Here is a 57,152-nt window from a genome sequence, read left to right on the forward strand (position 1 = left end):
GTGGGCCGTACGCATCGCGGTGGCTGGCTTCGTCGTGCCCTTCATGGCGGTCTACTCGCCGGCGTTGATGCTGCAGGGCGATAGCCTGCTGGCGACCGCCTACGTCGGCCTCAAGGCGATGCTGGCCATCGGTATCTGGGGTGCAGTGTTCACCGGCTACCTGCAGGCCAAGTTGACCTGGTGGGAGCGCATTCTGGGTCTGGCCGCTGGCGCCAGCCTGATTCTCGCCACCCCGGTCAGTGACGAAATCGGCTTCGTACTCAGCGCCATTTTCATCGCTCAGCACGTCTGGCGCGCCCGCCGTGCCGAGGCAGCGACAGCGTGATCGGTCTGTGCCTGGGGTTGGCTGGCGCGGTATGGGCAGAGTTGCCCACACCGGCCTTCACCCTGGCCTGGACCCACACCATCGAGAAGATTCGCTGGGAAGAGGATTACCGCGTCACCGCCGAGGGTCTGGTTCTCGGTGAGGCGCGAGTCAAGGGTTCCGGCGCCGGAATGGAAATTCCCGACGGCGCCGAACTGCGCAATGGCAGCTGGCACTACCAGCGTCAGCTACCGCCTTTGCAACCCCTGCGAGTCGGGCGTACGCCTGAAGCCGGGGATTACCAACTGTGTTTCAACCAGCGTTGTCGCCCTATGAGCGACTGGCTCGGCCCGCCACAAGCGAGCCAGCCGGCGTTGGAACTCTGGAGCTGCGAGCTGAGCTCCCCCGCGTCTGACGCGGGTTAGGTTCGCCAGCGCGAACCCATGCTCCCGGCGCCACAAGTGCTGGTGGAAAGAAAGAAGAGAACCCCCATGCGGCGCAGGTCGGTGGGGGTTTTGTTCGTCCGGTGCGCAGCGACTAGGCTTTACGGACCACCGTCAGGAGCATCGTCATGCGCCCCATACCCCGTTTCGCCCTGCCTCTCGCCCTCTGCCTGTTGCCGACTTCGGCCAGTGCCCTGGATATGCTGCCTGGCGTCTGGGAAGTCAGCACGGACAGCATGCAGGTTGGTGGTCAGATCGTCCCCGGCACGCGGGAGATGTTGGAACAGTTGCAGAGTTTGCCACCCGATAGCCGTCAGAGGGCGGAGGCCGGGTTCGCCAAACAGGGGTTCAAGCTGGTTGCTGGCGGGATGCAGAGGTGTCTGACTGCGGAGCAGATCGAGGCCCAGGACATCCCCTTGTACGCCCCCAAGTCAGGCTGCAGTTATGAAACGCTCGAGCGCAGCGCGACACTGTGGAAATTCAGCTTCGTCTGCCACGAATCCCAGGGCGAAGGCGAGATCCTTTTCGCCAGCGATAAGGCATTCACCATCCAGACCCGCGGCACCTATAGTCGCCAGCCCTTCAGCATGGAAGGACGCGCGCGCTGGGTGAGCGCGGACTGCAGCAGCTTGGGCGGGCAATGAGCTTAAGGTTTAATGTAAATAATTCGCATTGACGAGGCGAGTGTTCTGTTGCGAGAATTCTGTAGATAAGAATTTGCATTTGCATTCACGTGAATGTACTGCCAGGGAGGCGTTCGGCTGCGAAGGGACTGCCAGCGGCTATCGACAGCGCATCAGGAGACCGTCCCTTGTTCAGCAGAAAAACCCACCTGGCCGTGGCAATCGCGGCCGCCTGCAGTTTCAATCAAACCATGGCCGCCGAGCAGGAGCAGCTCGAACTCGATGCCCAGACCGTGGTTGGCAGCAGTGCGGTGGACGAGGTCGATAGCTACAAATCCAGCCCTAGCAGCGCTGCGACCAAGCTCGACCTGACCCCACGACAGACGCCACAATCGATCTCCACCTTGAGTGGCGCTCAACTGCGCGACTTCAAGCTCACCAGCGTCAATGACGCGCTCAAAGCTGTGCCGGGCGTGCAGGTGCAGGAAGTCGAGACGGATCGCACCTACTACACCGCCCGCGGCTTCGACATCACCAACTTCCAGTACGACGGTATCTCCGTGCCGTTCGTCTACGGTAACGTCGAGGGCGATCTGGATACCGCCATGTACGAGCGTGTGGAAGTCATTCGCGGCGCCAACGGCCTGATTTCCGGCACTGGTAACCCGTCGGCGACCGTCAATTTCGTGCGCAAGCGGCCAACCGCCATGCCCCAGGCGCGCGTGGACCTGACAGCCGGTTCCTGGGACAAGCGCCGTATCGATACTGACGTATCCGGCGCGCTCAATGATGCCGGCACGGTGCGTGGACGTGTGGTGTACGCCAACGAAAACAAGAACTCCTACCTCGATCGCTATTCGCGCGAGAAGAACATGTTCCATGGCGTGGTGGAGTTCGATCTGGACGACCGCACCGTCTTCACCCTCGGCCACACCCTGCAGACCAGCGACGCCAATTCGCCGATGTGGGGAGCGTTACCGCTGGTCTATCAGGACGGCGGCAAGACCCACTATTCGCGCTCTACCAGCACCTCCACCGACTGGGCTTACTGGGACAACCAGGAAAACCGCACCTTCGCCGAGCTTGCGCATACCTTCGACAACGGCTGGCAGGCCAAGACCGTGGTCACCCATGTGGAGAAGAAAAGCGATGGCTCGATGTTCTACGTCTACGGCACACCCAATCGCACGACTGGTGCCGGTCTGTACTCCTATCCGTCCGAGTACAGCGAGAAGAACAAACAGCTGATCGTCGATGTGCAGGCTAGCGGCCCGTTCAGCTTTGCCGGGCGCCAGCACGAGGCTGCAGTGGGTGGCAGTTGGTCGCGCTCCGAGTTGGAGGACTTGTCCTGGTATGACTTGAGTACCGGCACCATGCTGCCGCCGCTGGAGCAGTGGAGTGGTGACTACCCGAAGCCGCGTAATGACAATGGCAGCGCCGGCAGTGATTTCACTGATCGTATGAAGAGCGTATACGGTGCTGCCCGTTGGAGCCTGACCGACGACTTGAGCCTGATCACCGGTGCTCGGGTGATCGATGTGAAGAGCGATGGCACCAACTACGGTCTGGCCAAGTCGTCGAAGAACAGTGGCAAGGTCGTGCCCTATGCCGGCGTGGTCTATGACCTCAACGAGCAGTACTCGGTCTACGCCAGCTACACCGAAATCTTCACTCCGCAGACCAAGACCGACTTGACGGGTTCGCGTCTGGCGCCATTGGAGGGAGTGAACTACGAAGCCGGGATCAAGGGCGAATTGTTCGACGACAAGGTCAACCTTTCCCTGGCGGTGTTTCGTACCGAGCAGGACAACTTCGCCGAGCAGGCTGGTATGCGAGGTTCGGTCGCCTACTACCGCGCCATGGAAGGCCTGACCAGTGAAGGCTACGAGCTGGAGTTCTCCGGTGAACCGCTGGACGGCCTGCAGCTCAGCGCTGGCTACACCTTCGTCGATATCACCAATGCCGACGGCGGGCATGCCGTGACCTACTCGCCCAAACACATGATCAAGGCGGCCGCTACCTACCGTATCCCGGGGATGGAGAAGCTCAAGGTCGGTGCCGCAGTGCGCTGGCAGGACGATATCAAGATCGCCGTGCCGCTGACTGCCGACGACGGTTTCACGTCTATCGGCACTGCCGATGCCAGGCAGGACGCCTACGCCGTGGTCGATCTGATGGCCAGCTACGACATCGACCCGAACTGGAGCGTGTCGGCCAACCTCAACAACCTCACCGACGAAAAGTACCTGAGCAGCCTGTACTGGACTCAGGCCTACTACGGCGCTCCGCGTAATGCCAGCATGAGCGTCAGTTGGAAGTACTGAGCCGCGGCCGCGCCACGGGCCGACTCACAGCCCGTGGCGACGGCGGATTTCTCCGACCAGTTCGGCTCGCTCTTCGAGAAAACGGTTGAACGCCTCGATCAGTTGCGGGTGGTGGATGCTCGACAGGTAGTAGTGATCTTCCACGTGCGGCAGCTCTGGGTCGAACACCAGGCTGTCGGCGGCCATGCGCATCTGCCTGAGTTGGTGAGCCACTACCCTGGGGTTGAGGTAGACCCCGTCGACGCGGTCGCTGCCTGCCATGCGCAGCAACGAGTCGATCTGATTGGCCTGGATCAGGCGGATTTTTCCGGCACGAATGTCCTGTAGATAGGGCCAGGGAGTAAAGCCGTTCTGCGTGCCGAGCAATTCGATACGCTGCTGGCCCTGGCCGAGGTGCTGCGGCTTGACCAGGATGCCGTCTATGTAGGGCGCAGCCGGGGCGCTGTAGTGGATGCGCTGGCCTGCTTTCTGGTCGGCGTTCCATTGCGGGTGGTCGGGGAACTTGAGGTCGACCCGGCCGGACAGAAAATCACCGAGCAGGCGCCTCACCGGTAGCGGCGAGTAGATGAAGCGGTAGCCGTACTCGGCGGCGAAAGCGTCCAGCAAATCGCGTGCATAGCCACGGTATTCGCCGTTCTCCACATCCGAATAAGGCTGATAGGGCTGCAGTTCGACACCGACGTGAATTTCCTCCTGCGCCGGAGCGGGCAGGATGAACAGGCAGAGCAGCAGGGCAAAGCATCTGGTCATGGCGGGCAGATTCTCGCTGACAGCTAACAGCGGCTGGCCTGGTAACCATAGCCGTGCCTCAGAGCCTGTTCAAAGTCTTGCAGGCATCAGGTCGGCGCAACTCTCAGAGAATCGGCGAGATCAGCCGTGCGACGCGCATGCCGAGTCGCTGTAGACGGTGCAGGTTGCGCCGGTCGGCGTTGACCAGTTCGCGTGAGCGGCTGAAGTCTTCTTCCAGCATGTTCGCCACCTGGGCGTTGAAGCCTTCGTCGAAGGTCAGCAGGCTGGCCTCGAAGTTCAGGCGGAACGAGCGGTTGTCCAGGTTGGCGCTGCCCAGCATGCTGACGTCTTGGTCTATCAACAGCGCCTTCTGGTGTAGGAACCCCGGTTGGTAACGGAAGATGCGCACGCCAGCGCGCAGCGCTTCGAAGGCATACAGGCTGGAGGCGGCGTAGACGATGCGGTGGTCAGGGCGCGACGGTAGCAGCAGGCGCACGTCCACGCCGCGCATCACCGCCAGGCGCAGGGCGGCGAACAGCGCCTCGTCGGGCACGAAGTAGGGGCTGCTCAGCCACACCCGTTCGCGCGCCGCGTGAATCGCTTCGACGAACAGCAGCGAGCAGGTTTCCTGCGGGTCGGCCGGACCGCTGGCGATCACCTGGCAGAGCAGGCCGGGCTCATCCTGCTTTCTCGGCATCAGCAGCGGCGGCAGCTTCTGGCAGGCCCAGTACCAGTCCTCGGCGAAGGCTTCCTGCAGGCTGGCCACCACCGGGCCGCGTACTTCGACGTGAGTGTCGCGCCAGGGTGCCAGCGGTGGCTTCTGCCCGAGGTATTCGATGCCGACGTTGAGCCCGCCGAGAAAGCCGATCTCGCCGTCGACCACGACGATCTTGCGGTGGTTACGAAAATTCAGCTGAAAGCGGTTGAACAGACCGGAGCGAGTGGGGAAGGCGTGCACCTGCACACCGCCGCGGCGCAGGCGGTCGATGAAGGCGGCGGACAGCGAATGGCTGCCGACGCCGTCGTACAGCACGTGCACCTGCACGCCGGCGGCTGCGCGCTCCAGCAGGACGTCGTGCAGGCGTCGGCCGAGGCTGTCGTCACGGATGATGAAAAATTGCAGCAGGATCACCTGCTGGGCGCTGGCCAGGGCTGCGAAGATCGCTGCGAAGGTGGCCTCGCCATCGATCAGCAGTTCGACGCGGTTGCCGGTCAGGCCGGGTAGATGCGACAGACGTGGCAACGCGCGCAGGCGGTCGTAGGCCGGCGACAGGTGCGCTGCCTTGGCTTCCTCGACCCAGGGACGCCAGTCCTGCTCGGCCATGGCGTGGTGCATTTCCTTGTCGGCCTGGCGCCGTGCCTTGACGTAGGCATCGAAGCGGCTGCGGCCGAACACCAGATACGGCAGCAGCGTCAGGTAGGGCATGAAGAATAACGATAACCCCCAGGCCAGCGCGCCCTGGGCGGTGCGCACGGTCAGCACGGCGTGGATCGCGGCCAGTACGCCAAGGGCGTGGATGGTAGCGATCAGGTACGCGAACAGATGGGGGATGCCGAAATCCGCAGGCATGCAGGGTCTTCCTTTGCACAGGCTGTGTGCAGCTGACCACGGGGGTTGCGCAGCGTTCGCAAGCATCCTGCCATGGGCATCTCGAGAATGGCAGTGTCGGGCAAATTGCCACCTTTCGAGGAATTATTCGAGACTTTCATGTGTCTGTGAGTCTGAGTGAGCGGAATTCATGTGTTACCCTTTTCGGTTCGACCCGTTTGCAGGTCGTCTTTAATTGGAGGAGGGCATCCGTCCTGTTCACGCTCGTCTAGCGAGTCAAACGCATCAAGGAGCACGCCAAGTATGGGAAACGTCCCTTCGCATGACACGACCCCGCCACCCGTAGCGGAAACCCACGAAGGCATCCCGGCACCGACCGGTGAAGCCAACCTGATCGACACCGATTACGTCATCGGTCAGGACAACATCAAAGGGCAATTCGTCTTCGCCCTCGACATTCATGGCAAGGTCTTCACCATCTCCGCGCTGGTCGCGGTGATCTTCGTGATCCTCGCCCTGGCCCTGCAGAACCAGATCGAACCACTGTTCAGCGGTGTGCGCGACTGGCTCACCCACCACATGGCCTGGTTCTTTATCGGCGCCGCCAACATCTTCGTCCTGCTGTGCCTGGGCTTGATCGTCTCGCCGTTGGGCAAGGTGCGCATCGGCGGCAAGGACGCGACCCCCGACTACACCTACATGGGCTGGTTCTCCATGCTGTTCGCCGCCGGTATGGGCATCGGCCTGATGTTCTACGGCGTATCCGAACCCATGTCGCACTACAGCTCGGCGATGGGTGGCATCACTGTTGGTGAGGACGGCGTGCGTACCGACTGGGCACCGCTTGGCGGCGCCGCCGGCAACGCCGAGGAAGCCGTGCGCCTGGGTATGGCCGCGACCATCTTCCACTGGGGCCTGCACCCCTGGGCGATCTACGCCATCGTCGCGCTGGCACTGGCGCTGTTCTCGTTCAACAAGGGCCTGCCGCTGTCGATCCGTTCGATCTTCTACCCGATCCTCGGTGAGCGCGTCTGGGGCTGGCCGGGACACATCGTCGATATCCTCGCAGTGTTCGCCACCCTGTTCGGTCTGGTCACTTCGTTGGGGTTGGGCGCGGAGCAGGCGGCGGCGGGTGTGGAGTACCTGTTCGGCATTCCGGCCACGGACACCACCAAGGTACTACTGATCGTCGCCATCACCCTGATCGCTCTGGCCTCGGTGGTCGCCGGCCTCGACAAGGGCGTCAAGCGCCTGTCGGAGATCAACATGGGCCTGGCCATGGCCCTGCTGCTGTTCATCATCATCGCCGGGCCGACCGTGGTGATCTTCACCGACTTCTTCAAGAACCTCGGCGCTTACCTGCAGTACCTGCCGGCGCTGTCCAACCCGGTCGGCCGTGAAGACGCCAACTTCAGCCAGGGCTGGACCGCCTTCTACTGGGCCTGGTGGATCAGCTGGTCGCCGTTCGTAGGCATGTTCATCGCCCGCGTCAGCCGTGGCCGCAGTGTGCGTGAATTCCTCGTTGCCGTACTGCTGGTGCCGTCGCTGGTCTCGGTGCTGTGGATGACCGCCTTTGGTGGCACTGCCATCAACCAGCTGCTGGTCGATGGTTTCACCGGTGCGCAGGACGCCGGCCTGGAGCTGAAACTGTTCAGCATGCTCGGCGAGATGCCACTGACCGGCATCACCTCGTTCATCGGCATCGTGCTGGTGGTGGTGTTCTTCATCACCTCGTCGGACTCCGGATCCTTGGTGATCGACACCATCACCGCTGGCGGCAAGGTCAATGCACCGGTACCGCAGCGTGTATTCTGGGCCAGCATCGAAGGCGTCATTGCCATCGCCCTGCTGCTCGGCGGTGGCCTGGTGGCGCTGCAGGCCATGGCCGTGTCGACGGGCCTGCCGTTCACCATCGTGCTGCTGGTGGGCTGTATTTCCATCGTCAAAGGGCTGATGAGCGAACCGCGTTAGGAATGATCTGAGAAAGCCATCTATCGTCACTCCCGCGAAGGCGGGAGCCCAGATGATTCGTAGGTTCTGGATGCCCGCCTGTGCGGGCATGACGGCTTTTTCAGTGTTTCCTTAGAAAATACGCAGATCGCTCCCCTCTCCCATTGATGGGAGAGGGGCTTATCGCCCCCGGCCACAAACGAAAACGCCGCGAACCTGTCAGGGCTCGCGGCGTTCTCGCATCTGGCGAGAGTGCATCAGCACTCGATGATGTTCACCGCCAGGCCGCCACGGGCGGTTTCCTTGTATTTGGTCAGCATGTCCGCGCCGGTCTCGCGCATGGTCTTGATCACCTTGTCCAGGCTCACGTAGTGCGAGCCGTCACCGTACAGCGCCATGCGCGCGGCATTGATGGCCTTGACCGAGGCGATGGCGTTGCGCTCGATGCAGGGGATCTGCACCAGGCCGCCGACTGGGTCGCAGGTCAGGCCCAGGTGGTGCTCCATGCCGATCTCGGCAGCGTTCTCGACTTGCTCCGGGGTGCCGCCAAGTACCGCGCACAGCGCGCCGGCCGCCATCGAACATGCCACGCCGACTTCACCCTGGCAGCCGACTTCGGCACCACTGATCGAGGCGTTTTCCTTGTAGAGGATGCCGATGGCGCCGGCGGTCAGCAGAAAGTCGATGATGCCGCGCTCGCTGGCGCCGGAAATGGCGTTGGCGTAGTAGTGCAGCACCGCCGGGATGATGCCCGCGGCGCCGTTGGTCGGTGCCGTCACCACGCGGCCACCGGCGGCGTTCTCCTCGTTCACCGCCAGGGCCCAGAGGTTGACCCAGTCGAGCATGCGCAGCGGGTCTTCCAGGTAGCTGCGCTGGAAGCCGCCCAGCTTGCGCGCCAGGATCGCGGCGCGGCGGCGCACCTTGAAGCCGCCCGGCAGGATGCCCTCGGTGCGGCAGCCACGGTCGACGCAGGCCTGCATCACCTTCCAGATTTCCAGCAGGCCGGCATCGGTCTGTTCGTCGCTGCGCCAGTGACGTTCGTTGCGACGCATCACCTCGGCAATGCCGATACCGTTCTCGCGGGACAGGCGCAACAGGTCGGCGCCACTGCTGAACGGCAGCGGCAGGCTGGTGGCGTCCGGGGCGATGACCTTGTGCTTGGAGCCGTCGGCAAGGATCGCCTCGCTGACCACGAAGCCGCCGCCCACCGAGTAATAGGTGGCCTCGTGCACCTGGATGCCGGCGGCATCGAAGGCGGCGAAGCGCAGGCCGTTGGCGTGCAGCGGCAGCGCCTTGCGGAACATCTTCAGGTCGGCCTTCTCGTCGAAGGCGACGGCGTGCTTGCCGGCCAGGACGATGCGCTTGTCGCGGCGGATGGCCTCGATGTAGCCGGGCACCTGGTCCACGTCGACGGTGTCCGGCTCGTAGCCGCTGAGGCCGAGCAACACTGCCTTGTCACTGCCGTGGCCCTTGCCGGTGGCGCCCAGCGAGCCGTACAGCTCGGCGGCGATACGGGTCACCTGCGGCATGTGGCCGTGGTTCTCCAGGGCGTGGGTGAACAGCGCGGCCGCGCGCATCGGGCCGACGGTGTGTGAGCTGGAGGGGCCGATACCGACTTTGAACAGGTCGAAAACGCTGATAGCCATGGCGAGATTCTTCTTCTGTGGGCACGGCTGAAAACCGGGTTTTCAGCGATGCCTGTATGTGGGTGAACCACGCGCCCGGTTCAGCGCGTGTGGATATCTCTATCTAAGGCCGGCCATATCATTATGTATACTGATTTATTTTTAACCTATTCGTTAGCGACCCTTAACTATTGAGATCGCGCCATGGACATCACCCGCCTGCGCACCCTGCGTGAACTGGCCCGCTGCCGCACCATGGCGGCCGCCGCCGAGTCGCTGCACCTGACGCCTTCGGCGGTTTCGCAGCAGGTTGCCCAGCTCGAACGCGAAGCGGATATGGCGCTGATCGAACGGCGTGGTCGCGGCGTGGTGCTTACCCCGGCTGGCGAGCGACTGGTGGCGCATGCCGAACGCATCCTCATGGTGCTCGACGAAGCGCGCTCGGAGCTGGCGCTGCTGCGTGGGGAAATCGCCGGTGAGCTGCGTGTGGCGGCTTTCCCCTCGATCGCCGTGGCGGTGATAGCGGAAACCGTGCGTGCGCTGCGCAGCGCCTACCCTCGGCTGAACGTGGTGGTGTTGGAGCTGGAACCACAGGAAAGCCTCAGTGCTCTCGGCGCCTGGCAGATAGACGTAGCAGTGATCGACGACCTGGCCGTGCAGCCCGACGAGAACCGCGAGAACTACGCGCTGATTCCCCTGACCCAGGATCTGCTGCACGTCCTGCTGCCCATCGACCATGCACTGGCCAGGCGCGACAGCCTGACCATCGCCGAGCTGCGCGACGAAGCCTGGGCGCTGGACTCCACTGGCAGCTCGTTCGGCGAATTCATCACCAACCTGTGCCGCCGCTCGGGCTATGCGCCGCGCATCAACGCCCACTGCGCCGGCTTCGAGATGGTCGCGGCCATGGTCGCCTCGGGCAACTCCATCTCCATCGTCTCCGGCCTGCGCCTGGTGCGTCCATTGCCTGGCGTCACCGCCGTACCTTTGCTGCCGGATATCCAGCGCGGCGTTTTCCTCGCCTACCGCAAGGGCGAGCGTGATCATCCGGCGGTCAACGTGTTTCTCGACGAGGCGGTGTACACCGCCGACAAAGTCCTCGGCTAACCCCATCCCGCTTCAGCCGCGAGACTTTGGCTCCCCAGGAGCCAGGGGAGAAGGCACTTTTCGGTTGTAGGTCTGCTAGAGGCCCGTCTGACGGTGGATAAGCTTCGCGTTATCCACCCTACGCCCGAAAGTTCGAATGCGTCTTCACGTAGGGTGGATGACGCTTTTTTCATCCACCGGTTGTGCGCTGCATATACGGTCTACTGACTCAATGGACGTGACGGGCTCTTGAGTCGCTTCAGCCTCCAACTTCGCCCTGTCAGCTTTGCTGATGTACCTGGGTTTGTTGCTTTTGGGCGCGAGCTTGGCATTGGCCTTCTTGGCGTGGGCTTCGAGTAGTTGTTTTATCTTTTTGCGGCGATTCATGGGTGTGTCTGCGCTGTCTTGATTCGAGAGTACCGACGCGTTGCGCGGGAGGCTGGAGTTTAGCTCCAGAGCGCGCTGATCGGCGTATGCGCCGGATAGTGCCTCGCCACCTGTGCCTGCAGCAGTTCTCCACAAGCCAGCGCATCGGTCAGTGCATGGTGCGCCGAGTACAGCGGCAGGCCGTAGCGCAGGCGGCTGTCGGCCAGGCGGATGGAGAGGGGCTCGCGGCCGCGCAGGCGGTCCCACCAGCTCAAGGTGCGCTTGGGGTGCAGGCGGGCTTCCAGTTCCATGGTGTCGATGATGGGGAAGACCAGGCCTTCGCCCAGGTGCTGGCGCACGGCCTGGTCGAGGAAGCTGCGCTCGATATTGCGGTAGTGCGCTACCACCACTTTGCCGGCCATTGCTTCGAGCAACTCGTCCAGCACGCTGGCCAGACGCGGGGCGTGGCGGATGTCGCTGTGGGTGATGTGGTGGAAGGTGACCGATTCAGCGTTCAGCTCGCCGGTGGGCTTGACCACCCAGTAGCGCGCCTCGCTGCAGCGGATGCGTTGCAGGCTCAGCGGCACCAGACCAAGGCTGACGATGGCGTTTTCGCGTGGGTCGAGGCCGGTGGTTTCCACGTCCAGTGCCACCAGCGGGACATCCTCCAGAGGCGTATCAGCCGCGACGCAGCCGGCACCGTAGTAGGTACGCAGGCGCGGATCGCGGCTGCTTTCAGCGAGGCTGGCGAACAGTTGTGGCCAATCCTGAGCCGCGCGCTCGCTCATCGCGGACGACCCGCCGCTTGCGCGGGATAGCGAAAGCGCAGGAATTTCTGCGCGTTGCTGATCACCTGGAAGGCTTCCTTGAGGTGCTGGCGTTCGCTGGCGCTGAACTGTTCCGGCTCGATGTAGTTGCTCGGCGCGTTGCCGGCCTCGACTTCACGGGCCTGGTGGCGCACGCGCACCAGGCTGAGGAACTCGAAGGCGTAGCGCAGGTGCTCCAGCGCCTCCTTGGGCAGCAGCTTGGTGGCGGCGATGGCGTCGAGGCGATCCAGCGAGTTCTGCGCCTTGGAGCCGCAGGCCAGGGCGTGCACGCGGATCAGGTCGGTGAGCGGCGCGGTGCCCCGGCCCTTGAGGTTGATGATGTTGCGGTGGCGGCCGTCGGTCTCCATCATGAAGGTGCGGAAGAAGCCCAGCGGTGGCGTGCGGTTGAGCGCGTTACGCGCCAGCGCGGCGAGGAAGGCGGGGCTGGCGCTGGCCTTCTGTGCCAGCAGGTCCTTGAGGTTTTCCACCAGCTCGGTTTCGCCGTAGAGGCCATCGAGGTCGAAGAAGATGCTGGCGTTGAGCAGGGTTTCCGGGTTGGGCCGCTCGATCCATTCGCTGAAGTATTGCCGCCACACTTTCAGCGGCTGCCGCCACCTGGGGTTGGTGGCCATGATGCCGCCCTTGCAGTAGCTGTAGCCGCAGGCGGCCAGACCGTCGCTGACGAACTGCGCCAGTTCGGCGAAGTAGGCGTCGTGTTCGTCCGCATCGAAGCCGTCGTCGAGCACCAGGGCGTTGTCCTGGTCGGTGAGCAGCAGTTGCTCGTCACGGGCCATGGAGCCAGCGACCATGAAGCAGTAGGGCACCGGCGGCGGGCCGAGTTTCTGTTCGGCCAGCTCCAGCAGGCGCTGGCTGAAGGCACGACCGATTCCGCTCATGGCGCTGCCGACCATGTGTGCGCTGGCGTCGTCGGCGACCATGCGCACGAAGGTGGCGCGCAGGTCCGGCAGCAGGCTCTTGAGCCCCTCCACCGAGGTCTTGTTGAAGATGCCGTTGACCAGATACAGGCTGCTGCGCGACTCGTAGCGGATGATGTCGGCCAGCGCCACCACGCCCACCGGGCGGCGGCGATGCAGCACCGGTAGATGGTGGATGTTGTTGCGCAGCATGCACAGCATGGCCTCGAACACCGAGTCGTCGGCCTGCAGGGTGATGGGGTTGGGCGTCATGATCTGGCTGACCGGGGTGTCGCTGGGCAGGCCGGCGGCAACCACGCGGGTACGCAGGTCGCGGTCGGTGAGGATGCCGGCCATCACCTGGGTCTGTTGTTCGGCCACGTCCACCTGGTGCGGGTCGGGCCAGCGCGTACCGGGATCGACGACGATGACCGAGGACACACTGTGCTCGGTCATCACCTGCGCCACCTGCTGGATCGGCGTATCCAGTGGCACGCTGACCGCGCCACGCGAGATCAGCTTGCGCACCTTGATCTTCATCAGCTCGCTGGCCTTGCCGTGGCTGTCTTCAAGGGCGGACTTGAGCCGCGACTGACCTTCGGCCTCGACGAAGTCGGCGAAGCTGTCGAACTGCTCGCAGAGCTGATGGAACAGCGTGTCGGGGATGAAGTAGATCAGGCAATCTTCCAGCGCGGTGGCGCCCAGGCGCACCTTGTTGCCGCGCAGCAGGCCGGCCTGGCCGAAGATGTCGCCCTCGGTCAGGCGGTTGTGCAGCTCGCCGCCACGCCTGTGGATTTCCACAGCGCCGCTGCGTACGTAGTGCAACTCGTGGATCGGCGCACCGACGGCGAGGATTTCGCTACCGGCCTTGAAGTAGCCCACTTGCACCTGGCGGGCGATCTCGTCGAGAGTCTGCTCCGGCAGATTATCGAAAGGGGCGAAGCGATTCAGGTGGTCGCGGATCTCGATCAACTCGATCTGCATGCGGGCCTCGCTGACTGGCTGGCACTACAGGATACGGGCTGCCACGATGTCAGCGCAAAGTGAGTGGTCATCGGCCAATCAAGGAGAGGCTATGCAGGTTTCAGGATTAGGGTGGCTGGTGGGCGCGCTGCTGGTGCTCGGCGGCGCGACGGTTTTCTTCTACAACCGCCTGGTGTTCAACCGCCACCGCGTGGCCGAAGCCGCTAGCGGTATCGACGTCCAGCTCAAGCGCCGCGCCAGTCTGATTCCGGCGCTGGTGGAGTGCGTACGGCAGTACATGAGCTACGAGCAGAGCACGCTGCAGGCGCTGGTGCAGGAGCGCATGCGCGCGGTGCAACTGGCCGACTCGCCGCTGGGCCAGCGCGCGCCAGTGGAGGCGCAACTGGGCAGCCAATTGCGCCAGCTGTTCGCCCTGGTCGAGGCTTATCCCGAGCTCAAGGCCGACAGCCGGTTTCGCGAGTTGCAGGGCAATATCAGCGAGGTCGAGAACCATATCCAGATGGCGCGGCGTTACTACAACGGCGCGGTGCGCGAGCTGAACGTGCTGGTCGAGTCGGTGCCGAGCAATCTGGTGGCGCGCCTGTTTTCCTTTACCCCGGCCGAATACTTCACGCTGGATGACCCGCGTGACGGCCAATCACCGAAGATGGAGTTCTGAACGTGCACGGATGGCTGCGTGGCCTGTTGCTGTTATTGGTCCTTTTGCCTGGCGTGACGCTGGCGCAGGAGGTCATCGAGGATTTTGCCGTGAGTCTGCAGGTCGAGGCGGACGGTAACCTGCTGGTGACCGAACACATCACCGTGCGTGCCGAAGGCCGGGACATTCGTCGTGGCATCTATCGCGATCTGCCGGTCAGCTATGCGTTGCCGATGGGGCTGGAGCAAAGCAGCCCGATCACCCTGCTGGGCGTGACCCGCGATGGCCGGCCCGAGTCGGTGCGCAGCGAGCGCAATGGCGCCTGGGTGCGCTTCTACCTGGGCTCGTCGAATATCCTGCTGGAGCCGGGGCGCTATCGCTACGAGCTGCGTTATCGGGTCGGGCGTGTCCTGTTGCATCACGCCGACACGGACGAGCTGTACTGGAACGTCACCGGCAACGGCTGGCTATTTCCCATCCGCCAGGCCACGGTGGAGGTGCGCCTGCCAGCGGGGGCGCGCATCGGTCAGTTGGCTGCGTATACCGGGGCCCAGGGCGATCGGGGCCAGGACTTCCGGATACTCGAACGGCGCGATGACTACCTGCGCCTGGCCACCACCGAGACGTTGCCGGCCTATCACGGCCTGACCGTGGCCGTGGACTGGCAGGCCGGACTGGTGCCACGTCCAGGCTTGGTGCAGAACGCCAGCCGCGCCGTGCTGGACAACCTGGGCGTGGGCATTGGTGGTGTGTTGCTGATCGGTCTGTTGCTGTTCTACCTGCGCGCCTGGAAGCGGGTCGGCCGCGATCCGCAGAAGGGCGTGATCATCCCGCTGTTCGAGGGGCCGCAGGGCATGAGTGCGGTGCAGGCGGGCTATCTCTGGCATCGCGGGTTGCGCGGCGCTTTCGGCGAGGCACGGGCCTTCAGCGTGTGGCTCACCGACATGGCCATCCGCAAGCACCTGCATATCGAGGACAAGCGGCACGGTGGTGGTTTCAGCCTGGCCCGCGACCAGGGCGCAGGCGGCGACATGAGCGAGCTGGATCGCGACCTGCGCAAGCGCCTGTTCCCGGCCAACAAGGCCGGCATCGCGCTGATCATCGGCACCGAGTACGAGCCACGCCTGGCGGATGCGGTAGCCGGGTTGGGCAGCCAGTTGGGCGAACAGGGCAAGGCCTGGTTCGCCAACAACCGTGGCATCTGGGCCTGGGGGTTGGTGTGGGCCGCATTGGCATGTGCGGCCACCGTGCTCTTGAGTGGCCAGGGCGGAGATGAGTGGGGCACAGGTCTGGCTGGGCTGGTGTTCAGCCTGGGCTTTGGCGTGCCGGCACTGGTCGTGTTCAACATGGCCCGCCACCAGCCCAGCTTCGGCAAACAGATGGGGCTGTACCTGGTGGCGCTGATGTTCGGCTGGCCGGTGCCGGTGGGGCTGATGATGATCGCCGCATCGGTGTCGGTACCGGCGCTGTTGCTGGTCGTCGCCTATGTCGTGTTGGTGCTGGTGTTCTATTACCTGTTGCCGGCGCCGACCCTGGAAGGGCGACGCCTGCTCGATGCGCTGGAAGGCTATCGCGATTACCTGCAACTGGCCGAGCGTGATGCCCTGGCTCTTGCAGGCGATGCCCCGGCGATGAGCATCGCGCTGTACGAGCGCCATCTGCCCTTCGCCATGGCCCTGGGCGTGGAAGACAAATGGAGCGCGCGCTTCAGCGAGGCCCTGGCCAGTGGCCTGATCGACCCGGCGCAGCGCGACTATCAACCGAGCTGGTACCACAGCCGCAGCAGCTACAGCTCGCCGCAGGCCCTCAGTGGCGCGCTGGCCGCCGGCCTCGCCAGCGCCACGGCTCTGGCGTCGTCGCCGCCGTCGAGCAGTTCTTCGGGCGGCGGCGGTTCGTCCGGTGGCGGCTCTTCGGGTGGAGGAGGTGGCGGCGGGGGCGGTGGCGGTTGGTAAAGGCATCTGTGGTGAGTGCCGCTGATGTGCGGCGTTCGCTTTTTCTGCCGAGCTGACTGGGGTAGGGTGCCGCCTCGATTCGCCCAGGCAGGCGGTTGTGAGCGCCAAGGAGAGTGTGATGTCAGGAAGACTGCGAATTCTGCTGTTGCTGTGCTGTTTCTGCGCCTTCAGTGCACGGGCCGAAGAGGCCATCCAGAGCTATGACGTGCACCTGCAGGTCGAGCCCAGTGGCGAAGTGCGGGTGACCGAGCGCATCGCCGTGATTGCCGAAGGGCGACAGATATCTCGCGGCATCTATCGTGACATCCCTACAGGCTACAGCCTGGGCAATGGCCTGCTGCGCAGCACGCCATTGACGCTGCTCTCGGCCACGCGTGACGGTCAGCCGGAAACCGTCACGCAACAGGCCCATGAGCACGGCGTTCGCCTGCGTCTGGGCCGTGCCGATGTCATGCTTCAGCCCGGCCCCTATGTCTACGAGCTGACCTACCGCATGGATGCGCAACTGCTGCATCACGCCCGCGTCGATGAGCTCTACTGGAACGTCACCGGCAATGACTGGCAGCTGCCGATTCGTCGGGCCAGCGTCGAGGTGTTGCTGCCGGAGGGCGCGCAGATCGAGGCTGCACATGGCTATACCGGCTACCAGGGTTCGCGTGAGGGCGCCTACGAGGTGATCGAGCAGCAGGGTAACCATCTGCGCCTGGCGACCACGCGCGAGCTGGACGCGCGCGAAGGCTTTACCGTCGCCCTGGCCTGGCAGGCGGGGCTGGTCGCCCGTCCCGGCTGGTGGGACGAGTTGCTGATACTGCTGGCCGACAACCTGCGTCTTATCCTGCTGGTGCTCGCTTTCAGCGGGCTGTTGTTGTTCTACGCACGCCTCTGGTGGACAGACGGCCGGGGGCCGGCCAAGGGCCTGGTGATCCCCCTGTTCGAGCTGTCTCGGGGCGTCAGCCCCTTGATGGCCGGGTACGTGTGGCGCCGCGGCCTGGGCAATGACCGCAAGGGCGTGCGTGCGCTGAGCATCATGTTCACCGACTTGGCCATTCGCGGCTGGCTGAGCCTGCAGCGCAACGCCGACGGCCTGGTGCTGACGCGTGGTGAGGCGGACGGGGATGCCATACGCGAGGAAGAGCGGCACGTGCTCGATACCCTGATAGCACAGAAGAGTGGCTCGCTGACCCTGGGTGGCCGCTATGAACCGCGTCTGACGAAAGCCCTGGAGGTGCTGCTCAAGAGCTTCAAAGGGATCGAGCAGAACAACTTCAGCAACCATACCGGGTCCTGGTTGGCAGGTGCGTTCTTCGCCCTGATGACGGGGATCGCTCTGCTGGTGACGTCCACGGGCGACTCGGAGGCTGCGAACACCGCCGTTTGGGCGATGCTGCTGGGGGTACTGCTGGGGGCCGGGATGTTCTACTGCCTGACCCACGAGATGATCGGTTCGGCACTCTTGCTGATGCTGTTCGTCCTGATCAGCCTGGGTCTGGCCGCAGGCCTTGTGGGCGGCGCGGCGGTGCTGCAGTGTGTGGCACTGTTCGTCATCGTCGCCTTGGCACGCAAGCTCATGCGCTCGCCCTCCATCGCCGGACGGCGCCTGCTCGATGAGCTGGAGGGCTACCGTAATTACCTGAGCCTGGCCGAGAGGGACGTGCTGGACAAGGCAGGCCAGGCCCCCGTGATGAGCATTGCGTTGTACGAACGGCACCTGCCCTACGCCATGGCCCTGGGGGTCGAGCAGCAGTGGACTCAGCGATTCACCGCCGAGCTGCGCAAGGGCACGCTGGCGCCAGTGGAGGTGGACTACCAGCCACAGGGTTTCACTCAGATGATGGCCTCGGGTGAGGCCATGACGCTTGCCTGGAGTCTCGACCGGATGCTGATGACGGCTTCCGTGCCGCCAGAGGCGCCGAGATCCGTCGACAGCTTTTCCGGTTCCAGCAACAGTGGCAGCGGCTCCGGCTCGTCCGCCTCCCATGGCGGAGGCTCCTCCGGCGGAGGGGCTGGTGGCGGCGGAGGCGGCGGCTGGTARCTCAGACGCGTCGGCAGCGCCTGGCAATCCTCCCGTACCTGGCCGGAGCAGGCCCAGCTCGCGCGTGTCGGTGATGTGCAGCATGTGAGCACCTCGCCGCTGTCGTGGCGCTGGGCGATCACCGGGATCAGCCCGGTGTCGTTCCAGGCGATGGCGGCCAGGGCCTCGTCAAGCGCCACCGCGTGGCCGGCTTCGGCGGATTCCAGCTGCAACCAGAGGGCGTCGGCAGTCATGGCTCAACTCCAGTTCCAGCGGCTTTGCGCCACCGCGTCGTGGGCGTGCAGGCTTTCGGCGTGGACGACCTTGAGGTGGAAGGCGCTGGCCTGTGGCAATTGGCGCAGGGCGCGATGCAGACGGCGTGCGGCGTCTTCGCAGAACATCAGGTTCTGCCCGTTGGCGAGGGCGAAGGCCTGTTCGTCGGCGCGCTTCACCGCGGTCTGTACCGGCGTGCCGAGGGCCTGCTCGGCATTGTCGATCAACTCCAGTACGGGCAGGTCGATGCAGCCTGGCGCCAGGCGCAGTTGCAGGGTCGCCGTGCTGCGCTGGCTGTGCGGCGTGGCGATGATGCCCTGGGTCGAGCCGAGCCAGTCGAGCACGCTGGAGTAATCCACCTGCTGATCGGGAAAGTCCCAGGCGAAGCGTTGCTGGATCAGCTGCCGTGCCAGCGCTGCCGAGCAAGGGCAGGTGGAGGAGTAACCGACCTCGACCTGTAATTCGATATTTACTCCGCGACCGTCCTGACGAGCACGTACCTCGAAGGGGTAGCCCTTCCAACCGTTCAATGGGCTGACCAGCGCCGGACGCTTGAGCGGCACCTCGCCGCGCAGGGTCAGGGTGGCGCTGTCGGACAGCGCCTGGTGGCTGCTCAGGCAGTCGTCCAGCACCTGTAGCACCGCCGGTACGTTCAATGGCTGATGCACCAGACGCTGCGCCGCCAGGTACAGGCGCGACATGTGGATGCCGCGTGCGCCGGCATCGTCGAGGCTGACGCCGATATCGACGCTGGCCGTCACGGCGGCGTCCGCCAGGCGAATGGGCAGGGCGATGCCGGCCATGCCGACCCAGTCCAGCGGCAGGTCGTGGTGGGTGGCTTGGGCGGCAATATCCGGCAGGGGCTGTTCGTTCATCGCAAATCCGTGGGTAGCTGTCAGAAATTAATGTTATGTTATAACAATTAAGACAAGCCAGCCGATTTGCCATGACCCTGACCGCGACTACCGAAGCCGAGCTGCTGGCCCAGCCAGCCGCTGACTACATGAACGACGCCCAGCAGCAGTTCTTCCGCGAGTTGCTGCTGACTCAGCGAGCCGAGTTGCAGGCGCGCATCGACGAGGAATTCACCGAGCTGCGTCAGCCCGATACCAGCAGCGACGTCGCCGATATCGGTGCCGCCGAGGAGCAGCGTCAGTGGCAGCTGCGCCTGCTGGAGCGGGAAAAGAAGCTGCTGGACAAGATCGACCAGGCGCTCGAACGCCTGGCGCGTGGCGAATACGGCTGGTGCGCCGAGACCGGCGAACCCATCGGCCTCAAGCGCCTGCTGCTGCGTCCCACCGCGACCCTGTGCATCGAAGCCAAGGAGCGGCAGGAGCAGCGCGAAAAACATCAGCGTGACCGTGACTGAACGAGGAATACCCCATGAATCAGCGTCTACCCGTTACCGTGCTGTCCGGCTTTCTTGGCGCCGGCAAGAGCACTCTGCTCAATCATGTGTTGAAGAACCGTGAAGGCCGCAAGGTCGCGGTGATCGTCAACGACATGAGCGAGATCAACATCGACGGTGCCACCGTCCAGCAAGACGTCAGCCTCAACCGTGCCGAAGAGAAGCTGGTGGAGATGAGCAACGGCTGCATCTGCTGCACCTTGCGCGAGGACCTGCTCGACGAAGTCAGCCGCCTGGCCAGCGAAGGCCGCTTCGACTACCTGCTGATCGAATCCACCGGCATTAGCGAGCCGCTGCCGGTGGCCGAAACCTTCACCTTCCGCGACGAGCAGGGCCGCAGCCTGTCCGACCTGGCGCGACTGGACACCATGGTCACGGTGGTCGATGGGGTGAACTTCCTGCGTGATTTCCATGAGGCCGATAGCCTGGCCAGCCGTGGCGAGACACTGGGCGAGGAGGACGAACGCTCGATCACCGACCTGCTGATCGAGCAGGTGGAGTTCGCCGACGTCATCCTCATCAGCAAGATCGACCTGATCAGCCAGGCCGAGCGCGAAGAGCTGATGGCCATACTGCGTGGCCTCAACACCCACGCCGACATCCAGGCCATGAGCATGGGCCAGATCGCCCTGGACAAGATCCTCGACACCGGCCGCTTCGACTTCGACCGCGCCTCGCAGGCCCCGGGTTGGCTCAAGGAACTGCGTGGCGAGCACGTGCCGGAAACCGAGGAATACGGCATCGCCTCCAGCGCTTACCGTGCGCGCCGGCCGTTCCATCCGCAGCGCTTCTTCGATTTCCTCTCGCAGGAATGGCGCAATGGCCGCCTGCTGCGCTCCAAGGGCTTCTTCTGGCTCGCCAGCAAATACCAGGAAGCCGGCAGCTGGTCGCAGGCCGGCGGGCTGATGCGCCATGGCCTGGCCGGGCGCTGGTGGCGCTTCGTGGCCAAGCAGCACTGGCCGCAGGACGAGGAAGGCCTGCAGACGATCATGAAACACTGGAGCGCCGAGGTCGGCGACTGCCGCCAGGAGCTGGTGTTCATCGGCCAGAACATCGACTTTCCGCGGCTGGTGCGTGAGCTGGACGACTGCCTGCTCACCGACGAGGAAATGGCCGGCGGCCCGGAAGCCTGGCGCCTGCTCGTCGACCCCTTCGGTGCCTGGCAGCAGGAGGCCGCCTGATGTTCGCCCTGCAGTTGCCGAAAGTGTCCCGGCAGGTGCTGGGCGAAGATATTCAGGTGCTCGGCGAGGTGCTGCACGACGGCGTTAACCTGGCCGTCTGGCAGCGTCGCCTGCCGGTGCAGATCGCCGACTTCGCTGAGGCGCTGCTGGCGCAAGGTGAGCCGCTGGCGCAGTCCATGACGCTGGAGCTGTCGCGCGCGGACAGCGAGCCGAACCTCGACGGTCTGGTGGCGCAGTATGCTGATCTGCCGGGTCAGGCGGCCTTTCTCGCCGATGTGGCCTGGCTGGTGCGCGCCTATGCCTGCCTGCTCGACGCCGAGCGCATCGGCCTGCGCCTGCGCGCGCTGGACAAGGCCATGTGCCCGCGCTTTCACGTTGACCATGTACCGGTACGGCTGATTACCAGCTATGCCGGTGTCGGCAGCGACTGGCTGGAAGAGGGCGTCATGCCGCGCAGCAAGCTCGGCCAGCCGGACGCAGAGCCGCAGGACGAGGCGTTGATCCGGCGTCTCGACACCGGCCATGTGGCGCTGGCCAAGGGCGAGAAATGGCACGGTAACGAGGGGCGCGGATTGATCCACCGCTCGCCGCAGCCGCCTGCCGGGCAGCGGCGCTTGCTGTTGACCCTGGATTGGTTGGCCTGAGCGTGCTCTTTCCGTAGGGTGCGCTGCGCGCACCGCGAATACCTCGGTGTTTGGCGGTGCGCACGGCGCACCCTACGCGCAGCTGAGCCAGCGGTAATCGCCGGGAACAATCTTTGACGTGGCCTGCGACACCCTACTGGTGGCGAGCCATAAAAAAATAGGCCGGAGCAACTGCCCCGGCCTTAAGCACCAAGAGATCATGTCGACGCGTGACTCGACATGAGGGTTACGTGAGGTACCCGAGGTCATTAAGCGCTTTATTGGTGACGCTTTGATGTCAGGATCGTTGCGTTTCCTCGTAGGGCGGGTGCAACCCGCCATTCGCAGCCTGGCGGGTTGCACCCGCCTGCGCTATTCAGACCCACGTGGCTCGGCGTTGCGCAGGTGATTGCAGGTACTCAGGGCTTGATCCACGTGCCCTGGTATTGGTTGGTGCAGGCCGGCTCCAGGTACAGCGCGTCGCTGGCCACGCCGTAGTAATGGATATCCTGCAGGTACAGACCGCTACCGGCGCGCGCGTTCTGACAGACGCCGTGGGCGCCCTTGGGGCACTGTTCGACGAACTCCACCTCGACTGTCTGGCCTTGCAACTGCGGCTGGCAGAAGCCTTCGCGAAACAGGGTGTCGGGGATGTTGCGATTCTCCTGGCAGATCTGCACGCTCAAACGTTCGGCCTGGCTATGTACCACGCAGGCTTCGGCCAGGGCGAGGCCCGGCAGCAGGGAAAACAGCAACAGCCATGCACGCATCGTTTCGACTCCCGAAAAACTGCCGGCGAATCTAACATGCTGCTTCTTTGCAGTCTTTGCTGGCACTTGCCTGGCGAACCGCCGAACATAGATTCATGCTCAGTCAAATCCCTACCCACCTCATCGCTGGCCCGCTCGGCGCCGGCAAGACCACGCTGATCCGTCAGCTGCTGGCGCAGAAACCGGCGGGCGAGCGCTGGGCGGTGCTGATCAACGAATTCGGCCAGATCGGCCTGGACGCCGCCTTGCTGGAACGAGGCGACGACGGCATCGCCATGGCCGAAGTGGCCGGTGGTTGCCTGTGCTGCGTCAACGGCGCGCCGTTTCAGGTCGGCCTCGGGCGCCTGCTGCGCAAAGCGAAGCCCGATCGCCTGCTGATCGAGCCTTCCGGCCTGGGGCATCCGGCGCAGTTGCTGGCGCAATTGCGTCAGCCGCCCTGGCTCGGCGTGCTGGCCGTGCAGCCGGCGCTGATGGTGCTGGATGCTGCTGCGTTGGCGACAGGTCAACCGCTGCCTGACGTGCAGCGCCAGGCGTTGGATGCTGCGGGTTTGCTGCTGCTGAACAAGAGTGAGTGTCTGGACGAGGCCACGCGAACGCGGATCGCCGCCGCGTTGCCGACCGTGCCGTTGCACTGGACGGAACAGGGCCAGCTCGACCTGGCCCTGCTACCGGGTCTGGCGGCGCAGGCCTCGGCCATCGAGGTGAGCGCCGAGTTACCCACAGTTGCATCCAGCATGGCGCAGATCTGGCGCAACGCCGCCGAGCCGATCTGCCAGGTGCAGGACCAGCCCGAGGGCTGGAGCATCGGCTGGCGCTGGCACCCGAGCCAGCGTTTCGATCTCGCGCAGGTCAGCCAATGGCTGCAGGGCATGAATTGGCGCAGGGCCAAGGCCGTGCTGCACGGCGTCGAGGGCTGGCGCTCGTTGAATGCCTTGCAGGGGCAAGCGCTGGAGGCCTGGCCTGCGAGTGAATGGCGCAAGGACTCACGGCTGGAGTTGATCTTCGAGCAGGCGCAGAACGCCGACGCGCTGACGGCCTCGTTCACCGCCTGCCGAATCCCCACGACAGGCTGATAAACTCGCCGCGCTTTCGTCGCTGTGGATAACCCTGAATGCAACTGCTGCCCTGGTCTCATGACACCTCTGCCGGCTTCACCCTGCGTGGCTGGCATACGCCACCGTCGGGTAAGCCGCTCCTGCATTTCCTGCACGGCAATGGCTATTGCGGGCGCGTCTACACACCGATGCTGGCGCTGCTGGCCGAGGATTTCGACCTCTGGCTGTGCGACGTGCAGGGCCATGGCGACAGCGATCACGGTGGTCGTTTCCATGGCTGGAACCGCAGCGCCGAGCTGGCGGTAGAGGCCTTCGACACCTTGCGTGGGCCGTTCGGCGAAGTGCCGCGTTTCGCCCTTGGCCACAGCTTCGGCGGCGTGCTCACCAGCCTGATCCTGGCGCGCCATCCCGAGTTGTTCCGGCGTGCGGTGCTGCTCGATCCGGTGCTGTTCAGCCCGGCGATGATCGGCGTGATGGCGCTGTCCGATGTTGTCGGCCTGGCGCAGCGTACCGGCATGGCGAAGAAGGCACAGAAACGCCGCCGGCAATGGCCGGACCGTGCCAGCGCGCACGCTGCGTTGCATGGCCGTGGCATGTTCCGTGGCTGGGATGAGGCGGCGTTCGACGCCTATATCGAGCATGCGCTGAAGGACGTCGAGGGCGGCGTCGAGCTCAAGTGCCGGCCAAGCCGCGAGGCCGATATCTTTGGCTCCTTCCCACGGCGCCTGTGGCCGTCGCTGGCCAAGGTGACGACACCGACCGAGGTGATACAGGGCGTGCATACCTATCCCTTCGTCGCCAGATCGGTGGCGCGCTGGTGCGCGAGCAACGCCCATGTGCGCAGTCAGGTGGTGCCGGGCGGGCACTGCTTCATGCAGGAGCAGCCGGTGGACAGCGCCGAGCGCGTGGCCGATTTCCTGCTGCAGCGCGGCTGATAGGTCTTTACATCACGTAGGAGCCGGCTTGCCGGCTATCGAGGACACATACGGGCAAGGCCGCGCGCGGCTTTACTGCGCCTTGCGTCGCCAGTCTTCCAGGTGGATGACGTTGCCTGAGTGCTGCACCGCAACTGGCTCGGGTTGCGGCTCCAGCACCGGGTGAGGTTCCAGTTCGATGCGGCCGAGATGCGGGCCGAACATGCTGATATGCCCACGCAGGCGCTGCTCGCCGGTGACGGTGAACTCGAAATCGTAGAGCCGCGCCAGGCGGCGGTGGCCCTTGGCATCACGCTGGATGGCCAGGCGGCGCAGCGCCACGGCACCGTCGAGCAGTTCGACATCGAGCTTGGCGCAGTGCTGCTTGGCGAAGCTAAGCGCACGCTCGCGAATGCCGTGGCCGCGCCATAGCCAGGCGCAGGCAGCGGCGAACAGCATCAGCAGGAAGACATCGAACAGATTGATCATGGCGACTCCAGACCGGGGACACAAAGCTTAGCTTATCTGCTACCTGTTTCTCAGCATCGTGGCTTGCCCATGTGTCGGCTCTGCATTAGCGTTCGCTCTCTTCAGATGAAAAGGACGTCACCATGCATTGCCCCGCCTGCCGTACCAGTCGCCTGCAACCGGCAAAACTCGAAGATGGCCTGCTTGGCCATGGCTGCGCACAGTGCCAAGGCACGCTGGTCAGTCTGCTGCACTATCGCGACTGGGCCGAGCGCCAGCCAGCACAAGAGACGTCAACCGAGCTGGCCGCTGAGGCCGAAGTGGGCGAAACCAGCCATGCCCTGAGTTGTCCCAAGTGCGCCAAGCTGATGAGCAAGTTTCAGATCAGCGGCACCCGCGCCAACCGTCTCGACCTATGCGGCACGTGCGACGAAGCCTGGCTGGACAGCGGCGAATGGCAATTGCTCAAGGCCCTGGAGCTGAGCCAGCGCATGCCGGCGATCTTCACCGAGGCCTGGCAGCGCCAGGTGCGCCAGCAGGCCAGCGAGCAGGCCCGCCGCGAGCGTTTCAGCCGCATTGCCGGTGAAGAAGCCATCGTCCGCGCCGACGAGATTCGTGCCTGGCTCAAGGATCATCCGCAGCGCCGCGAGCTGCTGTTCTATATCGGTCACGATTGAGGGGGCGATGCCCCACCCGTTAAGGCCCTAGGCCTGCTTCTTTTCGTCGCTCAACGCCTGGTAGCGCTGCTGCAACTCGTCGCGAATCTGCCGGCGCTGCTTGGCCTGGCGCTGACGGCGCAGGCCGTCGGCGGTGTCCGGTTGCAGTGCCGGGATCGGTGCCGGGCGGCCATGAGCATCGACTGCGACCATGGTGAAGAAGCAGCTGTTGGTGTGGCGCACCGAGCGCTCGCGAATGTTCTCGGTGATCACCTTGATGCCGATCTCCATCGACGTGCGGCCGGTGTGGTTGACCGAGGCGAGGAAGGTGACCAGCTCACCGACATGCACCGGTTCGCGGAACATCACCTGGTCCACTGACAGGGTCACCACGTAGCAGCCGGCATAGCGGCTGGCACAGGCGTAGGCGACCTCGTCGAGGTACTTGAGCAGGGTGCCACCGTGGACATTTCCGGAGAAATTGGCCATATCCGGGGTCATCAGTACGGTCATCGTCAGTTGCGCGGTTCCGGCTTCCATCGTTGCTCCGAGTACGTGTGGGGCTTATGAGAGTAAGGCCTGCTGGCTTTGGGGATGCAAGATACACACTCACTACTGCAAGGATGTCATCCATGCCGATCCGCTCGAAATTTCTGCCTCTACCGCTGCTGCTGGGGCTGGCCGGTTCCGTGCAGGCGACCGAAGAATGCGCCACGGTGGTGCAGTGCAACCAGGTCGGCAGCGTCGCTTACCAGGACGGTCGCCATGAGCAGGCCATCGAAGCGTTCGAACGTCAGTTACGACGCGTCGAGAACGGCGACACGGCACAGTTGGAGCTGGCGCTGAACAATCTCATCCTTGCCAACCTGCGCGCCGGTCAGGCGGGTATGGCGCGCGCCTGGCTGGGCGTGGCGCTGGATAACAACCTAAGCGGTTCCTCGACCCGCCTGCACCTGCGCAAGGTAGCCGAGGCACTGGATTATCCGGTGCTGAGCGCCAGCCCCGTGGGCCGCTACCTGCGCTATGGCGGCCAGGCGGTGTGGAGCGAGCTGCAGATCAGCGAGGACGGCAATGGCGGTTATCACGCCAGTTTCTCGCCCATACGCGCCGGTGCCCGGGTCGAGGAGTACGGCCCGGCGGCCATCGGCGAGCTGGATGGCAAGCTGGTCGGCGACGGCGTGCAGATGCGCCTGGAGGATGCTGGCCTGGGCAGCGATTGCGCGGTGCAGCTGTTGCGCGAGGGCATCGAGTTGCGCGTGCAGGAGGTGTTCGCCGATGGCTGCCAGGGCTACGGCGGCATGGGTATCAGTGTGGCTGGCGAGTACATCAAGGTGAGCCGATGATGCGCACAGGGATCGTTGCGCTGCTCGTGGGCCTGCCCGTGCTGCTGGTCGCTGGCGGCTATGCCTGGATGCGGGATGAACCGCTGAGTGCCGACGCTCGAGCCTGGCTGGAGCAGGCACAGGTGGATGAGGGGCAGAGTCGTGCCTATGTGTTTCTCAATGGTCTGGATGCTGACCCTGGGCAGTCGCCGGAGGCACTGGGTGCCGAGCGGCTGCAAGCCTATCGCGCCTGGCGCAGCAGCCACGGCCCGATGGATGAGGGCTTTACAGAGCCAGTGGTGGCCACGTTGGCTTTACCGCAGGGACCTTTGTTCTGTGCGGTAGAGAAAGATGGCTGTCTGACCACGCTGCTGAGTGGGGTGTCTGGCTGGGTCGAGACGGATGAGCAGCGTCTTCTGCGCGAGCGCTACTGGCAGTTTCTCCAGCTCGATGACTACCGCAATCTTCTGGAGGCCAGCATCATTGCCCCGTTGCCGCCGCACCGTTACCTCGTGAGTGGCCAGCAGCTGCTGACTCTGCAACTGCTCAAGGTGGCTCAGGAGGGCGAAGGTGAGCAGGTTCGGGCGCGTCTCGATGAGGAGCTGCACCTGCTGCGAGGGCAGCTGCGCCGCGCTGATACGCTGATCGCGAAGATGATTCTGGCGCGTATGGTCGAGCGCAACATGTTCTGGCAGGCCGTGCTCTATCGTAAGGGGCTGATGCCGGTGCCGAGCAGTGTGCCTGCATTCGATGAAGCAGAACGCAGCCTGTTGATGCCGCTGCAGCATGAGTTTCAGGGGATGGCGTTACTTTTCGAGGCGCTGCCCAAGGCGCAGAGCAGCTTGGGGGAGTGGCTGATGCTGCGGTGGGGCCTGCGTCCACAGATGAGCACCAATGCCAGCTTGACGTTCTATCAGCCGACGGCCGAGCTGTCGAGGCGCTCACCTGAAGTGTTTGTCGGGGAGCTGCAGCAGTTGCCCGCTGTCCAGTGGCAACGCAGCTGGCGCAACCCAATGGGTAACGTGTTGCTTGAAATTGGGGCGCCTGACTATCGCCGCTATGCGGTACGACTACAGGACCTCGAAGCCTATCGTCGCCTGCTGCAGGGGCTGTCCCAACTGCCTCAAGGTACGCCAAGTGCCGAGCAGTTGCGCGCCTTCGACAACCCCTACTTTCCGGGGCAGCCAGCACAGCTCGATGAGCAGGGCCGGCTGTGTTTTGCCGGTCCCATGCTGGAGGATGACGGCGCGCGCTGCCTGCTGCTGTGAGCTGGGCGTAGGGTGGAGACGCTTTGCTCGTCCACCTGCCCTACTCAGGCGTGACTCAGATACCAGCGCCAGTCCTGCTCGCCTACTTCGCCCATGAACTGGCGGAACTCGGCCCACTTGATCGCCAGGAACACCTTGAGGAAATCCTCGCCCAGCGCTCCGCGCGCCCAGCTCGAACCTTCCAGGTTGCGCAGTGCGGTGAGCCAGTCCGTGGGCAGGGTTTCGCGGGCCTGTTCGTAGCCGTTACCGACGATGGCCGCGCCTGGGTCGATCTGCTCGCGGATACCCTTGTGGATACCGGCAAGGATCGCCGCCGCCGCCAGATAGGGATTGGCGTCGGCGCCGCAGATGCGGTGCTCGACATGGCGGCTTTTGGCCGGCCCGCCCGGCACGCGGAAGGACACGGTGCGGTTGTTCACTCCCCAGCTCTTGGCCAGCGGCGCGTAGCTGTTGGCCTGGAAGCGGCGGAAGGAGTTGGCGTTGGGGCAGAAGATCGCCAGGGCGTCGTCGAGCGTGGCCATCATGCCGCCGATGGCGTGACGCAGCAGCGGTGTGCCTTGTGGGTCTTCGCTGGCCATCAGGTTGTTGCCGTGCTCATCTGCCAGGCTGACGTGCATGTGCATGCCGCTGCCGGCCAGATCACCGAACGGCTTGGCCATGAAGCAGGCCTGCAGTCCATATTTATTGGCCACACCCTTGACCAGACGCTTGTAGCGCACGCCTTCGTCCACCGCCTGCAGGGCATCGAAGCGGTGCTCCAGAGTCAGTTCGAGCTGGCCCGGCGCGTATTCGGAGATCGCCGTGCGCACCGGCAGGCCCTGTGCTTCGCAGGCGGCGTAGAGGTCGTCGATGAAGGGTTGCATCTGCTCCAGCTCGTACACGCCGTAAACCTGCGGCGCCTGCGGGCGCACGCCGTTCATCTGCATGGCAGGCTGCGGGCGACCGTTGGCGTCGCGCTGCTTGTCCAGCAGGTAGAACTCCAGTTCCACCGCCATCACCGGGTGATAGCCGTCGGCCTTGAGCGCGTCGATGGTACGCGCCAGCACATGGCGCGGATCGCCCGGCGTGGCCGGCAAGCCCTCAGTCGGATGCATGCTCACCTGCAATTGGCCGGTGGGGACCGCGCGCCAGGGTTGCAGGGTCAGACTGCCGGGCAGCGGATAGGTCCAGCAGTCGGCGTCGGCCACTTCCCAGACCAGGCCGCTTGCCTCGACGTCCTCGCCCTGGATGGTCAGCGAGAGGATCGAGCTGGGCAGTGGCCGGCCGTTCTCGTAGATGGCCAGCAGCTCGTCGCGGTGCAGCAGCTTGCCGCGCGGGATGCCGTTGGCGTCAATCAGCATCAGCTCGATGCTGCGCACCTCGGGGTAGCGTTCGAGGAAGTCGCGGGCTTCCTGGGGATGGGCGAATTGCATGGTGGTGTCCTTGCTTTTCTTCCCCTCTCCCTTTGGGAGAGGGGCTAGGGGTGAGGGAAGACCCTCATCCGCTTTCTGATGGTGCCCACGTTCTGCGTGGGAACCACTCCGGGGACGCTCTGCGTCCCTTGCGACGCGGAGCGTCGCTGCCTGCGCTCCCACGCCGGAGCGTGGGAGCAATCTTCAGAGCCTGGCGCCGGGGATGGCCAGCAGCTCGGTGAGCGCCGCATCGAGCATGGCGACCAATTTGTCCACATCGGCCTCGGTGGTGCTCGGGCAGCACAGGGTCATGTTGTGGAAGGGTGTGATCAGGATGCCGCGGTTGATCAGGTACAGGTGCAGGGCCATCTGCAACTCGTCATGGAACGCCGCTTCGGCCTCGGCACCGGTGCGCGGCGGTGTGGCGCAGAACTGGAATTCGCAGCGCGCGCCCAGCTCGGTCACTGACCACTTCAGATCGTGCTTGTCGATCAACTGGCGGAAGCCATCGGCCAGGCGAGCCGCCAGCGGCAGCATGTGGTCGTAGGCGGCCTGGGTCATCACCTGTTCCAGGTTGGCGCGCATGCAGTGCATGGCCAAGGCATTGGCCGACAGGGTGGTGCCCATGCCGCTGTGGCCGTGACCATGGCTTTCTTCGCTGGCGCGCTGGCGCGCCTGGGTCATGGCTTCGGCCATCGCTGCGCTGCAACCGAAGATGCCGCACGGCACGCCACCGGCGATAGGTTTGCCGACCACGAAGAAGTCCGGGTCGAGGCCCCACAAGCGCGTGCAGCCGCCGATATCGGTGGAAATGGTGTGGGTTTCGTCGATGATCAGCAGGCTGCCGTACTTGCGCGTCAGCTCGCGGCACTTCTGCATGAAGCCAGGATCGGGCAGGACCATGCCGATGTTGGTCATCGCCGGCTCGCACAGCAGGGCGCAGACGTCGCCCTGAGCCAGCGCCGCTTCCAGGGCTTCGACATCGTTGAAGGGAATGGCGCGGCTGTGCTCGGTCAGGTCATAGGCCTGGCCGACCAGGCCTGAACGGTGCACGGTCTGGCCATCGCGATGGCGCACCATCACGTCGTCGACGGTGCCGTGGTAGCAGCCGTCGAACACCAGCAGGGTCTTGCGCCCGGTGATGGCGCGCGCCCAGCGCAGCACGTAGCGGTTGGAATCGGTGGCGGTGGCGGTCACCTGCCAGTAGGGCAGGCCGAAGCGCTGGGCCAGCAGCTCGCCGCAAACCACGGCGTCCTCGCCGGGCAGCATGGTGGTCAGGCCGTTGTTCGCTTGCTCGGCGAGGGCGCGGGCTACTGGATCTGGCGAATGGCCAAACATGGTGCCGGTGTCGCCCAGGCAGAAGTCGATGTACTCGTGACCGTCCACGTCGAAGAAGCGCGCACCCTTGGCGCGCTCGACGAACAGCGGCACCGGCGTTGACCAGTCGGCCATCCAGTGCATTGGCACGCCGCCATACAGCGAGTGGCGGGCACGTTCGGCCAGGGCTACGGACTTCGGATTGCGCGACAGGAACAGCGCGCGCTCGGCCGCGACGAAATGGTCAACGGCGATTGGGCTGATACCACTGGCGGTGGTCATGGGGATACCTCGACTGAATGCTACCTGCATGATATTTTGTGATCACAAAATAGTAAATAACATGATGGAAATTGTTTTTTTTCAACCATAAACTTAAATTTGTGATCACGAAATAATTCATGTGTAGGCATTTTTCACACAAAATCAGTCCTGACGTAGACTCGCCATATTTTCCACTGGAGCTTTTCATGCGTGACTGTAGCCTGACCCTTGCTCAACTGCCGGCGCCACCGAGGGAGGTAGCGCATGGCTGACAATCTGCAGGAACAGCTGTATCAGAACATCCGCTCAGGTCTTCTGGCCGGGCGCTTCCAGCCTGGAGAGCGGTTGAAGATCCGCGACTTGGCGAGCGAGTGGGGCACCAGCCCGATGCCGGTGCGCGCTGCCCTGCAGCGGCTAGTGGCCGAGGGCGCGCTGGAGGGCGAGCAGCAGCGCTCGGTGCGGGTTCCCTCGATGACCCGCGAGCGCTACGAGAACATCTTTCAGGTGCGCCTGGCGCTGGAAGGCCTGGCGGTGGAGTTGGCCACGCCACGGCTTAGCCGCGATGACCTGGCTCTGTTGCGTGACTGCGTGCAACGCATGGATGTTGCCATCGAGACCCGCCAGGTGCAGGGCTACCTCAGCGCCAACAGCCAGTTTCACCTGCACCTGTACGGCGCCTGCGGCAACCCGGTGCTGATGCGTTCGATCGAGTCGCTATGGCTGCAGATCGGGCCATTCTTCAACCGGTTGTTTACCGGCGCCGACCTGTCGCTACGGCTCAACGACTTTCATGAAGACGCCTTCGCCGCCATCGAGGCCGGCGATGCCAAGGGCGCGCGCCAGGCCATGGAGCAGGACCTGCTGTATTTCGCGCGATTTCTGCTCAACCTGCTGGCGTTGGAGCAGGGCGAGGTGTGAGCCGGGTTTGGCTGATGTGTTGTGCCGGTCGCGGCTGAAGCCCCTCCCACGGGGTCACGTGCGACTGCCAACTGTGGGAGGCGCTTCAGCGGCGACGAGGCTTTGCCGTCAGCTCTCCAGCCAGACGTCGCGGCACCAGTGCCAGACAGAGTCCCAGCTTTCGTCGGTCAGTTCGCCTTCGTCGCCGTCCCACAGCCAGACCTGGCCTTCCACGTCCACGGCGTAGTAGTTGCGGCCGTCCTGGCACAGCGGCACCAGATCGCGCGGCAGCCCCAGGCTCCAGGCTTCAGCGGCGACTTCCGGCAGGTAGGTGTGCGATTGCGGGTCACTGGCGGTCACCGGCTCCAGGCGGCCGTAGACCACATCACTGACCTTGAGCAGGTATTCGCGCAGCTCGAAGGGCAAGTGAATGAGGATCTGCTCCTGAATCTCCACCAGGGTTTCTTCTTCCGGCAGCTCCAGCGGTACCGGTACCGGCTCGTTGAGTTCGCGCAGCTGTTCGATGACTTCTTCCACGGCGTCGGCTCCTCATCATGGGGGATCGGCTTTATACAGTAGCTGGCCGGTAGAATGAAAACATGTCGTCGTCACTGCATACTGGCGCTTTTGCGGAGCCCTTTGATGTCATCTCTTGCCTGGCACTGCCTGCACCACAGCGAACTCGATACCGTCACCCTCTATGCACTGCTGGCGCTGCGCACCCAGGTGTTCGTGGTCGAGCAGAACTGTCCCTATCTGGAAACCGATGGCCAGGACCTGGTCGGTGACACCTGCCACCTGCTGGCACGCGACGAGTCGGGGTTGGTGGGTTATCTGCGCCTGCTCGATCCGCAGCGTATGGAGGGCGAGGTGGTGATCGGTCGGGTGGTGATCGCCGAGCGGGCGCGTGGCACCGGACTGGGTCACCGGCTCATGGAGCAGGCGCTGCTCGAGTGTCACCAGCGTTGGCCGGGCGTGCTGGTCTATCTGTCGGCGCAGGCGCATCTGCAGGGCTACTACGGGCGTTATGGTTTCGCGGCGGTGACCGAGGTGTATCTGGAGGACGACATCCCGCATATCGGTATGCGCCGGGCGGCTACGGATCTGTCGTGATGGGTCAGTCGCCGCTCAAGCGCCTCCCACGGATCAGATCGTGGGAGCGGCTTCAGCCGCGATAACCGGCGAATGCTGAAATGAAAAACCCGGGCAAGCCCGGGTTTTGATGCGTCGTAGCGATCAGTTCTGGCGAATGCCAGTGACCAGCCAGGGCTGGTTTTCGCCCTGGGCACGTTCCAGGCGCCAGCTTTCGCTGAACGGCTCGCCCTGGTCGAAGCGCGAGGTCTTCGACACACCGCTGAAAGTCAGGGTGGCGATGGTCTTCTCGGCATTGTCGTCGACGCCGTCGAGCTGCACGTTGAGTTCGTCGATGTAGGTGGACTGGAAGCCATCACCCAGCTCGGCGCGCTCGCGCTTGAGGAACTCCAGCAGTTGCGGGGTGACGAATTCGGCGATCTTGTCCATCTCGTCGGCGTCCCAGTGCTGCTGCAGGTTCATGAAGTGCTCACGACCGGCGGCGATGAAGCTCTGCTCGTTGAACCAGGCCGGGGCGTTGATCACCGGAGCGGCCGTAGCCAGGCGACCACCGAAGATATTGCTGCCAGCGGCCGGCGCGTTGTCGGCGTTCGGCATTTCACGCTGGTAGGGCGCACCGGCAGCTGCCATTTGTGGCTGCTGGCGCGCACGACGGGCGGCGAGGAAACGGAACAGCAGGAAGGCGATCAGGCCGAAGATCAGCATGTCCATGATCTGCAGGCCTTCGAAACCATCACCCATGAACATCGAGGCCAGCAGACCACCGGCGGCCAGACCGGCCAACGGGCCGAGCCAGCGCGAAGCACCGCTGGCGGCAGCGGCAGGTTGTTGACGGCCGGGCGCCTGCGCAGCCGACTGCGCCGGCGGTGTGGCCTGACGGGTTTGGTGGCTGGGTGCGGAGCCGAAGGATTTGCCACCGCCAAAGCGCTTGGCGTGGGCTTCGAAGCTGAAGGTCAGTGCCAGGCACAGCACCATGGCAATACTGAGGAAACGCTGCATCACGGTTTTCTCTCTTGTGGAAAAGCTTGGACGGCATCTTGCCCGCCACGGGGGCGCATGACCAGTGACAGAATGTTTCCGGCTTTTGCCTGCGTTAGGCGGCGCCATGCGCGCCCGGTCCAGTATCGAAGCGGCCCCGGTGCGCATGGCGCACCCTACGGGCGTTGTCGCAGGCTTGCAACCATGCTCCCGGATTTCATCCGGGCTACGGGCGTTGCAGCAGCAGAGGCAGCGGGCCGCAGCGCAGTTGGCTACGGAGAAAGGCGCGGAAGGTTGCTGCATCTTCTTCGGGATGGCGCAGCCAGTGTACGAAGCTGCACAGGTAGGCGCCGGTGAGCAGGGTTTCTTCGGCGATGCGGCGCAGGTGCAGGCTTTGCCGGCCAGCGGCTTCACGCCACCACTGCACGGTGCGGCTGATACGCATCAGGCCGAGCACCTGCAGATGGATATGGCCGGGTTCGAGCTTGTACAACAACATCTGCCCGGTCACCGCGCGATGTGCTGCCAAGCTGTCGAGCCAGACCAGCAGGCAACTCTCCAGGCGTTGTTCGGCGTTCAGGCCCTGCAGGTCAGGATTTCTCGCATGGCCGAGCATGGCCTGGTCGGCGCGGTCGAACCAGGCTTCCACCAGATCGTCCTTGTCGCGGTAGTGGCGGGCGATATCGTCCAGGCCAATGTCGAGCGCGGCGCCGACGTCGAACAGGTGAAGGCGCTCCCAGCCGCAGACGTCGGCCAGTTGCAGGGCGCTATCGAGGATTCGGGCGGGGTCGTTCGGCTTCTGTTTCATCCGAGAAGTATGGCCGCCAGGGCATGAGGCGCAGCCTGGAACGACAAACGGAGCCATTGAACGCTGGTGCGCGCGGCGCACCCTACGTTGCGTTTCCGTTGTGAGGCACGGATAGGGTGCGCCACGCGCACCGTCTACGCCGCATTGCCAGTTCAGCGCCAGTCGTACAGCTCCTTTTCCGATACCGCCTGCATCGAGGTGGCCAGCGCCTGGAACGCCTGCATCGAGGCCCAGATTCGGCCGTTGAGCTCGCTCTGCGCAGCCAGTTCGCCCAGCACCTGTTCGCTCTCGTTTTGCATGGCCTGCAGCACTTCGTCGGGGAAGCGCTTGAGCAGCGTGCCGCTCTTCTTCAGTTCGTCCAGTGCCAGGGCGTTGTGGTAGACGTAGTCGTCCATCATGTCCTGGGTCGCTGCGCGCGCCGCTTCGCTGACGATGGCCTGCAGGTCGGCCGGCAGTGCATCGAAGGCCTTCTGGTTGATCAGCAGTTCGAGTACCGACTGCGGCTCCTGCCAGCCGGGGTAGTAGTAATACCTGGCGGCCTTCTGCAGGCCGAAGGCCAGGTCGTTGTAGGGGCTGACCCAGTCGGTGGCGTCGATGGCGCCAGTCTGCAGGGCGGTGAAGATTTCGCCACCCGGCATCACCACGGTGGTCGCACCCAGGCGGCTCCAGACCTCACCGCCGAGGCCCGGCATGCGGATTTTCAGGCCCTCGATGTCGGCCAGGCTGTTGATTTCCTTGTTGAACCAACCGCCCATCTGCATGGTGCTGTTGCCCGCAGTCAGTGGCTTGAGGCCGAATGGCGCATAGGCTTCGTCCCACAGGGCCTGACCCCCGCCCTTGTTCAGCCAGGCATTCATCTCCAGGGTGGACAGGCCGAACGGCACCGCGCCGAAGAACTGCGCGGCCGGCACCTTGCCCTTCCAGTAATAGGGTGTGCCGTGGCCGAGCTCGGCAGTGCCGCGAGATACCGCGTCGAACACTTCCAGCGCCGGCACCAGCTCGCCAGCCGCGTAGACCTTGATGGTCAGGCGCCCGGCGCTCATGGCGTTGACGCGCTCGGCCAGGCGTTCGGCTGCGGTGCCGGTGCCGGGTGCGTTCTTCGGCCAGGTGGTGACCATCTTCCAGTGGAAGGTCTGGGCGGGTGCTGCGGCCTGGTCGGCCGGCGCGGAATCGTCCTTGCAGCCGATCAGGCCGAAGGCGAGCAGGGGCAGTAAAAGCAGAGAGTGAAGACGCATGGGCGCAATCCCTAAGAAAAACGGGGCCTTTCAGCCCCGTTCAGTTGGCTCAACGCCAGTTGTACAGCTCTTTCTCGGTCAGTGCCTGCATGGCGCTGGCTTCTTCGAGGAAGGCTTTCTGCGAGGCCCAGATGCGGCCATTGAGATCGTTCTCGGCGGCCAGGGACTCGAGGACCACGTTTGATTGCTCACGCATGGCTTGCAGCACCTCGTCCGGCAGACGCTTGAACTGCACACCCTCGCTCTTCAGGCTCTGCAGCGCCTTGGCGTTGTTGAACACGTAGTCGTCCATCATATCCAGGGTCGCGGCGCGCGCGGCCTCGACGACGATGGCCTGCAGGTCGGCCGGCAGCGCGTCGAAGGCCTTCTGGTTGACCATGGATTCGACCACGGCCTGCGGCTCCTGCCAGCCCGGGAAGTAGTAGTACTTGGCCGCCTTGTGCAGACCGAAGGCCAGGTCGTTGTACGGGCCGACCCAGTCGGTGGCATCGATGGCGCTGGTCTGCAGGGAGGTGAAAATCTCGCCACCCGGCAGGTTGACGGTGATCGCGCCGAGCTTGCTCCAGACTTCGCCGCCGAGGCCCGGCATGCGGATCTTCAGGCCCTTGATGTCGGCCAGGCTGTTGATTTCCTTGTTGAACCAGCCGCCCATCTGCATGGTGGTGTTGCCGGCCGACAGCGGCTTCACGCCGAACGGTGCGTAGGTTTCGTCCCACAGCGCCTGACCGCCGCCCTTGCTCAACCAGGCGTTCATTTCCAGGGTGGACAGGCCGAACGGCACGCTGCTGAAGAACTGCGCAGCCGGCACCTTGCCCTTCCAGTAGTACGGCGTGCCATGGCCCATCTCGGCGGTGCCGCGGGATACGGCGTCGAACACCTCCAGCGCCGGCACCAGCTCACCGGCGGCGTAGACCTTGACGGTCAGGCGTCCAGCGCTCATGGCATTGATACGCTCGGCCAGGCGTTCGGCAGCGGTGCCCAGGCCGGGGAAGTTCTTCGGCCAGGAGGTGACCATCTTCCAGTGGATGGCTTCTGCCGGCTTGGCAGCGGCCTGCTGGGTGGCAGGCTTGTCTTCTTTGCAGCCAACCAGGCCGATGGCGGCGATCAGAGCCAGTACAGCGCCGAACAGATTGCGGCGATTCATCGATTATCTCCAGATACGGTGTGCTAATAGGCTTCAAGCTTGGCATACGCCAGCATCAGCCATTTACTGCCTTCGTTTTCGAAATTCACTTGGACCCGCGCCTGGGCACCAGCACCCTCGAAATTGAGGATGGTGCCCTCGCCGAACAGGCTGTGACGTACGCGCTGACCCAGGTTGAAGGGCGTTTGCGGTATGGCACTGCCGGCGAACAGGCTGCCGCCACCCATCGAGCTGGTGCTCATCGGGCGGCTGACGCTGTTGCTCAGGCGTACTTCCTGAATCAGCGGTGCGGGGATTTCGCGGACAAAGCGCGACACCTTGTTATAGGTCTCGCTACCGTAGAGACGCCGTGTTTCGGCGTAGCTGATCACCAGCTTCTGCATGGCACGGGTAATGCCGACATAGGCCAGGCGGCGTTCTTCTTCCAATCGGCCCGGTTCTTCCAGGCTCATCTTGTGCGGGAACAGACCCTCTTCCATGCCCACCAGGAACACCAGGGGGAATTCCAGGCCCTTGGCGCTGTGCAGGGTCATCAGTTGAATACTGTCTTCGTTCTCGGCGGCCTGGGTGTCCCCGGCCTCCAGCGAGGCGTGGGTGAGGAAGGCCTGCAGCGGGGTCAGCTCGTCGTCTTCATCGTTCTCGAAGGCGCGGGCGGCGCTGACCAGTTCCTCCAGGTTTTCCACCCGGGCCTGGCCCTTCTCGCCCTTTTCCGCCTCGTGATAGGCGAGCAGGCCGCTCTTTTCGACGACCACCTGGGTCATCTGGTGCAGCGGCATGGCCAGCACCTGCTCGGCCAGGCCGTCGATCAGCTCGATAAAGCCGGCCAGTGCGCCCGAGGCGCGGCCAGGCAGCGCCTTGACCGCCAGCATCAGGCGAATCGCCTCCCACATGTGCACGTCGTGAGCGCGAGCGTATTCGCGGATGGTCTCGATGGTCTTCTCGCCGATGCCGCGTGCCGGCACGTTGATGATGCGCTCCAGCGCCGCATCGTTGCCGCGCCCGTCGAGCAGGCGCAGGTAGGCCATGGCGTTCTTGATTTCGGCGCGCTCGAAGAAGCGCTGACCGCCGTAGATGCGATAGGGGATCTTCTCGCGCAGCAGCGCCTCTTCCAGCACCCGTGACTGGGCGTTGGAGCGATAGAGAATGGCGATCTCGCTGCGTTTGAGGCCGTCCTTGCGCAGGGCGTCCTCGATGGTTTCCACCACGTAGCGCGCTTCGTCGTGCTCGTTGAAAGCAGCGTACAGGGCCAGCGGCTCGCCATCACCGACGTCGGTGCGCAGCTCCTTGCCGAGGCGTCCCTGGTTGTTGGCGATCAGCGCGTTGGCGGCATTGAGGATGTTCGCCGTGGAGCGATAGTTCTGCTCCAGACGGATGATCTCGGCATCGGCGAAATCGCTGTCGAACTGCTGGATGTTCTCGATCTTCGCGCCACGCCAGCCGTAGATCGACTGGTCGTCGTCGCCCACCACCATCAGGCTTTCGCCGCCTTTGGCGAGAAAGCGCAGCCAGGCGTACTGCACGGCGTTGGTGTCCTGGAACTCGTCGACCAGGATATGGCGGAAGCGGCGCTGGTAGTGCTCCAGCAGCCCGGCGTTGTCGCGCCACAGGTCGAGGGCGCGCAGCAGCAGTTCGGCGAAGTCGATGACGCCGGTGCGCGCGCAGGCCGCCTCGTAGGCTTCATAGATGCTGCGCATGGTGGCCAGGAACAGGTCGCCGCTGGCCTGGATGCCTTGCGGGCGGATGCCCTCGTCCTTCTGTCCGTTGATGAACCACTGCGCCTGCTTGGCCGGCCAGCGCTGTTCATCCAGACCGAGGTCGCGGATCACTCGCTTGATCAGGCGTTGCTGATCGTCGGAGTCGAGAATCTGGAAGTTCTCGGCCAGTCCGGCTTCTTTCCAGTGCGCACGCAACAGGCGGTGAGCCAGGCCGTGGAAGGTACCGACCCACATGCCGGCAGGGGCGTGGCCCAGAACGTCTTCGATGCGGTGGCGCATCTCGGCGGCCGCCTTGTTGGTGAAGGTCACCGACAGGATGCTGTGCGGCGAGACATCCAGGCGCTGGATCAGGAAGGCGATGCGGTGCACCAGCACGCGGGTCTTGCCCGAGCCGGCACCGGCCAGCACCAGCTGATGACCAGGCGGCGTGGTAACCGCATGGTGCTGGGCGGGATTGAGGGTCGTGAGTCTGTGATCGAGGTCGTTTTGCATCGCGGCATTCTAGGGGGCGCTGCAGGGTAGGGCAAACGCCAGCGACGAGGCAGTTTGCCGGTGCCCCTGTGCGGGGTAGACTGCGCCCTTCAATGGATTTGAGGGAGTCGCGATAGCAATGTCGACTGGTGACAGCCCGCTGCTGGGCATTGATCTGGGCACCACCAACAGCCTGATCGCCGTCTGGCGTGACGGGCGAGCCGAATTGATCCCCAATGCGCTCGGCGATGTACTGACCCCCTCGGCGGTGAGCCTGGACGAGGACGGTAGCATTCTCGTCGGCGCTGCCGCCCGGGCGCGCCTGACCACCCATCCATTGCGCAGCGTGGCCGCCTTCAAGCGCTTCATGGGCAGCGACAAACGCTTCACCCTGGGCGATCGCCAGTTCACGCCGGAAGAACTGTCGGCGCTGGTGCTGGGCTCGCTCAAGGCGGACGCCGAGGCGTATCTAGGGGTGCCGGTGAGCGCGGCGGTGATCTCGGTACCGGCCTATTTCAGCGACGAACAGCGCAAACGCACGGTATTCGCCGCCGAGCTGGCCGGGCTGCGCGTCGAGCGCCTGATCAACGAACCCACCGCAGCGGCCATGGCTTATGGGCTGCATGAGCAGCAGTTCGAGCGCACGCTGATCTTCGACCTGGGCGGCGGCACCTTCGACGTCACCGTGCTGGAATACGCCCTGCCGTTGATCGAGGTGCATGCTTCCACCGGTGACAACTTCCTCGGTGGTGAGGATTTCACCGAAGCCCTGCTCAAGGCCTGCCTGGGCGATTGGGGGCTGTCGCGCAGCGAGCTGGACGGCCAGGCCCTGGCCAGCCTCGAAGATGCGCTGGAGCAGCTCAAGCGACGTCTTGCCGAAGGGCCGCAGACGCTCGACTGGAATGGTCGCCAATGGCAGTTGGACGACGCCCGCGCGCAGCAGATCTGGGCGCCGCTGCTGGCGCGCCTGCGCCAGCCCATCGAGCAGGCGCTGCGCGATGCGCGGCTCAACCCACGTGATCTGGACAGCCTGGTGCTGGTCGGCGGTGCCACGCGCATGAGCGTGGTGCAGCAATTGGTCGCCACCTTGTTCGGCCGCTTGCCCTATCGTCACCTCGACCCGGACACCATCGTTGCCCTCGGCGCCGCCGCGCAGGCGGCGTGCAAGGCGCGCGACCGGGCCATCGAGGAAATCATCCTCACCGATGTCTGCCCCTACACGCTGGGTATTTCCTCGCGGCGCAGCGATGAGCAGCCGGGCGCCTTCTCGCCGATCATCGAGCGCAACACGGTGATCCCGGCGTCGCGCGTGCAGCGCTACTACACCACCCACGCGCAGCAGGAATACATCCGCATCGAGGTCTATCAGGGCGAGCGTCCCTGGGTGCGCGACAACATCTTCGTAGACGCCTTCGAGGTGAAGTTGACCCAGACCGGCCAGGTGCAGTCGCTGGACGTGCGTTTCAGCTACGACATCAACGGTTTGCTGGAAGTGGACGTGACCCTGGAGAGTGGCCAGCGCCATGGTCACGTGATCGACCGCAGCCCCACCGGGCTGAGTGCCGAGGCGCGTGCCGCCAGCCAGGCGCGCCTGGCCAGCCTGAAGATTCATCCGCGTGACACGTTGCACAACCGTACCCTGCTGGCCCGCCTGGAGCGTGCCTGGATGCAGACCCTGGGTACTGAGCGCGAGCAGATCGGTCAGTGGCTGGACGAGTTTCAGAGCGTGCTCGGCGCCCAGCAGGAGCAGCCGATCACTGCCGCGCGTCAGCGTCTGGAGCAGGCGCTGGACGCGCTGCGCTTCTGACCCGGCGGGTGCTCCGAAGGCCTCGCAGGGGGCGCCAAGTGTAGCGAAGCGCCCCTGCGAGCCTGACGAGATTCAGTCTCTGACCCCGTTCAGGCGCCGCAGTCGCGCCTGCAGGCCCTGTGTGCTGGCCGCCTTGCCCCCGGCCGGGCCGTAACGGTTGGGCAATGGGTCGCTGGGCCAGAAGAACAGCACCAGCAGCATGTAGGGCAGCATGAAGCTGCCCAGCAGCAACATCAGCAATGTACCCACGCCACGGCTCATGTCATGCAGCCGACGCAGCATGCAGGTGATCAGGACGAGGACGGCACCGGCGAGCACCGCCAGCGCCAGGTCGCTGCTGAGTTTGTCGACAAGTAAGCTCAGCGGCAGTGCGGCCCCTGCCAGGGCCAGAGCCTGCAGGGTGAAGTTGATCCGGTTCAGGCGTCCGCCCAGTCGCCACATCTGCCACTGTGAACGCCAGGTGGTCGGCGCGTGCCTGGGTAGCAGGCGCTCACAACGCGACAGCAGCAAGGTGATCGCCAGGCGGACGGCCGTCGGCGTGGCGCTGGAGTCCTTGGCCTGCTGCAACTTGCGCAACTGGCTGGTCGAGGGCAGATGCGGTTTGGCGCCGCCGAGCAGATCGCGCATGCCATCGAAGATCGCCTGCATGGTGGCGAACACCAACCCGTTATCGGTGCAGATCGATTGCGCCAGGTTCTGTGGTCGGCCCTTGACCAGTCCCTCGCGGAAGGGCTCGAACCAGGTGCCAGGGCAGGTGAATGCCAGCAGCCGTTGCAAGGCCAGGTTGCGTTCCTCTTGCGGCAGATCCGGGTCGTGATGGAGCAGGGCGTCGAGCAACATCTGGCCGAACGGGTCGCCTGCCAGCTCGTGGCTGTGTTGCTCGGCGCAGGCTCCGATACGGGCGACCGACGGCAGACGCGGGCTGCCGAGGAGAATGTCCGGGCTGACCTGCCCGGCGGCGATCAACCCTTGCAGTGGATCACCTTCGTCGAGATCCAGCAGCCAGCGACGAGGCGTGGTGGTATTCGCCAGCAACTGCGCCTTGGCCTCGTGGGCCGGATGCTCGGCATCGGTGGGCAGATCGGCGAGAGTTTGATCCAGTAGCTCCAGCCATTGTTCAGGCTGTTCCAGCAGGCCCAGCAGCAACAGTGTCTGGCGCTGCCAGTGCCAGCGAGCGTCGCCATCGTTGGGAAGCACTGGCAGGCTGCGACCGCTGCGCTGCAGGGCCAGTTGCAACTGCAGGCAGGGCGGCAGCAACCAGCCCGGCAGTGGCGCGAGCAGTTCGCCAAGGCGTTGCAGCGTCGCCTCGTCGTATCGGCGCAAGCGCCTGAGCCCGCGCAACATCTGGGCACGAGCCACGGTGTTGTCACCGAGCGCCTGCGGCAGTTTCGCGCCTGGGCTGCTCGATGCCTGTTGCAGCGCCTGCAGCGCAGGCGATTCGCGCAGCCACTGGCGCTGTTGCCGGGCGTGGTGCTGTAGCCCCTGCACCAGCACGGCATCGAGCGGATGGTCGCCGGCCTGCAGGTTCAGCAGGTGTTCCAGGTCGCTGTCGTCGCCACGTTGCAGCAGCCAGGCCTGGCGATAGAGCCGCGTGAGCGGCGTGTCCGCAGCGCCGAGCAGCTCGGCAAGGAATGGCCACTCGCTGTCCCCCATCTGCCAGGCGATGAAAGTGCGCGCCAGCGGCGGCAGTTCGCTGATGGCGGCGCGCTGCCAGCGCGCCAGGGTTTGCGGCGCCTGGGCGGGCTCGCCATCGGCTAACTGATAGGCGTCGAGCGGATGCTCATGGCCGAGCTCGATCTGGCTGCGGTTGAACGCCAGGATCAGCAGCGGCAGGCGTTCAGGCGAGTGATGAGCGCACCAGGCCAGCATCCAGGCGGCCGCTTCGGGTATCTCGCGTTCATGCCACAGACGCGTCCACAGGTCGAGGGCGTCCAGGTCATGGTGCTGCTTCTGCAGCGCCAGCAGGTACTGGATGTCGAGGTCGTCGGGTGTCTCGTCATGCAGCGCCTGGTAGTGCTCCAGGGCGCCGCCCAGGGCCACCCCGGCCAGGGTGCACTGGCGATACAGGCGCGGATAGTAGTCCGGGTCGACCGGCATTGGCAGGCACAGGTGCAGCGAGCACCAGCCACGAAATTCCTGCAGTGGCCGGTTCCTGAACAGATGCTCCAGGGTGCGCACGTACCAGAGGTTTTCCACCTGCGCGACGGTCGGCCAATCGGACAGGCTGGCGAGGTCGAACGGGTCGGGTTCGGCGATGCGCTGGAGCAACTGATCCAGTGCCTCGGCTTCCTCGAAGGGCATTTGCATCAGGCGATTGGCCCAGGCCATGCGCTCGGTGAGCAGGTTCACGCAGCGATGCGACAGCGGCCCGTTGCTCAGCAGCAGACCGCGCAGCGAGCCATCGAGACCTTCAAGTACGTCTAGCGGCAACTGGTCGAGCATCCGGCAGTAGTCCTGCCAGGCTTCGGGTCGAAAGCGCCGGCCGGCGTCCTGCAGCAGATCGACGAACTGTTGCACGGCCTGTTCACTGGCGCTGGGCGGTGCGCTCGGCTCGCTTGTCGCCGGGACTTCGCCGCGGGCCTGGCGCAGGGCGTCCTCGTAGGCGCCGCGCAGGGCCTGGAAACCCTCGGGATCGCGCTCCGGGTGGACGTCGGGCAGGCGTGCGCGATAGGCGCTGCGGATGCTGTTCTGATCGTCAGTCGGCGCTATGCCGAGGTGTTCCCAGCAACTCATGACCAGTCGAACGCCTCCAGCGATGCCGGTTTTTCCGGCAGATCCATTTCCATGTCCCAGGGCAATTGGTCGAATCCGGCGGCCGGGCTCAGTGTCAGTTCGCGTACCAGGGCACGGTGCGTCGGGTCACTGCCCTGACGGCTGATACACAGCGCCTGTTCGTCCGGTTGCTCGTGGCCCAGGCAGTTCCAGTAGCAGCGGCCGATGAGAAAACCGGCCAGATAGCTGTGCCAGCCCTGGTAGTAGTAGCGCGCCCGCAGGCTCAGGCGAGTATGCAGCCAGAGGTTTTCCTCGAGGCTCAGCCAGCCGTTCAACTGACCGATGCGGGCGAGAAAGCTCATGCGCCCCAGGTCCCAGGCGCGGATGCCACCGGAGCCGCAGACCAGTATGGTGTCGGCGACGTAGCGATAGGCCACCCGTTGGCCTTCGTCGAGGCTGTCGACCAGCGCCTGCCATTCGCCCGGTAGCAGGCGCGCGTTATCCCAGTAGGCGCCGCTCAGATCGCGTGCATGGCCGTCGTCGGTCATGCGTTGGATCATCGCCAGCAGTGCGGGGCGATCCGCGATATCCCAGGACTCGCTGAGGTCAACGAACTCGCTGTCCGGATAGAAATCAGGCCGCGCGTATTGCGCGCCCGAGTGGGTGTTGATCGCCACCATCGGCGCGGAAAGGGCAAAGAGCCAGCGTTGTTGCAAGTCATCCATGGGCGTTTGGCCGTGCTTCCCTGAGTGCGGAGGGTGCCCATCCTAGGAGCTGTTGCGGGGGCGCCGCAAGCCTCTCGCGGAGGCAGTGGGGGACGCGTCGAAAAATGCGCCGAGCAGCCGACGACCGGCGGGTCAGGCTGCAAAGGGTAGCTGCAGGCGGGCAAAATGCCGGCATTGGCGCCACGAATCAGGCGCCAAGCCTTGAAATTGCCCACAACGTTGTTGGGCACGGCGCCTGTCTCGGGTATTCTCCCGCGACGTCAGGGTTGAGGGGGCCGAAAAAACGCCCGATACCCTCAGGCAACCATTACAAGAAAATCGCCTATGACCGCCACGACTAGCGCCGTAGTTCAAGAGGTGACGCTGGACCCGCATCAGGCTGAACGTCAGTTCGCCACGGACATTGCCGTCGAGCGTACCCGTCTGTTGTTTCAGGGGTCGCGCCTGCCCACGTTACTCATGCTGCTGGTTGGCCTGGCCTGCAGCCTATTACTGTGGAGTCAGCAGAGCGCACCGATGCTTGCGGCCTGGCTGGGCTGGGTCGTGCTGCTGGCGCTGCTGCGCCTGACCCAGGTGAATGCCTTCAACGAGGCGCTGCCGAGTCGCCAGGCCGAGCCTTACTGGCGACGTATCTTTCTCTTCGGCGCCGGTGCTTCCGGCCTCACCCTCGCCTTTGCCGTGATCGTGCTGGTGCCTGCCGATGTGTTCTACCAACAGGCGCTGGTCTACGGCCTGATCGCCGCCGCCATTCTCTCGGCCAGCGTGGCCTATGCCGTCAGCCTGTCCGCCTTCCTTACGTTCGCCTTGCCCTGCCTGCTGCCTTCGGCGGCCTTCCTGCTGCTTAGCGATAACGGCTTGCAGCGCGGCTGGGGTCTGCTCGGTGTCATGCTGTTGCTCGCCCTGCTGGTGGTGGCCTGGCAGGTCAACCGCCTGGTGCAGCGCAGCTTGCTGCAGCGTTTTCACAACCTGGCGCTGATCAGCAATCTGGAGCACGCCAAGCAGCGCGCCGAAGGGCTCAATGAAGAACTGGCGCGCGAGGTGGAGCAACGTCGCCGCGCCGAGCGCGAACTGCGTGGCGCCCATGGCGAGCTGGAAATGCGCGTGGCCGAACGCACCCTGGAGCTGGACGAAGCGACCCATGCCCTGGGCAAGAGCCAGGCGCGCCTGGCCCTGGCGCTGGAAGCCAGCGAGCTGGGCCTGTGGGACTGGGACCTGGAGAGTGATCATGTGCACCACTCGCACCTGCGCGAGCTGTTTGGTCTGGAGCCGGGCCAGGTTCAAGTGATGCTGCGCGACCTGACCCCGCGCCTGCACCCGGATGATCTGCCGGGGCTACGCCGGGCGTTGGTCCGGCACCTCAAGGGACGCAGCGAGGATTATCAGATCGAGTACCGCGTGCGCCATGTCGATGGCCACTGGGTTTGGGTCGAGGACCGTGGCCGTGCGGTCGAGCGCGATGCCGCCGGCCGTGTACGGCGCATGCTCGGCACGCGGCGCGATGTCAGCGCGCGGCGTCAGCAGGAGCAACAGCAGCGCCTGGCGGCGACCGTGTTCGAAGCGGCCAGCGAAGGCATCTTCATTCTTGACCCCGACTACCGCGTGCTGGCGGTCAACCGTGCGTTCAGCGCGGTGACCGGTTACAGCCGCGAAGAAGTGGTCGGGCGCACGGTGACCAGCCTGATCGGCAGCCGCGAGATGCGTCGGCAATACCAGATGATCCGCCAGGAGCTGGACAGCACCGGCACTTGGCAGGGCGAGCTGATCGAGACGCGCAAGAGTGGCGAGCTTTACCCGCAGTGGCTGCAGCTCAATCTGGTGCGCGATGTAACGGGTCGACCCAGCCATATCGTCGGCTTCTTCGCCGATCTCAGTGCGCGGCGCGAGGCCGAAGAGCGCCTGCGCTACCTGTCGCACTATGACGACCTGACGGGCCTGGCCAACCGCAGCCTGTTCAAGGAGCGTCTGCACGAGGCCAGCCAGCGCGCCCGCCAGAGCGGCCGCAGCATCGCCCTGGTGCATATCGATCTGGACCGTTTCAAGCTGCTCAACGACAGCCTCGGCCATGAAGTGGCGGACCAGTTGCTGCGGCAGATGAGCCGCCGCCTGACCCAGGCCGTGCCCGAGGCCGACTGCATCGCGCGGCTCTCGGGCGACGAGTTCGCCATCATCCTCGATGCCTACGGCAGCCTCTCCAGCCTGGCGCGGGTGGCCAGTCGGCTGCTGGCCAAGCTGCGCGTACCGATGACCGTCGGCGGACATGAGCTGGTGATCAGCGCCTCGCTGGGCATCAGTCTGCTGCCGGACTACGCCCGCGAGATCAGCGCGCTGATCAGCCAGGCCAACATGGCCGTGCAACATGCCAAGCACCTGGGCGGTAACACCTTCCAGTTCTTCACCGACAACCTGCAGGCCTGCACCCTGGAGCGTCTGCAACTGGAGAACCAGCTGCGCAAGGCCATCGATGAAGGCCAGCTGGAGGTGTTCTACCAGCCCAAGCTGAACCTCGCCGACGACCAGCTCAACGCCGCCGAGGCGCTGGTGCGCTGGCGCCATCCGCAGCAGGGCATGGTGGCGCCTGGCGAGTTCATTGGCCTGGCCGAAGAGACCGGGCTGATCGCGCCGATTGGCGAGTTCGTGCTGCGTCAGGCCTGCCGCCAGGCGCGCCAGTGGCAGCAGGAAGGGCTGGCGCAGATACGGGTGTCGGTGAATATCTCGGTATACCAGTTGCGCCAGGGCAACCTCACCAGCCTGGTGCGTCAGGTGCTCGAAGAAACCGGCCTGGCGCCGCAGTACCTGGAGCTGGAGTTGACTGAAAGCCAGCTGCTGGACAACGTCGACAGCGTCATCGTCACCTTCCGTCAGCTGCGTGAGCTGGGGGTCAAACTGGCCATCGACGATTTCGGCACCGGCTATTCCTCGCTCAGCTACCTCAAGCGCTTCCCGGTGCATTACGTGAAGATCGACCAGACCTTCATCCGCGATCTGTCGCCCGGTGGCGAGGATGCGGCGATCACCCGCGCGATCATCGCCATGGCCCACAGCCTGGAGCTGAAGGTGGTGGCCGAGGGCGTGGAAACCCAGGCGCAGATGGATTTCCTCAAGAGCCAGAACTGCGACGAGATCCAGGGCTTTCTGATCAGCCGCCCGGTGGAGGCGAGCGCCTTCGCCGAACTGCTGCGCGCGCAGATCGACAATCCGCTGGATTGAAGGATTTCCTCGCGCTTACTTGGCGAACAACTGGCCGATGTCCTTGAACGCCTTGAACTCCAGGGCGTTGCCGCAGGGGTCGAGGAGAAACATGGTGGCCTGCTCGCCGACCTGACCCTTGAAGCGCACGTAGGGCTCGATGACGAACGTCGTCTCGCGGCTGCGCAGACGCTCGGCCAGCGCTTCCCAGTCGGCCCAGCCGAGCACCACGCCGAAATGCGGCACCGGCACATCGTGGCCGTCCACCGGGTTGCTGGCGGCCGAGTCCTGATAAGCCATCTTCGGGGCTTCGTGGATCACCAACTGGTGGCCGAAGAAATCGAAATCCACCCAGTGTTCGCTGCTGCGGCCCTCGGCGCAGCCGAACACCTCGCCGTAGAAATGCCGCGCGGCGGCCAGGTCGTATACGGGAATCGCCAGGTGAAAGGGAGCAAGGGCCATCACGCAATACCTCTGATTTGTTGTGGGTAGGACGGGTACAACCCGCCATCGATGTTCATCGCACCAGCCTACCAACAGCAAAATTGTTCTAAAGCGAATATTCTTGCTCTCAAGCTCAACTATTTTCGATCAATCGAGGGCCTCGATGCTGCGCGAGCTGAAAACCTTCGTCACCGTCGCTCGCCTGGGCACCTTCGCTGCCGCTGGCCAGCAGGTGGGGCTGACCCAGTCGGCGGTCAGCGCGCAGATGCGCGTATTGGAGCAGCACCTCGGCGTGCGCCTGTTCGACCGCAGCGGTCGCGCCGCCGTGCTCAACGCAGCCGGCCGCCACGCCCTGCCGCTGGCCGAGCAGATGCTTGCGCTGTACACGCAGATGGCGCTGCCGCAGGCGGCCGATCAGTGGCAGGGCGAGCTGCGCGTCGGCGCCATCGCCACCTTGCAGACCGGTCTGCTGGCCGAGGCGCTGCCGCGCTTTCGGCAACTGGCACCGCGGGTCGAACTGAAGCTGGTGCCGGGCGTGTCCTTGCAGCTGTTCAGCCAGCTGGATGCCGGTGAGCTGGATCTGGCGCTGTTGATCAAACCGCCGTTTGCCTTACCCAAGGAGCTGCTGGAGGTACCGCTGGCGTGCGAGCCCTTCGTGCTGATCGCACCCTTGCACGTGGACGGGGAAGACCCATTGCGCCTGCTCGCCAAGCAGCCTTTCGTGCGTTACGACCGCGCTTCGTTCGGCGGGCGCCAGGTGACGCGCTTCCTGCGTGAGCAACGCCTGAACGTGCGCGAGGCGCTGGAGCTGGATGAACTGGAAGCCATCGTGCGGCTGGTGGAAAACGGCATGGGCGTGGCCCTGGTACCGCGTGCGGGCCTGTGGCTGCAAAGGCCGACGCGTCTGCGGGTGATCGAGCTGGGTGAGCTGACCTTCCATCGCGAGCTCGTCGCCCTGGTGCGTCGTGCGCAGCGCCAGCCGGCCCTGGATTGTTTGTTGAGCTGTCTTGAATCGAGAAATTGAAAATGGTTCTCAATAAAAATAAGATGCCACCTTCCTCTTGCCCAAGACCAGGGATGCACGATTGTCGGACTTGGATCTCAAAGGCCTGTTCCAGAAGCACGCCAAGGCCCTGCACAGCTTCCTGCTGCGCAAGAGCCGCGACCCGCAACTGGCCGCCGATCTTACTCAGGAAAGCTTCCTGCGCCTTGCCGAGCAGCGCGGCTTTGATCGCATCGACAACTCGCCGGCCTACCTCTTTCGCACGGCCAGCAATCTGCTGATCGACCACCAGCGCCAGCAGATCCGGCGCAAGACCGATCTGGTCGGTGAGGATGTGCTGTTCGAGATCGAGGCCGCTGGCAGCTCGCTGGAGGAAATCACCGCTGCTCGCCAGAGCGTCGAGCGTCTGCAGCAAGCCATCACCGAACTGCCGCCACGCACTCAGGAAATCTTCCGCCTCAATCGCATCGAAGGCCTGACCCACGCCCAGGTGGCGCGCGAGCTGGGTATTTCCGACAGTTCGGTGCAGAAGCACCTGGCTCGCGCCCTGGCGCATGTGATGGAGCGCCTGGTCGAGGCGGGTGAGCAGGCATGAGGGCGCATTACGGTAAAATCCGTCGCCGCGCGTCATTACTTAAGACGGGCGTGAGCCGCCTGGCCTGCAACGACCTATAACGAGAACCAAGAGTGAGCCTGATTAGCCAAGAACCGCAGCAGCGGAGCATCCGCGAGGTGGCCGCCGAGTGGGCGGTGCTGCTCGCCGATGATGCGCTCGATGAGGCCCAGCACCAGGCGCTGCAGCACTGGCTGCAAGCCGATGCCAGGCATGCCGAGGCGTTGGCGTTCGCCCAGCGTACCTGGGCGGCGCTGGGCAGCTTGCCGGCGGATAGATCGTCGCGCCGTCGTGCGGTGCCCGTCGTCCCTGAGCTGGCCCGCCACCCTCGGCGGCATGCCCGTCTGCGCCGTTGGGGGGCGGCAGCGTGCCTGGCGCTGCTGCTCGGCGGCCTTGGCCTGAACCAGAGTGAACGCCTGCTGCTGCCGTTGCTGGCCGACCATCGTACGGCCAGTGGTGAAGTGCGCAGCCTGACCCTGGCCGATGGCAGCGAAGTGACGCTCGATAGCGCCAGTGCCATTCGCCTGGACTACTCGGCGGGTCAGCGCCGGGTCGAACTGCTAGCCGGCGCGGCGATCTTCCAGGTTGCGCCGCAGGCTGACCGGCCTTTCGTCGTCGAGGCGTCTGGCGGCAGTACCCAGGCGTTGGGCACGCGCTTCGTGGTTCAGCGTGAGGCGGGCGCAGGAGCCTTGGTCGGGGTGCTCGAACATGCCGTGCAGGTAAAGGCTGCGGACCAGCAGCGCCGCCTGCAGGAAGGCGACAGCCTGCGCTATGACGCCACCGGTCTGCATGATGCAACGCTCGATCTGCAGCACGTCACCAGTTGGCAGCGTGGGCTGCTGGTGTTCGACCGCCAGCCGCTGGGCCAGGTGATCGAGCAGCTCAACCGCTACCGACCGGGTTACATCCTGGTTGCTAGCGACGCGATTGCTCAGCGCGAGGTCAGTGGTGTATTTCGCCTCGATGCGCTGGACGATGCCCTGGCCACGCTGACCCGCGAGATGCATTTGCAGCAGCGCGAGTTGATGGGCGTCAGCCTGATCTACTGAGCCTTTTCGCGGTCTTCGAAAAAAAGTTTCCCATCGATTTACTGACTTTCTGTTTGTCAGGCGTCCTTGTTGTTAGTGATTTTCATTACCAACAAAAGCAGCCTGGAGTCAGTCGTGAGTCATCGTCGTTGCGCAGTACCACCCACTCTTCGTCGCTACGGCCCGATGCCGCTGCTTGGCAGTGTCGCGCTGGGCGTGGCCATGGCCCTCGGCAGCAGCGTCGTTGCTGCTGAGTCGGCAGGCGAAACGGCGCTCGCCCAGCGCCAGGTGGTGGAGTTCGATATTCCCGCTCAGCCCCTGGATCGCGCTGCTCTGGCCTTCGCCGAGCAGGCTGGCGTGCAGGTTTTCTTCGACAGTGCGCGGCTACAGGGTTTTGCCAGCACCGCGCTGAAAGGTCGCTATTCCCTTGATGAAGGTCTTCGCCGTTTGCTCGCCACGGCGCCGGTCGACTACCGCTTCGACGGCGCGCAGCAAGTCACCCTGACCCGTCGCGCTCGCACCGATGAGCAGACGCTGCAACTGCAGTCCACCACCGTGCAGGGCCAACGGCTCAGCGAACGCCAGGAGACCTACCTGCAACCGCGTTCGGTGGCGGTGATCGATCGTGAGCAAATCGACCGGCGTCCGCCACGGCATGCCGCCGACATGCTGGAGGAAACCTCCGGCGTCTACACCGCCGTCAACCAGCGCGACCCCGGCCTGTCGGTGAACATTCGCGGCGTGCAGGACTATGGCCGGGTCAACATGAACATCGACGGCATGCGTCAGAACTTCAGCGTAAATGGTCATCAGCAGCGCAACGGTGTGATGTTCGTCGACCCCGAGTTCATCTCCAGTGTGGAGATCGACAAAGGCACCAGCGCCGGTATGGGCGGCGCCGGGGTACTGGGCGGCATCGCCTCGTTCAACACGGTCGAGGCGCGCGAGTTCCTTGGTGATGGCAAGGAGTTCGGTGGGCGCATCCGTGCCGGGCACGGTATTGGCGAGCTGGGCAACGGCACCTATTTCAACGGCAGTGCCCTATTCGCGTTCGGCAACGAGGTCGGCGATGTCTTGCTGGGCGTCAGCGAGCGCCACTTCGGTGATTACCGTGCCGGCAGCAATGACAAGGACAATCTCGGCACGCAGATCCGGTTGCGCAACCAGTACCCCGCTGCCTGGGAGAACTGGCTGGACTCCGAGGTGGGCGATACCGGCAGTGTGACCCGCTCGCAGTTGTTCAAACTGGGGCTCAATCTGCCGGAGAGTCAGCGGCTGCAACTGAGCTACATGGAGCTCGATACCGACAGCAAGGATGCCTGGACCTGGCTTTCCGCCGACGGGCAACGCTATGAATACCAACGCTCTGGTAGCAGCGATGTGATTGCCCGCAATACGGCGTTGGATTACAGCTACAACCCAGATGATGAACGGATCGATTTCAAGGCCAAGCTCTACTACGTCAGCACCCGGCAGGATCGCTGGAGTGCCGGCAGTACGGCTACGCCCAGCAGCGGTAACTGGTATCCCGACTACACGGACAAGTACCGTACCGACACCTGGGGCTTGCAACTGCAGAACACCTCGCGCCTCCATCTGGGCGACGCACACCAGTTCGCCGTGACCTACGGCAGCGAACTGTTTCGCGACAGCTTCAAGCCTTCGACCACCCGCATGCCTTCGACCAACGAAACGGCCTATCCCTATATCAAAGGGGCCACGCCAGAGGGCGAACGCACCCTGGCCAGCCTGTTTGGCCAGGTGGTTTACGACTACGACGATTGGCTGACTCTCGATGCCGGTCTGCGCTACGACCGCTATCGCCTCGAGGGTGATACCGGCCTTACGGTATGGATGTATCCCGACGGTCAGTTCACCAGTGGTGGCAACGTCAGAAGCGCGCGGTCGCTGGTGTTCGATGTCGACCGAGAGGAGGGCCGCTTCTCGCCCACGCTGGGTGTAGCGATCAACCCGGGGGTGGACTGGCTGCAGCTCTACACGCGCTGGGGCAAGGGCTGGCGCCCGCCAGCGGTGACCGAAGCGTTCATGTCTGGCAGACCTCATGGTGGCGGTGGCTCGGAACAGGTCTATCCCAATCCTTTCCTCGAGGCGGAGCGTTCGCACAACTGGGAGGCGGGTTTCAACGTCTTCAAGGAGTCCCTGTTGCGCGACGGTGATCGTTTGGGCATCAAGGTGGCCTATTTCGATACGCGCATCGACAATTTTTCTTTCATGGATATCAACGTCAGCGTGCCGGGAGGTACGGTCGGTGGTATCGGCCTTGGCCGTTCGGCCTATCAGAACAACCAGGAGCAAACCCGCTTCCGTGGTGTGGAATACAACCTCGACTACGATGCGGGCGACTACTACGCCCGTCTTAGCTACACCCACATGATCGGCAGCAACGACTTCTGCTCGAAAGAGTTCTACATGGGGGGCGCGCAGGAGAGCGTGCAGGTGGGCACCGTGCCCGGTTTCATCCAGGTTGGGCCGATCCAGATTCCAGTGCAATTACCGGTATACGAAGCTCAGGCCAATGACGAGCTGAACGATCTGGTCACCTGTGGCCAGATCATGGGCAGCGCTGCCTATATGCCAGCCGATCGCGGCTCGCTGACCCTGGGCATGCGCTTTCTCGACCGGCGCCTGGATGTCGGTGCGCGCCTGCGTTACAGCGAAGGTAATGGCGAAAACCTCGATACCTGGGGGTTCACCCAGATCGACCAGGCGCTCTGGCCGCAGTACGAGGTCTACGACCTCTACGCCAGCTACTGGATGACCAGCAGCCTGAACCTGGGGCTGTCGATGGAGAACGTCACCGATCAGGCCTACTTCGTCGCCATGGGCGACGCCAATAACCTGTCCCTGGCCCGTGGCCGCACCCTGACCGGGATGCTCGAGTATCGCTTCTGAACAGCCCCGGCCAAGGGGCCGGGGCAAGGCTTTGCCCGCGTCGGGCAAAGGCGCTGCGGCCTGCTGCAGCGTCCAACACTCCCTGTAATACGAGGATTTGTCATGAGCGTTTCCGTTACCTATGACCCGATTTTTGGTAGCTCCACCATCGATGACTACCTGGCCTTCTGGACGACCGGTTTCGCCACCGCCGGCCACGGTCAAAGCAATACCGGCGGTTTCAGCAACGGCACGTTCAGCGGCGACCAGTACGCCACCAGCGGCGCCAATGGCTCGGACTACGCCTTCATCGCCGACAGCGACGCCAGCAATGGTCTGCACTACGTATTCAACCCGGCGCTGCCGGCCAACAGCAACCAGAACCACTATCTCTACGGCCAGTTGGACAATGTCTCGCTGGGGTATGAGTTGGGTGGTGGAGGGGGCAGCGATTTCACCCTGAGCGACTACGAGGTCACCTTCAGCGGTCTGGATCTGTCTGCTGCCTTCGGCGCCGGCCGTGTCGGCAATGAAGTGCACGAGACCATCTACGGGCTGATGCAGGGCAATACCGATGCGCTGGAGTCGGTGCTGGACGATCTGTTCGCCGCCTACGGCGTCTCCACCGACGACACCTTCGACGTGGTCGCCGCTGCCCTGACTGCCGGCCCGTTGAGCACCGGCTCGGCGGAACTGGTCGGCGTAGCGGAGCTGGCTGACGATCTGGCCCTGGCGGCCTGATCTTCGGGTGATGAAAAAGGCGGCGGGGAAATCGCTCTCCCGGCCGCCGGCAACGACCGCTGTGGTGCTGGCCTGAACAACTCGCGCCACGGTGGTCGCACCAATTCTCGACAAGTGCTGCCCGCCGCGTCAATCACGGTGAGCGGTGCTTCTGGGGCGCGACAGCATGCAACCTTCCAACGAAATCCTCGCTGCACTGGCGGCTTGCCGGCGCGGCTTCGTCAGCGTCGGCGCTTTCAGCGCGGTGATCAACCTGCTGATGCTGGCCCCGGCGCTGTACATGCTGCAGGTCTACGACCGCGTACTGGCCTCGGGCAACCACATGACCCTGGCCATGCTGACCCTGATGGTGCTCGGCCTGTACGCTTTCATGGGTTTGCTGGAGTGGGTGCGCAGCCTGGTGCTCATCCGCCTTGGCGCGCAGATCGACCAGCAGCTGGGCGGCCGTGTTTACGACGCCACCTTCGATGCCAGCCTGCGCGTCGGGCGCGGCAGCAGCGCCCAGCCGCTCAACGACCTGACCAGCCTGCGCCAATTCGCCACCGGCAATGCCCTGTTCGCGCTGTTCGATGCGCCCTGGTTTCCGCTCTACCTGGCGGTGCTGTTTCTCTTCCACCCCTGGCTCGGATGGCTGGCGCTGGGCGGCGCGGCGTTGCTGCTGGCGCTGACCTGGGCCAACCAGTGGTTGACCCGCGCGCCGCTGGCCGAGGCCGGGCAACTGGCGATCCAGGCAACCCAGGCGGCTGGATCACACCTGCGCAACGCCGAGGCGACCGAGGCCATGGGCATGCTGGCGCGCGTGCGGCAGCGCTGGCAGGACGAGCACGGTCGCTTCCTGCATCTGCAGAACCGCGCCAGCGAGCAGGGCGCGGCGTTCAGTGCGGCGTCCAAGGGCGTGCGCCTGGCGCTGCAGTCGTTGATGCTCGGCCTCGGTGCGCTGCTCGCCGTGGACGGACAGATCACCGCCGGCATGATGATCGCCGGCTCCATCCTCGCCGGGCGCGTGCTCGCCCCACTGGATCAACTGCTCAATGCCTGGAAGCAGTGGAGCGGCGCGCAGCAGGCCTACCAGCGCCTGTGCGATCTGCTCCGGGCACAACCGCCGCGTGCCGGCGGCATGAGCTTGCCAGCGCCACGCGGCGCACTGCGCGTGGAACAACTGTCGGCCTGTGCACCGGGCTCGCGCACGCCGGTGCTGGCCGGCGTCAGCTTCGCCCTGGAGCCGGGCCAGCGCCTGGTGGTGCTGGGCCCGTCCGGCTGCGGCAAGTCCAGCCTGGCGCGCCTGCTGGTGGCGGCGCAGATGCCGTTGGCGGGCAAGGTGCGCCTGGACGGTGCCGACCTGCAGCAGTGGGACAAGGATGCGCTTGGCCCGCACCTCGGCTACCTGCCGCAGGATGTGCAGCTGTTCGCCGGCAGCATCGCCGAGAACATCGGCCGTTTCGCCGACGTCGAGGCGGACAAGGTCGTCGCCGCCGCGCAGATGGCCGGTGTGCACGAACTGATCCTGCGCCTGCCGCAGGGTTACGACACGCGCCTGGGCGAGGGCGGCGCCGGACTCTCCGGCGGGCAGAAGCAACGCATCGGTCTGGCCCGTGCGGTCTACGGCCTGCCGGCGCTGATCGTGCTCGACGAGCCCGATGCCAACCTCGACGAGGCCGGCGAGCGGGCGCTGCTGGCCGCGCTCGACCGCTTGCGCGAACAAGGCCGCACCCTGGTGCTGGTCAGCCATCGCCCTGCGTTGCTCAAGGGCGCCGATCAACTGTTGCTGCTGCGTGGCGGGCAGATGCAGGCCTTCGGCCCGGCCAGCCGGGTGCTGCAGGAGTTGCAGCAAGCCGCACGGCCGGCTGCGCAGAGCGCATCGGTGCGGCATGTCGCGCCGAGCCTGAGCATGAGTTATGGCGCCATGCCGGGAGCTCAGCAATGAGCGCGCCGGCACCACTTCAGCCCCTGCACGCCGTCGATGCGCGGGCGCCGACGCGGCTCGGCTGGTGGCTGCTGCTTGCCGGTTTCGGTGGTTTCCTCGCCTGGGCTGCACTGGCACCGCTGGACAAGGGCGTGCCGGTGAGCGGCACGGTGATGGTCAGCGGCAATCGCCAGGCGCTGCAGCACCCCACGGGTGGCACGGTGCGACGCATCCTGGCCCGCGATGGTGATTCGGTGCAGGCCGGCCAGCCCTTGCTGGAGCTGGATGACCAGGCCTTGCAGGCGCAGGCCGAGGCCTTGCGCGCGCAGCTGATCGGCAGCCGCGCCAGCGCCGCACGGCTGGCCGCCGAGCGTGACGGTGCGGTGAGCATCGCTTTCGACCCCTGGCTGCTGGCACGCCCGGACGATCCCCTGGCGCTCGCCAGCCTGGAGCTGCAGCGGCAACTCTTCGCCAGCCGGCGTCAGGCCCTGGCCCTGGAGCTCGATGGTCTGGCGCAGAACCTGGCTGGCAACGAGGCGCAACTG

48 protein-coding genes and 1 pseudogene (2 of these 49 running past the window's edge) are annotated in these 57,152 nt (G+C 64.6%); 28 read left to right on the forward strand and 21 right to left on the reverse strand.

Going from position 1 to position 57,152, the window contains the following annotated elements; translation table 11 throughout:
• The 4 genes from INS93_RS17470 to INS93_RS17485 all read left to right on the forward strand — a co-directional run.
• Positions 1-325, forward strand: partial view of a TRAP transporter permease gene (locus INS93_RS17470; RefSeq protein ID WP_192984316.1) — the 3' end only. It extends 1,703 nt beyond the left edge of the window; only the last 325 of its 2,028 coding nucleotides appear in the window; the start codon falls outside the window, past its left edge; its stop codon occupies positions 323-325.
• Positions 322-729 carry a DUF1850 domain-containing protein gene (locus INS93_RS17475; RefSeq protein WP_192984319.1) on the forward strand — a complete coding sequence of 136 codons (408 nt, stop codon included), beginning with the start codon at positions 322-324 and terminating at the stop codon, positions 727-729. Before INS93_RS17470 ends, INS93_RS17475 begins: the two co-directional genes overlap by 4 nt.
• Before the next feature lie 146 nt (positions 730-875).
• Positions 876-1,391 (forward strand): DUF3617 domain-containing protein, encoded by a 516-nt coding sequence (locus INS93_RS17480; protein ID WP_192984321.1) that lies wholly within the window; start codon positions 876-878, stop codon positions 1,389-1,391.
• A 167-nt stretch (positions 1,392-1,558) separates the two neighbouring features.
• On the forward strand, positions 1,559-3,694 hold the full coding sequence (locus tag INS93_RS17485) for a TonB-dependent siderophore receptor (protein WP_192984324.1): 2,136 nt from the start codon (positions 1,559-1,561) through the stop codon (positions 3,692-3,694).
• A 24-nt stretch (positions 3,695-3,718) separates the two neighbouring features.
• On the opposite strand, the gene INS93_RS17490 is transcribed toward INS93_RS17485, so the two are convergent.
• Positions 3,719-4,444: a substrate-binding periplasmic protein gene (locus tag INS93_RS17490; protein WP_192984327.1), complete on the reverse strand. Its 726-nt coding sequence runs from the start codon at positions 4,442-4,444 to the stop codon at positions 3,719-3,721.
• A 103-nt stretch (positions 4,445-4,547) separates the two neighbouring features.
• Positions 4,548-5,993 (reverse strand): cardiolipin synthase, encoded by a 1,446-nt coding sequence (gene cls / locus INS93_RS17495; RefSeq protein ID WP_192984330.1) that lies wholly within the window; start codon positions 5,991-5,993, stop codon positions 4,548-4,550.
• A 282-nt stretch (positions 5,994-6,275) separates the two neighbouring features.
• Here cls and INS93_RS17500 point away from each other — a divergent pair, with 282 nt between their 5' ends.
• Positions 6,276-7,943 carry a BCCT family transporter gene (locus tag INS93_RS17500; RefSeq protein ID WP_192984333.1) on the forward strand — a complete coding sequence of 556 codons (1,668 nt, stop codon included), beginning with the start codon at positions 6,276-6,278 and terminating at the stop codon, positions 7,941-7,943.
• A 236-nt stretch (positions 7,944-8,179) separates the two neighbouring features.
• On the opposite strand, the gene INS93_RS17505 is transcribed toward INS93_RS17500, so the two are convergent.
• Positions 8,180-9,568: an L-serine ammonia-lyase gene (locus INS93_RS17505; protein ID WP_192984336.1), complete on the reverse strand. Its 1,389-nt coding sequence runs from the start codon at positions 9,566-9,568 to the stop codon at positions 8,180-8,182.
• Positions 9,569-9,751: 183 nt separating this feature from the next.
• On the opposite strand from INS93_RS17505, the gene INS93_RS17510 reads away from it, so the two are divergent.
• Entirely contained in the window at positions 9,752-10,654 is a 903-nt protein-coding gene (locus tag INS93_RS17510; protein WP_192984338.1) for a LysR family transcriptional regulator, read from the forward strand.
• A 207-nt stretch (positions 10,655-10,861) separates the two neighbouring features.
• Here the strand turns inward: INS93_RS17510 and INS93_RS17515 are convergent.
• The 3 genes and pseudogenes from INS93_RS17515 to INS93_RS17525 all read right to left on the reverse strand — a co-directional run.
• Positions 10,862-11,020 (reverse strand): annotated as a pseudogene (locus INS93_RS17515) (DUF2986 domain-containing protein); the annotation flags it as partial.
• A 59-nt stretch (positions 11,021-11,079) separates the two neighbouring features.
• A complete protein-coding gene (locus tag INS93_RS17520; RefSeq protein ID WP_192984341.1) occupies positions 11,080-11,787 on the reverse strand; it encodes a 3'-5' exonuclease in 708 nt (235 codons plus the stop codon).
• Positions 11,784-13,703: a DUF294 nucleotidyltransferase-like domain-containing protein gene (locus INS93_RS17525; protein WP_192984343.1), complete on the reverse strand. Its 1,920-nt coding sequence runs from the start codon at positions 13,701-13,703 to the stop codon at positions 11,784-11,786. Before INS93_RS17525 ends, INS93_RS17520 begins: the two co-directional genes overlap by 4 nt.
• A gap of 91 nt (positions 13,704-13,794) precedes the next feature.
• Between INS93_RS17525 and INS93_RS17530 the strand changes: the two genes are divergently transcribed.
• The 3 genes from INS93_RS17530 (at position 13,795) to INS93_RS17540 (ending at position 18,324) form a co-directional block, all read left to right on the forward strand.
• Positions 13,795-14,361 (forward strand): LemA family protein, encoded by a 567-nt coding sequence (locus tag INS93_RS17530; protein WP_192984345.1) that lies wholly within the window; start codon positions 13,795-13,797, stop codon positions 14,359-14,361.
• Between the two features lie 2 nt (positions 14,362-14,363).
• Entirely contained in the window at positions 14,364-16,292 is a 1,929-nt protein-coding gene (locus tag INS93_RS17535; protein WP_192984346.1) for a DUF2207 domain-containing protein, read from the forward strand.
• A 118-nt stretch (positions 16,293-16,410) separates the two neighbouring features.
• The gene (locus INS93_RS17540; RefSeq protein WP_192984582.1) at positions 16,411-18,324 is read left to right on the forward strand and encodes a DUF2207 domain-containing protein; all 1,914 of its coding nucleotides are present in this window, start codon (positions 16,411-16,413) and stop codon (positions 18,322-18,324) included.
• A 236-nt stretch (positions 18,325-18,560) separates the two neighbouring features.
• Here the strand turns inward: INS93_RS17540 and folE2 are convergent, their stop codons facing one another.
• Complete coding sequence (gene folE2, locus INS93_RS17545; protein WP_192984348.1) at positions 18,561-19,451, reverse strand: GTP cyclohydrolase FolE2; 891 nt, start codon at positions 19,449-19,451, stop codon at positions 18,561-18,563.
• Between the two features lie 71 nt (positions 19,452-19,522).
• Here folE2 and dksA point away from each other — a divergent pair, with 71 nt between their 5' ends.
• The 3 genes from dksA to INS93_RS17560 are packed head-to-tail and all read left to right on the forward strand — an operon-like array spanning position 19,523 to position 21,809.
• On the forward strand, positions 19,523-19,945 hold the full coding sequence (gene dksA / locus INS93_RS17550; protein ID WP_160016484.1) for an RNA polymerase-binding protein DksA: 423 nt from the start codon (positions 19,523-19,525) through the stop codon (positions 19,943-19,945).
• Between the two features lie 14 nt (positions 19,946-19,959).
• Positions 19,960-21,165 (forward strand): zinc metallochaperone GTPase ZigA, encoded by a 1,206-nt coding sequence (gene zigA / locus INS93_RS17555; RefSeq protein ID WP_192984350.1) that lies wholly within the window; start codon positions 19,960-19,962, stop codon positions 21,163-21,165.
• Complete coding sequence (locus INS93_RS17560) at positions 21,165-21,809, forward strand: DUF1826 domain-containing protein (protein WP_192984353.1); 645 nt, start codon at positions 21,165-21,167, stop codon at positions 21,807-21,809. The genes zigA and INS93_RS17560 overlap by 1 nt, the downstream gene beginning before the upstream one ends.
• A gap of 398 nt (positions 21,810-22,207) precedes the next feature.
• On the opposite strand, the gene INS93_RS17565 is transcribed toward INS93_RS17560, so the two are convergent.
• Positions 22,208-22,558, reverse strand: a complete 351-nt coding sequence (locus INS93_RS17565) for an NADH:ubiquinone oxidoreductase (protein WP_192984356.1) — start codon at positions 22,556-22,558, stop codon at positions 22,208-22,210.
• A gap of 95 nt (positions 22,559-22,653) precedes the next feature.
• Here INS93_RS17565 and INS93_RS17570 point away from each other — a divergent pair, with 95 nt between their 5' ends.
• Positions 22,654-23,631: a CobW family GTP-binding protein gene (locus INS93_RS17570; RefSeq protein WP_192984359.1), complete on the forward strand. Its 978-nt coding sequence runs from the start codon at positions 22,654-22,656 to the stop codon at positions 23,629-23,631.
• A gap of 38 nt (positions 23,632-23,669) precedes the next feature.
• Positions 23,670-24,548, forward strand: a complete 879-nt coding sequence (locus INS93_RS17575; protein ID WP_192984362.1) for an alpha/beta fold hydrolase — start codon at positions 23,670-23,672, stop codon at positions 24,546-24,548.
• Between the two features lie 72 nt (positions 24,549-24,620).
• Here INS93_RS17575 and INS93_RS17580 read toward each other — a convergent pair whose 3' ends face one another.
• Positions 24,621-25,016: a DUF3301 domain-containing protein gene (locus INS93_RS17580; RefSeq protein ID WP_160016490.1), complete on the reverse strand. Its 396-nt coding sequence runs from the start codon at positions 25,014-25,016 to the stop codon at positions 24,621-24,623.
• A gap of 122 nt (positions 25,017-25,138) precedes the next feature.
• Between INS93_RS17580 and INS93_RS17585 the strand changes: the two genes are divergently transcribed.
• Positions 25,139-25,672, forward strand: a complete 534-nt coding sequence (locus INS93_RS17585) for a zf-TFIIB domain-containing protein (RefSeq protein ID WP_160016491.1) — start codon at positions 25,139-25,141, stop codon at positions 25,670-25,672.
• A 27-nt stretch (positions 25,673-25,699) separates the two neighbouring features.
• Here INS93_RS17585 and INS93_RS17590 read toward each other — a convergent pair whose 3' ends face one another.
• Positions 25,700-26,191: an acyl-CoA thioesterase gene (locus INS93_RS17590; RefSeq protein WP_160016492.1), complete on the reverse strand. Its 492-nt coding sequence runs from the start codon at positions 26,189-26,191 to the stop codon at positions 25,700-25,702.
• 92 nt (positions 26,192-26,283) lie between these two features.
• Between INS93_RS17590 and INS93_RS17595 the strand changes: the two genes are divergently transcribed.
• Together INS93_RS17595 and INS93_RS17600 are read left to right on the forward strand one after the other, a co-directional pair.
• Positions 26,284-26,994: a tetratricopeptide repeat protein gene (locus INS93_RS17595; protein ID WP_192984365.1), complete on the forward strand. Its 711-nt coding sequence runs from the start codon at positions 26,284-26,286 to the stop codon at positions 26,992-26,994.
• On the forward strand, positions 26,991-28,241 hold the full coding sequence (locus INS93_RS17600; RefSeq protein ID WP_192984368.1) for a hypothetical protein: 1,251 nt from the start codon (positions 26,991-26,993) through the stop codon (positions 28,239-28,241). The genes INS93_RS17595 and INS93_RS17600 overlap by 4 nt, the downstream gene beginning before the upstream one ends.
• Before the next feature lie 44 nt (positions 28,242-28,285).
• Here the strand turns inward: INS93_RS17600 and INS93_RS17605 are convergent, their stop codons facing one another.
• The gene (locus INS93_RS17605; protein WP_192984371.1) at positions 28,286-29,653 is read right to left on the reverse strand and encodes a glutamine synthetase family protein; all 1,368 of its coding nucleotides are present in this window, start codon (positions 29,651-29,653) and stop codon (positions 28,286-28,288) included.
• Between the two features lie 183 nt (positions 29,654-29,836).
• Positions 29,837-31,231, reverse strand: coding sequence for an aspartate aminotransferase family protein (locus tag INS93_RS17610; RefSeq protein ID WP_192984373.1), 1,395 nt, complete (start codon positions 31,229-31,231; stop codon positions 29,837-29,839).
• A gap of 246 nt (positions 31,232-31,477) precedes the next feature.
• Here INS93_RS17610 and INS93_RS17615 point away from each other — a divergent pair, with 246 nt between their 5' ends.
• Positions 31,478-32,131, forward strand: a complete 654-nt coding sequence (locus INS93_RS17615) for a GntR family transcriptional regulator (RefSeq protein WP_160016497.1) — start codon at positions 31,478-31,480, stop codon at positions 32,129-32,131.
• Between the two features lie 108 nt (positions 32,132-32,239).
• Here the strand turns inward: INS93_RS17615 and INS93_RS17620 are convergent, their stop codons facing one another.
• Positions 32,240-32,647, reverse strand: a complete 408-nt coding sequence (locus INS93_RS17620) for an SMI1/KNR4 family protein (RefSeq protein WP_160016498.1) — start codon at positions 32,645-32,647, stop codon at positions 32,240-32,242.
• A gap of 105 nt (positions 32,648-32,752) precedes the next feature.
• Between INS93_RS17620 and INS93_RS17625 the strand changes: the two genes are divergently transcribed.
• Positions 32,753-33,223 carry a GNAT family N-acetyltransferase gene (locus INS93_RS17625; protein ID WP_192984376.1) on the forward strand — a complete coding sequence of 157 codons (471 nt, stop codon included), beginning with the start codon at positions 32,753-32,755 and terminating at the stop codon, positions 33,221-33,223.
• A 123-nt stretch (positions 33,224-33,346) separates the two neighbouring features.
• Here the strand turns inward: INS93_RS17625 and INS93_RS17630 are convergent, their stop codons facing one another.
• From INS93_RS17630 to uvrD, 5 genes are all read right to left on the reverse strand, one after another.
• Positions 33,347-34,201, reverse strand: a complete 855-nt coding sequence (locus INS93_RS17630; RefSeq protein ID WP_192984584.1) for a Tim44 domain-containing protein — start codon at positions 34,199-34,201, stop codon at positions 33,347-33,349.
• Between the two features lie 205 nt (positions 34,202-34,406).
• Positions 34,407-34,988, reverse strand: a complete 582-nt coding sequence (locus INS93_RS17635) for a TetR/AcrR family transcriptional regulator (protein ID WP_192984379.1) — start codon at positions 34,986-34,988, stop codon at positions 34,407-34,409.
• Positions 34,989-35,140: 152 nt separating this feature from the next.
• Complete coding sequence (locus tag INS93_RS17640) at positions 35,141-36,223, reverse strand: TRAP transporter substrate-binding protein (RefSeq protein WP_192984382.1); 1,083 nt, start codon at positions 36,221-36,223, stop codon at positions 35,141-35,143.
• Positions 36,224-36,272: 49 nt separating this feature from the next.
• The gene (locus INS93_RS17645; protein WP_192984385.1) at positions 36,273-37,367 is read right to left on the reverse strand and encodes a TRAP transporter substrate-binding protein; all 1,095 of its coding nucleotides are present in this window, start codon (positions 37,365-37,367) and stop codon (positions 36,273-36,275) included.
• Between the two features lie 23 nt (positions 37,368-37,390).
• A complete protein-coding gene (gene uvrD / locus INS93_RS17650; protein WP_160016503.1) occupies positions 37,391-39,574 on the reverse strand; it encodes a DNA helicase II in 2,184 nt (727 codons plus the stop codon).
• 118 nt (positions 39,575-39,692) lie between these two features.
• On the opposite strand from uvrD, the gene INS93_RS17655 reads away from it, so the two are divergent.
• Entirely contained in the window at positions 39,693-41,360 is a 1,668-nt protein-coding gene (locus INS93_RS17655; protein WP_192984388.1) for a molecular chaperone HscC, read from the forward strand.
• A gap of 72 nt (positions 41,361-41,432) precedes the next feature.
• Here the strand turns inward: INS93_RS17655 and INS93_RS17660 are convergent, their stop codons facing one another.
• Both INS93_RS17660 and INS93_RS17665 read right to left on the reverse strand, forming a co-directional pair.
• Positions 41,433-44,093, reverse strand: a complete 2,661-nt coding sequence (locus INS93_RS17660) for a DUF805 domain-containing protein (protein WP_192984392.1) — start codon at positions 44,091-44,093, stop codon at positions 41,433-41,435.
• Complete coding sequence (locus INS93_RS17665; RefSeq protein ID WP_192984394.1) at positions 44,090-44,797, reverse strand: DUF1266 domain-containing protein; 708 nt, start codon at positions 44,795-44,797, stop codon at positions 44,090-44,092. Before INS93_RS17665 ends, INS93_RS17660 begins: the two co-directional genes overlap by 4 nt.
• A 324-nt stretch (positions 44,798-45,121) precedes the next feature.
• Between INS93_RS17665 and INS93_RS17670 the strand changes: the two genes are divergently transcribed.
• Positions 45,122-48,004 (forward strand): GGDEF and EAL domain-containing protein, encoded by a 2,883-nt coding sequence (locus INS93_RS17670; RefSeq protein ID WP_192984397.1) that lies wholly within the window; start codon positions 45,122-45,124, stop codon positions 48,002-48,004.
• 15 nt (positions 48,005-48,019) lie between these two features.
• Here INS93_RS17670 and INS93_RS17675 read toward each other — a convergent pair whose 3' ends face one another.
• Positions 48,020-48,445 (reverse strand): VOC family protein, encoded by a 426-nt coding sequence (locus INS93_RS17675; RefSeq protein ID WP_192984400.1) that lies wholly within the window; start codon positions 48,443-48,445, stop codon positions 48,020-48,022.
• 145 nt (positions 48,446-48,590) lie between these two features.
• On the opposite strand from INS93_RS17675, the gene INS93_RS17680 reads away from it, so the two are divergent.
• The 7 genes from INS93_RS17680 to INS93_RS17710 form a co-directional block, all read left to right on the forward strand.
• The gene (locus INS93_RS17680) at positions 48,591-49,451 is read left to right on the forward strand and encodes a LysR substrate-binding domain-containing protein (protein WP_192984403.1); all 861 of its coding nucleotides are present in this window, start codon (positions 48,591-48,593) and stop codon (positions 49,449-49,451) included.
• A gap of 61 nt (positions 49,452-49,512) precedes the next feature.
• A complete protein-coding gene (locus INS93_RS17685; RefSeq protein WP_192984406.1) occupies positions 49,513-50,025 on the forward strand; it encodes an RNA polymerase sigma factor in 513 nt (170 codons plus the stop codon).
• Between the two features lie 98 nt (positions 50,026-50,123).
• Positions 50,124-51,092: a FecR domain-containing protein gene (locus INS93_RS17690; protein ID WP_192984587.1), complete on the forward strand. Its 969-nt coding sequence runs from the start codon at positions 50,124-50,126 to the stop codon at positions 51,090-51,092.
• Between the two features lie 165 nt (positions 51,093-51,257).
• The gene (locus INS93_RS17695) at positions 51,258-53,984 is read left to right on the forward strand and encodes a TonB-dependent hemoglobin/transferrin/lactoferrin family receptor (RefSeq protein ID WP_420707325.1); all 2,727 of its coding nucleotides are present in this window, start codon (positions 51,258-51,260) and stop codon (positions 53,982-53,984) included.
• Between the two features lie 102 nt (positions 53,985-54,086).
• Positions 54,087-54,704 carry a heme acquisition protein HasA gene (locus INS93_RS17700; RefSeq protein ID WP_192984408.1) on the forward strand — a complete coding sequence of 206 codons (618 nt, stop codon included), beginning with the start codon at positions 54,087-54,089 and terminating at the stop codon, positions 54,702-54,704.
• Between the two features lie 166 nt (positions 54,705-54,870).
• Complete coding sequence (locus tag INS93_RS17705; RefSeq protein WP_192984411.1) at positions 54,871-56,628, forward strand: type I secretion system permease/ATPase; 1,758 nt, start codon at positions 54,871-54,873, stop codon at positions 56,626-56,628.
• On the forward strand, positions 56,625-57,152 hold the 5' end (the start) of the coding sequence (locus INS93_RS17710) for an HlyD family type I secretion periplasmic adaptor subunit (RefSeq protein WP_192984414.1). 789 nt of this gene lie beyond the right edge of the window; only the first 528 of its 1,317 coding nucleotides appear in the window; its start codon is at positions 56,625-56,627; its stop codon lies beyond the right edge, outside the window. The genes INS93_RS17705 and INS93_RS17710 overlap by 4 nt, the downstream gene beginning before the upstream one ends.

It is taken from the genome of Pseudomonas sp. EggHat1 (assembly GCF_014892995.1).
In the GTDB taxonomy this organism is placed as follows: domain Bacteria; phylum Pseudomonadota; class Gammaproteobacteria; order Pseudomonadales; family Pseudomonadaceae; genus Aquipseudomonas; species Aquipseudomonas chaetocerotis.

Excerpts from the sequence above, each read along its gene's own strand:
- dksA (WP_160016484.1), top strand. The coding sequence starts at position 19,523 with ATGACCCTGACCGCGACTACCGAAGCCGAGCTGCTGGCCCAGCCAGCC.
- INS93_RS17590 (WP_160016492.1), bottom strand. The coding sequence starts at position 26,191 with ATGGAAGCCGGAACCGCGCAACTGACGATGACCGTACTGATGACCCCG.
- INS93_RS17610 (WP_192984373.1), bottom strand. The coding sequence starts at position 31,231 with ATGACCACCGCCAGTGGTATCAGCCCAATCGCCGTTGACCATTTCGTC.
- INS93_RS17560 (WP_192984353.1), top strand. The coding sequence starts at position 21,165 with ATGTTCGCCCTGCAGTTGCCGAAAGTGTCCCGGCAGGTGCTGGGCGAA.
- INS93_RS17665 (WP_192984394.1), bottom strand. The coding sequence starts at position 44,797 with ATGGATGACTTGCAACAACGCTGGCTCTTTGCCCTTTCCGCGCCGATG.
- INS93_RS17570 (WP_192984359.1), top strand. The coding sequence starts at position 22,654 with ATGCTCAGTCAAATCCCTACCCACCTCATCGCTGGCCCGCTCGGCGCC.
- INS93_RS17505 (WP_192984336.1), bottom strand. The coding sequence starts at position 9,568 with ATGGCTATCAGCGTTTTCGACCTGTTCAAAGTCGGTATCGGCCCCTCC.
- INS93_RS17635 (WP_192984379.1), bottom strand. The coding sequence starts at position 34,988 with ATGAAACAGAAGCCGAACGACCCCGCCCGAATCCTCGATAGCGCCCTG.
- INS93_RS17695 (WP_420707325.1), top strand. The coding sequence starts at position 51,258 with ATGCCGCTGCTTGGCAGTGTCGCGCTGGGCGTGGCCATGGCCCTCGGC.
- INS93_RS17575 (WP_192984362.1), top strand. The coding sequence starts at position 23,670 with ATGCAACTGCTGCCCTGGTCTCATGACACCTCTGCCGGCTTCACCCTG.
- INS93_RS17705 (WP_192984411.1), top strand. The coding sequence starts at position 54,871 with ATGCAACCTTCCAACGAAATCCTCGCTGCACTGGCGGCTTGCCGGCGC.
- INS93_RS17660 (WP_192984392.1), bottom strand. The coding sequence starts at position 44,093 with ATGAGTTGCTGGGAACACCTCGGCATAGCGCCGACTGACGATCAGAAC.
- INS93_RS17510 (WP_192984338.1), top strand. The coding sequence starts at position 9,752 with ATGGACATCACCCGCCTGCGCACCCTGCGTGAACTGGCCCGCTGCCGC.
- INS93_RS17625 (WP_192984376.1), top strand. The coding sequence starts at position 32,753 with ATGTCATCTCTTGCCTGGCACTGCCTGCACCACAGCGAACTCGATACC.
- INS93_RS17615 (WP_160016497.1), top strand. The coding sequence starts at position 31,478 with ATGGCTGACAATCTGCAGGAACAGCTGTATCAGAACATCCGCTCAGGT.
- INS93_RS17670 (WP_192984397.1), top strand. The coding sequence starts at position 45,122 with ATGACCGCCACGACTAGCGCCGTAGTTCAAGAGGTGACGCTGGACCCG.
- INS93_RS17525 (WP_192984343.1), bottom strand. The coding sequence starts at position 13,703 with ATGCAGATCGAGTTGATCGAGATCCGCGACCACCTGAATCGCTTCGCC.
- folE2 (WP_192984348.1), bottom strand. The coding sequence starts at position 19,451 with ATGAACGAACAGCCCCTGCCGGATATTGCCGCCCAAGCCACCCACCAC.
- INS93_RS17675 (WP_192984400.1), bottom strand. The coding sequence starts at position 48,445 with ATGGCCCTTGCTCCCTTTCACCTGGCGATTCCCGTATACGACCTGGCC.
- INS93_RS17630 (WP_192984584.1), bottom strand. The coding sequence starts at position 34,201 with ATGCAGCGTTTCCTCAGTATTGCCATGGTGCTGTGCCTGGCACTGACC.
- INS93_RS17605 (WP_192984371.1), bottom strand. The coding sequence starts at position 29,653 with ATGCAATTCGCCCATCCCCAGGAAGCCCGCGACTTCCTCGAACGCTAC.
- INS93_RS17595 (WP_192984365.1), top strand. The coding sequence starts at position 26,284 with ATGCCGATCCGCTCGAAATTTCTGCCTCTACCGCTGCTGCTGGGGCTG.
- INS93_RS17480 (WP_192984321.1), top strand. The coding sequence starts at position 876 with ATGCGCCCCATACCCCGTTTCGCCCTGCCTCTCGCCCTCTGCCTGTTG.
- INS93_RS17655 (WP_192984388.1), top strand. The coding sequence starts at position 39,693 with ATGTCGACTGGTGACAGCCCGCTGCTGGGCATTGATCTGGGCACCACC.
- INS93_RS17645 (WP_192984385.1), bottom strand. The coding sequence starts at position 37,367 with ATGAATCGCCGCAATCTGTTCGGCGCTGTACTGGCTCTGATCGCCGCC.
- INS93_RS17600 (WP_192984368.1), top strand. The coding sequence starts at position 26,991 with ATGATGCGCACAGGGATCGTTGCGCTGCTCGTGGGCCTGCCCGTGCTG.
- zigA (WP_192984350.1), top strand. The coding sequence starts at position 19,960 with ATGAATCAGCGTCTACCCGTTACCGTGCTGTCCGGCTTTCTTGGCGCC.
- INS93_RS17565 (WP_192984356.1), bottom strand. The coding sequence starts at position 22,558 with ATGCGTGCATGGCTGTTGCTGTTTTCCCTGCTGCCGGGCCTCGCCCTG.
- uvrD (WP_160016503.1), bottom strand. The coding sequence starts at position 39,574 with ATGCAAAACGACCTCGATCACAGACTCACGACCCTCAATCCCGCCCAG.
- INS93_RS17585 (WP_160016491.1), top strand. The coding sequence starts at position 25,139 with ATGCATTGCCCCGCCTGCCGTACCAGTCGCCTGCAACCGGCAAAACTC.
- INS93_RS17530 (WP_192984345.1), top strand. The coding sequence starts at position 13,795 with ATGCAGGTTTCAGGATTAGGGTGGCTGGTGGGCGCGCTGCTGGTGCTC.
- INS93_RS17680 (WP_192984403.1), top strand. The coding sequence starts at position 48,591 with ATGCTGCGCGAGCTGAAAACCTTCGTCACCGTCGCTCGCCTGGGCACC.
- INS93_RS17580 (WP_160016490.1), bottom strand. The coding sequence starts at position 25,016 with ATGATCAATCTGTTCGATGTCTTCCTGCTGATGCTGTTCGCCGCTGCC.
- INS93_RS17520 (WP_192984341.1), bottom strand. The coding sequence starts at position 11,787 with ATGAGCGAGCGCGCGGCTCAGGATTGGCCACAACTGTTCGCCAGCCTC.
- INS93_RS17700 (WP_192984408.1), top strand. The coding sequence starts at position 54,087 with ATGAGCGTTTCCGTTACCTATGACCCGATTTTTGGTAGCTCCACCATC.
- cls (WP_192984330.1), bottom strand. The coding sequence starts at position 5,993 with ATGCCTGCGGATTTCGGCATCCCCCATCTGTTCGCGTACCTGATCGCT.
- INS93_RS17490 (WP_192984327.1), bottom strand. The coding sequence starts at position 4,444 with ATGACCAGATGCTTTGCCCTGCTGCTCTGCCTGTTCATCCTGCCCGCT.
- INS93_RS17640 (WP_192984382.1), bottom strand. The coding sequence starts at position 36,223 with ATGCGTCTTCACTCTCTGCTTTTACTGCCCCTGCTCGCCTTCGGCCTG.
- INS93_RS17500 (WP_192984333.1), top strand. The coding sequence starts at position 6,276 with ATGGGAAACGTCCCTTCGCATGACACGACCCCGCCACCCGTAGCGGAA.